Below are 57,671 nucleotides of genomic sequence, written 5' to 3'. Positions count from 1 at the left end.
GGCGTCAGAAAGAGGATCAGCCGCTCCAGCCCGGCGGTGATGTATTGCAGGCCGAGGAAGTCGAGGAAGCTCGACAGGTAGTAGCCGATGACGCCCAGGAACACCACGCGCCCGCGATCCGCCCATGACAACGCCGGCAGCTTGCGCGCCTGCCACCAGCCGATCGCCATGAACAGTGGTGCCGATAGCAGCATGCGCAGCGTGATGACCATCACGGCATCCACGTTGTAGCGGTACATGAGCTTGGCCACGATGGCCTTGGCGGAGAAGAGCACCGCGCCGATGGCGGCAGTGGCGAGTCCGACACGATGCGCGGCGTGAACGCCTGCTGACGGGGACGAGGGGAGCGACTTCTGGGAAGCGGACACGGGAAAAGCAGGTTGGGGCGTGGTCGCCGCTGGCGGTCGGTGTCGTGTGCCGATGGCACCCGGCGAACCCGCCGATTGTAAGTCAAAAGGCGCCCGGGCTGGCCCCGGCGGCATGACCTGCTTTCCCATACAATGACCCGCGCCCGACCCGGCACGGGAGCGATCCGGCCGGACGGTGCAACCGATAAAAAGATCAAGGAGACCCGACGCATGCCGTCCCACCCCACCGCCGCGCCGCGGCGCGCTTTTCTGCTTCTCGCCACGTTGCTCGCTGCCGGAGGCATGTCCCCCGCCTTCGCCGCTGACGGCTTCCCGTCCAAGCCGATCCGGTTCATCGTGCCGTACGCCGCGGGCGGCACCACCGACCTGGTGGCGCGCACGGTGGGGCAGCGTGTCGGCGAGAAGCTCGGCCAGCCCGTGGTGATCGAAAACCGGCCCGGCGCGGGCGGCAACATCGGCATGGAAGCCGTGGCCAAGGCAGCGGCGGATGGCTACACCATCGGCTTCGGCGCCATTTCGACGAATGCGCTGAATCCTCATATCTACAAGCACGTCCCGTTCGACCCACGCCGCGACTTCACGGCCATCAGCCTGCTCGGCACGTCGACCATCGTCCTGGAGGTCAGCGAAAGCCTGCCGGTCAAGACCGTGCCCGAACTGATCGCCTATGCCAAGGCCCATCCCGGCCTGACGTACGCCACGGCCGGCACGGGTACCTCGATGCATCTGGCGGGCGCCATGTTCTCGCAGATGACGCAGACGGGACTGGTTCATGTGCCCTACAAAGGCAGCAGCCCGGCCATCAACGACATGCTCGGCGGCCACGTCAACGTGATGTTCGACAACCTGCCCGCGTCGTTGCCGCACATCCAGGCTGGAAAGCTGCGTGCGTTGGCGGTGGCGGGCAAGACACGCGCGCCGTCGCTGCCCAACGTGCCGACGCTGGCCGAGGCCGGCCTGTCTGGCTATGCCGTGGAACCGTGGTTTGGCGTCTATGGCCCTGCCAACCTGCCCGCACCGATCGTCCAGGCACTCAACTCCGCGTTCGTCGAGGCGCTGGCCCGGCCGGAGGTGCGCGACAAGCTGGCCCAGGCAGGCTTCAATCCGAAGGGGTCCAGCGCGGCTGAACTGCAGGCACTGACGCAGGCCGAGTACGAGCGGTTCGGCAAGGTGGCGAAATCGGCAGCCATCACGGTGGACTGACCCGCCCGGCTGCCTTCACCCGGCAATTCCTGCCGCTGCGCAACGGCGGTCAGCCCCCATCCATTACAATCCGGCTGCATCGGCCCTCCCGTATCCGGGAGGGCCTCCTCCTTTTGCCGAACTTCGACAAAGTTCGTCGAGCCTCTGCCGAGCCGCCATGAAACAAGATCCGCGCTTTCCCAATCTGTTCATCCTCAATCACCCGCTGATCCAGCACAAACTTTCGCACATGCGCGACAAGGAAACGTCGACGCGTACGTTCCGCGAGCTGCTGCGCGAGATCACGCTGCTGATGGGTTACGAGATCACGCGCAACCTTCCGCTGACCACCCGCCATATCGACACGCCGCTAGTGCCGCTGGAAGCACCTGTCATCGCCGGCAAGAAGCTGACGATCGTGCCGGTGCTGCGCGCGGGCGTGGGCATGAGCGATGGCCTGGTCGAACTGATTCCGTCGGCGCGCATCGGGCATATCGGCGTGTATCGCGACGAGCAGCATCGCCCGGTGGAATACCTGGTGCGCCTGCCCGATGTGGAAGACCGCTCGTTCATCCTGTGCGATCCGATGGTCGCCACCGGCTACTCGGCGGCCCATGCCGTGGACGTGCTCAAGCGCCGCGGCGTGCCCGACGAGGCCATCACCTTCGTTGCGCTGGTGGCAGCCCCCGAAGGTGTCGAGGTCTTCCAGAAGGCCCACCCCGGCGTGAAGCTCTTCGTGGCCTCGCTGGACAGCCACCTCGACGAGCACGCCTATATCATCCCGGGTCTCGGCGACGCGGGCGACCGTCTGTTCGGCACCAAAAACTGAAGTCGATGGGGCGCGCTTGACGCGCCTCAACGTTTTACGGGGTGGACTCTTTCTACACTGGGGACGCGTGTCCGGGCATCGTTTCCGGCGTCAACAAGGAGTCTCCCCATGGAAGCACTGAAGATCCTGACCTCCACGGCCACCGGCCTCGCCAGCCTGGCCGTCATCGCATTCATCATCGGCATGGCAGCGTTCTTCGTCTGCCTGTTCTCGCGCAAGGCAAGAGAGGATGCGGAGGCGGCAAGAAAAGCAGTCGGCAAGCCGTGACGAGTTTCCTGCAGCCGCACAGTCGCAATGACAATCGCCCGCCAGATGCGGGCGATGTCGTTTCTGAAAGCCGGAAGACGTATTGTTACTTCCGCTTGCCCCCGCCCAGCAGACTGCCGAGCACGCCTCGGATCAGTTCACGTCCGACCTGCGAGCCCACGGTGCGGGCAGCGGATTTCGCCATCGACTCCAGGATCGAATCGCCGCGGCCGGTCTTGCCAGTGCCGCGTGTCAGCGAGCCGAAGATCTCGCCAGCCCAGCTGCCTTCTTCTTCCTTTGCGTCGGGTGCAGGCTTTGCGCCCGCCTTGTCGCTCGCGCCGGTCGGTGCGCCGCGCGCCGCGCCAACGGCCTCGCCGCGCAGCTTTTCATAGGCCGACTCGCGGTCGATGGTTTTTTCATAGGTGCCAGCGACAAGCGAGTTGGCGATCAGGGCGCGGCGCTCCTCATCGGTGGCCGGGCCGATGCGGCTCCCGGGCGGCAGCACCCACGCCCGCTCGGTCACACCAGGCGTACCCTTGGCGTCGAGGCATGACACCAGGGCCTCGCCAACACCCAGTTCGCTGATCGCCTGCTCCAGATCGAGCTTTGGATTCGCACGCATCGTAGTGGCTGCCACCTTCACTGCCTTCTGGTCGCGCGGCGTAAACGCACGCAGGGCGTGCTGCACGCGGTTGCCAAGCTGGCCGAGGACCGTGTCCGGGATATCGACCGGGTTCTGCGTCACGAAGTACACGCCCACACCCTTGGACCGCACCAGCCGCACGACTTGCTCGATCTTGTCGAGCAGTCCTTTCGGCGCGTCGTTGAACAGCAGGTGGGCCTCGTCGAAAAAGAAGACGAGCTTGGGCTTGTCCAGGTCGCCGGCTTCGGGCAACTTCTCGAACAGTTCCGACAGCATCCAGAGCAGGAAGGTGGCGTACAACCGTGGCGCATTCATGAGCTTGTCCGCTGCCAGGATATTGATGACGCCCTGCCCCTTCTCGGTCTGGATGAAGTCTTCCAGGTTCAGCATCGGCTCGCCGAAGAACTTGTCCGCACCCTGCGATTCCAGTGCGACCAACCCGCGCTGGATGGCCCCGATCGACGCCGACGAAATATTCCCGTACTCGGTCGTGAACTGGCTCGCGTTATCGCCCACGTACTGGAGCATCGCGCGCAGATCCTTGGCGTCCAGCAGCAGCAGCCCATTGGCATCGGCAATGCGGAACACGAGGTTCAGCACCCCCTGCTGCGTGTCATTGAGTTCGAGCATGCGGGACAGCAGCAGCGGCCCCATGTGCGACACCGTGGCACGCACCGGGTGCCCCTTCTCGCCGAAGACATCCCAGAGCGTGGTCGGGCAGGCCCCCCAAAGGGGTTCGGGCAAGCCATGTTCGGACAGTCGGGCCTTGAGCTTGTCCGATGCCACGCCGGCCTGGGAAATGCCCGTTAGATCACCTTTGACGTCCGCCATGAAAACGGGGACACCCAGGCGCGAGAACCCTTGGGCCAGGGTCTGCAGCGTGACGGTCTTGCCGGTACCGGTGGCGCCGGTGATCAGGCCGTGCCGGTTCCCCATTTCGGGCAGCAGCATCAGGTCGTGATCGGCATTTTTGGCAATGAGGATGGGGTCGGCCATGGCGGGTCTCGGCAGTCGGCGTGTCAATTGACAGAAAACAGGCAGGAAACCGCGCGGCGCTCGGTGTCCGGCCATCGATCATGGTGCGGCACGGCAGGGGCGCGTGATAAAATCCTGCGCTGATTATAGCCAGCAGATTGGCACATCAATCACATGGCGTGGCCACCGGATCGTCAGGGACAAACCTGGAAACCGACCCGAAACCGGTCACGCGCGGCATCCCGCCGGCGCCATGCCACCGGGCTCCCACATCACACGACACGTTTTCCGCTTCGGAGAGAAACATGGCCGGTCATTCAAAATGGGCCAATATCAAACACAAGAAAGCCGCCGCTGACGCGAAGCGCGGCAAGGTCTGGACGCGTCTGATCAAGGAAATCACCGTGGCCGCCAAGCTTGGCGGCGGTGAGGCCGAATCGAATCCGCGCCTGCGCCTGGCCATGGAAAAGGCCATGGACGCGAACATGCCCAAGGACAACATGCAGCGCGCGATCCAGCGCGGCGTGGGTGGCCTGGAAGGCGCGAACTACGAAGAAATCCGTTACGAAGGCTACGGCCTGTCGGGCGCCGCGATCATCGTGGACTGCCTGACCGACAACCGTACCCGCACCGTGGCCGAAGTCCGCCACGCGTTCTCGAAGCACGGCGGCAACATGGGCACCGAAGGTTCGGTGGCGTTCATGTTCACCCACTGCGGCCAGTTCCTGTTCGCCCCCGGCACGCCCGAGGACAAGCTGATGGACGCCGCGCTGGAAGCCGGTGCCGACGACGTGGTGACCAATGAAGATGGCTCGATCGAAGTGACCTGCCCGCCGAACGATTTCGGCGAGGTCAAGGCGGCGCTGGAAGCCGCCGGCTTCAAGGCCGAGGTGGCCGATGTGGTCATGAAGCCGCAGAACGACGTGAGCTTCACCGGCGACGACGCCGTCAAGATGCAAAAGCTGCTGGACGCGCTGGAAAACCTGGACGACGTACAGGAAGTCTTTACCAACGCGGTGATCGAGGACTGACCCTCGCACCGCGCCCCACGGCGGCAGCCCGGCCTCGTCCAGCTGCCGCTTCTCGCATGCGTTTCTTTTCTGGCAGTGGATCATGAAAGTTTTGGTTGTCGGTTCGGGTGGGCGTGAGCACGCACTGGCCTGGAAGTTGGCCCAGTCGCCCAAGATGCAGGTCGTCTACGTGGCCCCGGGCAACGGGGGCACGGCGCTCGACAAGCGTCTGCAGAACGTGCCGCTGACCGATCCAGAGGTGCTCGCCGCCTTTGTGGAGCGTGAAGGCGTGGCGTTCACCGTGGTCGGCCCCGAGGCGCCGCTGGCCGCTGGTATCGTCGACGTGTTCCGCGCACGCGGTCTGCGCATCTTCGGACCGACGAAGGCCGCTGCCCAGCTCGAATCGTCGAAGGACTTCGCCAAGGCGTTCATGCATCGCCACGGCATCCCCACCGCCTACTACCAGACGTTCTCGGACGCAGCCGGCGCCCATGCCTACATCGACGCACAAGGTGCGCCGATCGTGATCAAGGCCGATGGCCTGGCCGCTGGCAAGGGCGTGGTCGTGGCCATGACGCTGGAAGAAGCGCATAGCGCCGTGGACATGATGCTGGCCGACAACAAGCTCGGTGACGCCGGTGCGCGCGTGGTGATCGAGGAGTTCCTGGAGGGCGAGGAAGCGAGCTTCATCGTCATGGTCGACGGCAAGAACGTGCTGGCCCTGGCCACGAGCCAGGACCACAAGCGCCTGCTGGACGCGGATGCGGGCCCGAATACCGGCGGCATGGGCGCGTATTCGCCGGCCCCGGTGGTCACGCCTGCGCTGCACGCCCGTGCGCTGCGCGAGATCATCCTGCCCACCGTGCGCGGCATGGAAAAGGACGGCATCCCGTTTACCGGTTTCCTGTACGCCGGCCTGATGATCGACAAGGACGGCAACCCGAAGACGCTCGAATTCAACTGCCGCATGGGCGATCCGGAGACGCAGCCGATCATGGCGCGCCTGAAGACCGACCTCGTGGACGTGATGGAAGCGGCCGTGGACGGCAAGCTCGACCAGATTGAACTGGATTGGGATCGCCGCACCGCGCTGGGCGTGGTCATGGCCGCGTACGACTACCCCGAGAACCCGCGCAAGGGCGATGCCATTACCGGCATCCCGGCCGAGACCGACGACGCCGTGACGTTCCATGCGGGCACCACCCTGACCGATGGCACGCTGCTGACGTCCGGTGGACGCGTGCTGTGCGTGGTAGGCCTGGCCGACACGGTCAAGGCCGCGCAGAAGAACGCCTATGCCGCCGTGGAGCAGATCCGCTTCGACGGCATGCAGTTCCGCACCGACATCGGCTATCGCGCGATCAAGCGCTAACGAGTCGGTCACCCGCACGGATCCGGCCAGCGTTGGCGTGAAGTGGGTCTCGAAGTCGGCCCACATTGCCCCCGCAGCCCGCGGGGCGGATCAAGCCGGTACAATCATGACACCGCAATGACGGCCGGCGCACGCAGCCCGGCCGTTTTGCCACCGGCCCACCCCCATCCACGATCATGATCGAATCCCAGGCAGTCCGTGACTATCTGCTCGGCCTGCAAGACCGCATCACCGACGCCATCGCTGCTGTCGATGGCCAGCCGTTCCTGACAGACAACTGGGAAAAGCCTCCCATGGAGCGCTTGCAGGGCAATGGCCGCACCCGCATCCTGGAAGGCGGCAAGATCATGGAACGGGCCGGCGTGGGTTTCTCGCACGTGCGGGGCAGCACGTTGCCGCCGTCGGCCACCGCCAACCGGCCGGAGCTGGCGGGACGTGGCTTCGAGGCGATGGGCGTCTCGCTGGTCTTTCATCCGCGCAATCCGTATGTCCCGACGGTCCATATGAACGTGCGCTGCTTCATCGCCCGCAAGCCCGACGCGCCCGATGAAGAACCGGTCTGGTGGTTCGGCGGCGGCATGGACCTGACGCCCTACTACGGCAATGCGGACGACTGCACGCACTTCCACCGGACCTGCCAGGCTGCGCTGGCACCGTTCGGCGGCGATCTCTATCCGCGCTTCAAGCAATGGTGCGACGAATATTTCTTCCTGAAACACCGCGGCGAAGCGCGCGGCATCGGCGGCATCTTCTTCGATGACTTCTCGGCGCTGGGTTTCGAGCAGAGTTTCGCGATGATGCGCTCGGCTGGCGATGCATTTCTGGACGCCTACCTGCCGATCCTGAATGCGCGCAAGGACACGCCCTATGGCGAACGCGAGCGGGATTTCCAGGCGTATCGGCGCGGCCGCTATGTCGAGTTCAACCTGGTCTTCGACCGCGGCACACTGTTTGGCCTGCAGTCGGGCGGCCGCGCCGAATCCATCCTGATGTCGATGCCGCCGCAGGTCTCGTGGCGTTACGACTGGCAACCGGAGCCGGGCACGCCGGAAGCGGCGCTCTATACCGATTTCCTGCCCGCGCGGGACTGGGCCTGATGTCGATGACCGAAGCCACCCGCCCGACCGGCACTGAAACGACTCGCCCCTATCGCCTGGGTATCCTGGGCGGCACTTTCGACCCGCCGCATCGTGGCCATATCGCACTGGCGGAGCTTGCGCTGGACCACCTCGATCTCGACGAACTGGTCTGGATTCCGACCGGGCAATCCTGGCAGAAGGGTGATCACGTGACACCCGCCGCCGACCGGCTGGCGATGACGGAACTGGCTGCGGCCACGCTCGCCCCGGCACGCGGCGAGGTACGCGTGAGCCGCATGGAGGTGGAGCGCGAGGGCCCCAGCTACACCATCGACACCGTGCGGCACCTGCGCGAGGCCTATGGCGCCCAGGCATCGCTGTCCTGGCTGATGGGTGCCGACCAATTGCTGCGCCTGCACACATGGCACGGCTGGGAGGCACTGTTCGAATATGTGCACCTGTGCATCGCCACGCGCCCGGGTTTCCATCTCGATGCGCTGGAGGGTCCGGTGCTGGAAGCCATGCAGCAACGTCAGGCGGACACGCACCTGATACAATGCACGCCCTCCGGACATATGTGGATCGACCAGACGCTTGCCGTCGACCTGTCGTCCACCGGCCTGCGCCAGCATCTGGCAGGCGGCGTGCTGCCGGACCAGGCAGATGACCAACTGCCGGCCGGCGTGGCACACTACATCGCGCGTCACGGGCTATACCAGAACCCCTGAGCCGACGCGCACCCTACCCGAATGAAGCTGAACAAGAAAGACACCATGGATATTCGTAAACTGCAGCGCGCGATCGTCGACGGACTCGAGGATGTGAAGGCGCAGGACATCAAGGTGTTCGACACCACTCACCTGACCGAACTGTTCGACCGGGTGGTGATCGCCAGCGGTAGTTCGAACCGCCAGACCAAGGCGCTGGCGGCGTCGGTACGGGAAACGGTCAAGGACGCCGGCGGTCATATCATCGCCGTCGAAGGTCTGGAAACCGGGGAATGGGTGCTGGTGGACTGCGGCGATGCCGTGGTGCACATCCTGCAGCCGCAACTGCGCATGTACTACAACCTCGAGGAAATCTGGGGTGACAAGCCGGTGCGCGTGAAGCTGTCGTCCGCAAAGGGCCTGGCCAAGGCCAGCGAACCGATGGACGACGAGGACTCGGAACCATCGCCGCGCGTGCGTCGCCCGTCCAACCTGCGTCCGGCATTGGCCCGCCTGCCGGAAGGCATGAAGGAACCCTCCCCGCCGATGGGCCACGAGGATACCGATTCCGACGCATTGGCCACGATGGGCGCCCGCGCCCGCAAGACGCCGGCCAAGCGCACGACTTCGACTGGCACGGCTGTCAAGAAGGCTCCGGCCCGCAAGACCGCTACCGGCACTGCCGCCAAGGCACCGGCCCGCAAGACCGCCGCCACCAAGACGGCTGCCAAGGCGCCCGCGCGCAAGACCGCCGCCGGCACCGCCGCCAAGGCACCGGCTCGCAAGACTGCCGCCACCAAGACGGCCGCCAAGGCCCCTGCCAAGACCGCAGCGCGCAAGCGCTCGGCCTGACCCGAGCCACCGGGCATCGCACATGCAACTCGTGATCGTGGCTGTCGGCCACAAGATGCCCGCGTGGATCGAATCCGGCTTTGCGGAGTATGCAAAGCGGATGCCGCCTGAACTGCGCATCGAACTGCGCGAGGTCAAGCCGGAAGCCCGCTCTTCCAGCAACAACGCCGCCACGGTGATGCAGCGCGAAGCCGCGCGCATCGACGCCGTGCTCGGGTCATTGTCGAAGCAATGCCGCATCGTCGCGCTCGACGAGCGCGGCAAGGACTGGACGACTGTCCAGTTGTCCGAGCAACTGACCGGCTGGCAACGCGAAGGCGGCGACGTCGCCTTCCTGATCGGCGGCGCCGATGGCCTCGATCCCGCGCTCAAGGCGCGCGCTCACACATTGTTCCGACTCTCCAGTCTGACCTTGCCGCATGGCATGGTGCGAGTGCTGCTGGCCGAGCAACTGTATCGCGCGTGGTCGGTGACGCAGGGGCATCCGTATCATCGGGTGTGAGTTTCTCGCTTCCTATTGTTGTGCTCCCCTCTCCCATGCAATGGGAGAGGGGTTGGGGGTGAGGGCATAGCGGTACAAATTGCGACTTGTCGTGGATAGAACCGCTGGCCCTCACCCCCGCCCCTCTCCCGCAAGCGGGAGAGGGGAGAAAACCGAGAGGGAGCAAACACTCGGCACCTCGCTACCACGCGTACAATCGGCGCACTCCTTTTTCGCACCGATCCCCGTGACCGCCCTCCTCTATCTCGCCTCCCAATCTCCCCGCCGTCGTGAACTGCTGACCCAGCTTGGCGTCACGCATGAATTGCTGCTTGCCGATGCCAGCGAGGATGCCGAGGCGCTGGAGGTCGAGTTACCCGGCGAGACCCCCGATGCCTACGTGCAGCGTGTGTGCGCGCTCAAGGCCGACGCTGCGCTGCAGCGCCGCATTCGGCGTGGGCTGGCCGAGGCGCCGATTCTGACTTCGGATACCACGGTCTGCCTGGGTGGCGAGATTCTCGGCAAACCCGCCGATGCGGCCGATGCAGCAAGGATGCTGTCGGCACTGTCCGGCGCCACGCATCGGGTGCTGACCGCCGTGACCGTAGTGTCGGCGCGAGGCCAGCGCCATGCGCTGTCGATCTCCCACGTCACTTTCCGTGCGATGAGCGGTGCCGAGATCGAGCGCTATGTGGCCAGCGGCGAACCGCTCGGAAAGGCCGGCGCATATGGCATCCAGGGCCGTGCGGCGGAATTTGTCCAGCGAATCGACGGAAGCTATTCGGGTATCATGGGCTTGCCCTTGTTCGAGACGGCGGCGCTGCTGCGCGAAGCGGATCTGCGCTTCTGACAGGCACGATGCCCGGTCGCACCGGGCGACAACAACAAGCGCCGGCCAACCGGCGACGCGCATCCAGCCGCATCTATCGCCATGACCGAAGACATCCTCGTCAATATCACGCCCCAAGAGACGCGCGTGGCCATCGTGCAGCAGGCGGCCGTGCAGGAATTGCATGTCGAACGCACGCTCACCCGCGGGCTGGTCGGCAACATCTACCTAGGCAAGGTCGTGCGAGTCCTGCCGGGCATGCAGTCCGCTTTCATCGATATCGGGCTCGAGCGTGCGGCCTTCCTGCATGTGGCGGACATCTGGCATCCGCGCGATGGCGAGAAGAACGGCCACGCTGCCATCGAAAAAACGCTGTTCGAAGGCCAGGCGCTCATGGTGCAGGTCATCAAGGACCCGATCGGCACGAAGGGCGCGCGGCTTTCCACGCAGGTCAGCATCGCTGGCCGTACGCTGGTCTACCTGCCGCAGGACCCACACATCGGCATCTCGCAACGCATCGAGGGCGAAGTGGATCGCGAAGCGCTGCGTGCCCGCGTGCAGGGTCTCGTCCCCACTGACGAGCGTGGCGGTTTCATCGTGCGCACGATTGCCGAGGAAGCCAGCGACGAGGAGCTTGGCAACGATATCTCCTACCTGCGCAAAATCTGGGCGTCGATCCGCCAGAACGCCACCACGCAACCGTCGCCGAGCCTGCTTTATCAGGATCTGAATCTTGCGCAGCGTGTGCTGCGCGACTTCATCAACGATGCCACCGGCGTGATCCAGGTGGACTCGCGCGAGAACTACCAGAAGCTCGTGGAGTTCGCGCAGGAGTACACGCCGGCCGTGCTGTCGCGGCTGTCGCACTACACCGGCGAGCGGCCGATCTTCGACCTGTTCAATATCGATGCCGAGATCGAGAAGGCGCTGTCGCGGCGCGTGGACCTGAAGTCCGGCGGTTACCTGATGATCGACCAGACCGAGGCGATGACGACCATCGACGTCAACACCGGCGGTTACGTCGGCGCGCGGAACTTCGACGACACGATCTTCAAGACCAACCTCGAAGCGGCGCACACCATCGCGCGCCAGCTTCGCCTGCGCAACCTGGGCGGCATCATCATCATCGACTTCATCGACATGGAAAATGTCGAGCATCGCGATGCGGTGCTGTCGGAGTTGAAGCGCGCGCTGTCGCGTGATCGCACGCGCATCACGGTCAACGGTTTCTCGCAACTCGGCCTGGTCGAGATGACGCGCAAGCGCACGCGCGAATCGCTCGCGCATGTGCTGTGCGAACAGTGCCCGGTCTGCACGGGCAAGGGTCAGGTCAAGACGCCGCGCACGGTCTGCTACGACATCTTCCGCGAGATCATGCGCGAATCGCGCCAGTTCAATCCGCGCGAATTCCGCATCCTCGCCTCGCAGGATGTGATCGACCTGTTCCTCGAAGAAGAAAGCCAGCATCTGGCCATGCTCGGTGACTTCATCGGCAAGCCGATCTCGCTGCAAGTGGAGTCTACGTTTCACCAGGAGCAGTACGACATCATCCTGATGTAGCCTTTGCTCCCCATCGGAAAACCTCCGGTACAAGTCATCGTTCTGTCATCGACTCCCCCCAGAATGCGCAGGTCATTCAAGCAAGGGAGTCGGCATGACGCATGCAATTGAAGTCCGCGGACTGAGCAAATCGTTCCGCGCGGACCGCAAGGCGCTCGACGATGTCACGCTACACATCGCCCCCGGCGAAATGGTTGCGCTGCTGGGCGCATCGGGTTCGGGTAAGTCGACGCTGCTGCGCCACGTGGCCGGCTTCGTCACGGGCGATGCAGGTTCCGGCGAGATCCTCGTCAACGGCCGCACCGTGCAGCGCCATGGTCGTCTGGCCCGCGATGTTCGCAAGGTGCGCGCCGAGATCGGTTTCGTATTCCAGCAGTTCAATCTGGTAGGCCGCCTGCCAGTGATCACCAACGTGCTGGTAGGCATGCTGACGCGCATCCCCGCGTGGCGTGCACTGACCCGCATTTTCAAGGCCGAGGAAGTGCAGGCCGGGCTCGATGCCTTGGCTCAGGTTGGTATAGACGACTATGCGTTTCAGCGTGCATCGACGCTGTCCGGCGGTCAGCAGCAACGTGCGGCCATCGCGCGCACGCTGGTGCAGAACGCTCGCGTGATCCTGGCCGACGAGCCGATCGCCTCGCTCGATCCGGAATCGTCGCGCCGCGTGATGTCGCTGCTCACCCAGATCAATCGCACCCGCAAGGTGGCCGTGGTGGTGTCGCTGCATCAGGTGGATGTGGCGATGCGCTACTGCCCGCGCGTGGTGGCATTGCGGCACGGCAAGGTGGTGTACGACGGCCCTTCGGCTGCGCTGACAACAAGCATGCTGCGCGACCTCTACGGCACCGAAGCCGACGAACTGCTGCACGACAGCGTGCCGGAAGAACCGGCGCCCGCCATTGGCGTGGCAGTCCCGGCCATGGTCCGCATGGATCTGGCCGCGGCCTGATCCGCACTGTATTCCCCCAAGCGTTTCCCATCAGTCCATCAGCTTTCCCAACGGAGTTTTCGATGCTTCGCAGAACCTTTCTCGCCGTGGTGGCCTCGGGTGTCGTGGCGCTGCCCGCTTTCGCCCAGGACGCCAAGACCCTGAACATTGGCTTCATCTCGACGGAATCGTCGTCGAACCTCAAGAGCGCCTGGCAGCCCCTGATCGACGATCTGAGCAAGACGCTCGGCGTGCAGGTCAAGCCGTTCTTCGCTTCCGACTATGCCGGCATCATCGAAGGCATGCGCTTCAACAAGGTGCAGATCGCCTGGTTCGGCAACAAATCGGCCATGGAAGCCGTGGACCGCGCCAACGGCGAAGTGTTCGCCTCGGTGATCGACAAGGACGGCAACCCGGGCTACTGGTCGCTGCTGGTGGTGCGCAAGGACAGCAACATCAAGTCCGTGGAAGATGTGATCAAGCGCGGCAAGGATCTGACCTACGGCGCCGGCGATCCGAACTCGACGTCGGGCACGGCCGTGCCGGGCTACTACCTGTGGAACGCCAACAAGGTAGATCCGAAGACGCTGTTCAAGGCCGTACGCATCGGCAACCACGAAACGAATCTGCTCTCCGTGCTGAACAAGCAGCTCGACGTGGCCGTGAACAACACCGAGAACCTGGAACGCTATCGCATCAACACGGGCAAGAACGCCTATGACGATCTGCGCGTGCTGTGGAAGTCGCCGCTGATTCCGGCTGACCCGATGGTGTATCGCAAGGACCTGACGCCGGAAATGAAGAAGAAGATCCAGACCTTCTTCGTCAACTACGGCAAGGGTGCCGACGCTGCACGCGAAAAGCAGATCCTGACCACGCTGACGTACCAGGGCTTCCGCGCATCGTCCGATGCGCAACTGGTACCGATTCGCCAGATCGAACTGGCGCGCGAAAAGAGCCGCATTGAATCCGACACCACGCTGGCCGACGCCGACAAGGAAAAGAAGCTGGCCGACTTGACGCGCCGCCTGGCCGATCTCGACAAGGCTGCCGCTGCAACGAGCACGCAGTAAGCACGTAGCAAGCCTTACGGGAGGACTGGCATCGACGCCCGCCCTCCCGCTCCGTATGACTTCCGGATTGACCCGATGACCGTCACTGCCAAGCCTGGCCTGCCTCCCTCGCCCCAAAGCACTGTTCGCCCGCCTCGTACATCGCTACCGATGATGATGGTATGGGGCATCGTGCTGGGCATGCTCGCCCTGTCATGGCAAGGCGCCGACATGCGTCCGATGGACCTGTTGCGCGATTCCGGCAACATGGCGAAATTCGCCGCCGAATTCTTCCCGCCCGATTTCCGCGACTGGCGCCACTATCTCGAAGAGATGCTGGTGACCGTACAGATCGCGCTGTGGGGCACTGCACTGGCCGTGGTGCTGGCCGTGCCGCTGGGCCTGCTGTGCTCGGCCAATATCGTGCCGGTATGGATCTATCAGCCCGCCCGCCGCATCATGGATGCATGCCGCGCCATCAACGAGATGGTGTTCGCGATGCTCTTCATCGTGGCCGTGGGCCTGGGTCCGTTCGCTGGTGTGCTGGCCATCTGGATACACACGATGGGTGTGCTGGCCAAGCTGTTTGCCGAAGCCGTGGAAGCCATCGACCCGCGTCCCGTCGAAGGTGTGCGCGCCACGGGTGCTGGCCCGCTTGCCGAGATCGTCTACGGCGTGATTCCGCAGGTACTGCCGTTGTGGCTGTCGTTCGCGCTGTATCGCTTTGAATCGAATGTGCGCTCGGCGTCGGTGGTGGGCATCGTCGGTGCCGGTGGCATCGGCACCGTGCTGTGGGAAATCATCCGCAGCTTCCAGTACGGCCAGACGTGCGCCGTGATGCTGATCATCATCGTGTTCGTGACGGCCATCGATATCGTCTCCGCGCAAATTCGCAAGGTACTGGTCTGATCATGCTGACGCTCCCCCTTATCGAAAACCTGTTCGCCCAGCACGGCACTGCCTACTACGGCGGCGAGGACATCAGCCAGACCGCCCATGCACTGCAATGCGCCCTGCTGGCCGAGCAGGCCGGCGAAAGCGAGGCGCTGATCGTTGCCGCACTGCTCCATGACGTCGGGCACCTGATGCTGGCCGAAAGCAGCACCACGGATATGCGCCACCAGGAAACCGGCGCCGATGCACTGAGCACGCTGTTTGGTGCCGATGTGACCGAACCGATTCGACTGCACGTTGCCGCCAAGCGATATCTGTGTGCGGTGGATGCAGCGTACTTCGACACGCTGTCGCCGGTGTCGGTACACAGCCTGGAGCTGCAGGGCGGGATCTATGGTCGTGACGAGGCCGAAGCGTTTGCAGCAAGACCGCATGCGCTGGAGGCGGTGCGGCTGCGTCGCTATGACGATCTGGCGAAGGTAGTGGATCTGGAAACGCCGCCGCTGGCGCATTATCTGGAAATGGCGGGGCGGTGTTTGCGGGCAGCGGCCTAAGGTCTTTGATTTGCTTTTGCTTTGCTCCCCTCTCCCATGAAATGGGAGAGGGGTTGGGGGAGAGGGCATGGTGGCTCTGCTTGCCGACTTGTCGCAGCTTGCACCGCTGGCCCTCTCCCCCGCCCCTCTCCCGCAAAGCGGGAGAGGGGAGCAAACCGTCAGGGATTTAGGGGCCGTTGGTGATTCAATTCAAACGCGATCCGTCTGAACCAGATCCACCAGCCGTTGCGCCGATTCCTCCAGCACCCCGCTGTTATCGATCTCCACCACGCGCACGCCTTCGGGCACATCGAACCCCTGCGCCGCACGTTGCAATCTCCGTGCAATCCCTTCTTCCGATTCCCGCCCACGCTGCCGCAACCGCGCGGCCAGCACATCGGGTTTCACGCGCACATGCACGGCGCAAAGCTCCGGGTACCGCTTTGCGGCAACAGGCAGATATTCGCGCGAACCATTGACGATGACCTTGAGGCCGCGCGCCAGCCATTGATCGATCTCCACGCCAATGCCGTAATGCAAGCCGTGGCTCTGCCAGTGCAGTGCCAGGCAACCCAGGCCGATACGGCGCTGGAATTCGTCAGAGGTCAGCGCAACAGATGCCTCGTTGGCATCGGCCGCACGGGTAATGTAGCGATGCGCGACCACGATCGGGTCTGCAGGTTTTATGCGCTCGCGTAGTGCGCGCAGGAGCGAATCCTTGCCGCTGCCCGATGGCCCCATCACGTAGAACAGGCCGTTGCCTTTCGATATCTTCGTCACGCCAGAAACTCCGCGCCCGCGCCGTCGGCAGTGGTGCCGTCGAAACGATAGTGCCGGGCCAGCACGAAATCCGCGCCGGGTTCGGCCTGCGCAAAGATGCTGATGCCATCGACATGCAGCGGTTGCTCCAGTAATGCACCACCGGCCTTGTGAAGCATCTCCAGCGCGCTGGTCTCATCCGCTGCGTCGAGCATGCCCGTCAACGTGATGTGGAAAGTGAAGGTATCGAACACGTAGGGATAGCCCCACGTATCGAGCATGGCGCGCTGAACAGCGCTCAGTGCCGAAGGATTGCGCCGCGCGATATCGGCAGCAGAAGGCGCTGCACGAAAGCGGTCGAAGTCACGCACGCAGGCATCGGCCAACGCATGCATCTGCCGGCCGCCCCGCCCTTGCGTATCGGCGAGGCACCATGCCAGAAATCCGCGCAATGCTCGCAGTACCAGGGGGGCTTCGAATGATGCACGCCCCTTGGCGAATTCACGCGCGGCACGATCGAGCATCGCGGCATCGGTGCCTTCGGCAAGACGGAACGGAGGCTTCAGCGTGGCGTGTAGCGCGTAGTGCGCGGGTGCCTCGACCCATTCCACGGGACGTTGTGCGATACCGGGCGGCAGGGGCTGTGGCTCGCCGCTTTCGGCGTCGCGGCCGAGCCATTGCGCACCGAAAGTGCGAAACGGCTCTGCAGGGGCCAGGTAGATGGCGTAGCGATGCGCAGCGCGGCTCATGCGGCCAGGCTGGCGCGCTGGCCAAGTGACGCTGCATCGATCATCGGCAGCGCGGTGCTGGCATGGCGCAGCTCGCCATTGACGATGGCGGCGCATACGCGCGGCAGGCCCGGATCGCTGTCGTCCACGAGAATGGCGTCAGCGCGCATGCCCGGCATCAGCACTCCGCGATCGCGCAACCCCGCCGCGCGTGCCGGGTTACGCGAAACCAGATGCCACGCAGCGGGGAGATCGCAAATACCCAGTTGCACAAGCCGGAACGCTGCCTGCAAAGGCGCGGGATAGTAGTAATCGGATGCCAGCACGGTGCACAGCCCCGCCGCAATCATCTCGGTGGCGTTGGGTGCGCCGGTGTGGCTCTTGCCGCGCAGCACATTGGGGGCGCCGAAGACGGTCTCGTCCCCAAGCTGCCGCGCCAGTGCGGCCACCTCGACAGTCAGCGGGAACTCTGCGATGCCGCAGCCCTGGCGATGATAGTGCTGACGCGTGGCCGCATCCGGATCATCGTGCGATGCCACGGGCAGATGGGCGGCGCGCGCCGCAGCGATCAATCGCGACATCTCGGCGGGTACATCCTGCGCGTGGCGGCTGGCGTTTCGCAAGCGCGTGCGGAAGGCTTCCATCTCGCACTCGGCACGCTCCGCGTACTGCGCAAGCTTGCGATCGTCGTTCATGCGGCGCGCCAGCGTCGGCAGGTGATCGTTGATCGCCAGCAGGTTGACACGCCCTTCCTTCATCCACTGCATCGCCGTCTCCACGCCGGCGAGGTGATACGCCTCGAAGCGCAGATGCACCTTGTGCGATGCACCGAGCACCGGCTGCAATTGCGCCAGTGCCTCGAACATGCGAATCGCATAAGCTTCGCCGCGCAGCCCGCCTTCCCACGACAGCGTCACACCATGAAACTCGGTGGTGATACCGTGGGCCAGCAACTGCCGATCCACGTCGAGGAGCGCCGGGCCGTACGGAAAGCTCACGCCGGGACGCGGCATGACCGAACGTTCGAACGCGTCACCGTGGATGTCGACGATGCCCGGCAGCACAAGCAGGTTGCCTGCATCGATGCAGGGGCCGTTCGTCGGCGTTTGCGGGGCAATGCTGCCTTGCGCAAAGCCGAGGGTAGCGGGGGCAATGCCGGCTGCGCCAAGCACCCGGCGGCCGGTGATGCCGCTCAGGGCGGCCGTATGGTTTTGCGTGGTCGTATGCATGGGCGTTACGTTAGCGTGGGCACATGACAGACAGATGTCTAGACCAATGCGACCGGACCGCCGCATCGATCCACGACACGTCCCAGTTTAGTCGTTGTCGGCCACCGTGAGTTGTACCCAGTCTCCGGCAAAGCGGGTCATGCTGTACTGCACTGGCTCGCCATCGATGTCGACGTTGAGCGCCTCCACTTGCAGTACGGGCCGGGTCTTCGGCTGGTTCAACAACCGTGCCACCGGCGCACTGGGCATGGCGGCGGTGATGCGCGACCACTTGCGCGTGTAGTCGGCAATGCCGTACTTGGCCAGCGCGCGCGAGATCGATTGCGTTTCGCGCGCCAGCTCATCGAGTTCCGGAAAACGCTTCAGGTCAAAGTAGTGCTCGGCCACGTCGATGGTGCGTCCCTCGGCCTTGCCCACCATCTGGATGTGCAGAATGTCAGCCGTACGCGACAGACCCAGATGTTTGGCAACTTCTGGCGCGCGGATTTTCTGGCTTTCCACAATTTCCAGGTGACCGCGCATGCCTTGCGCAGCGAGGTTCTGCGAGAAACGCGTGCGGCGCCCGATCGCGTAATCGATCGCATGTTCCTGCACGAACGTGCCGCGTCCCTGCTCGATCCGCACCAGGCCGCTCAGTTCCAGCTCGCCCATGGCACGCCGGATGGTGTGACGATTGACGCTGAAGCGCGTGGCCAGTTCCGGCTCCGGTGGCAGTTGCTCGCCAGGACCATAGAGCTTGTTGCGGATGTCGTCCGCCAAGGCCTCGCCAATCTGGCGCCATACGGCTACGCCCGAGCCGCGTTCCACTTCCCGTTCAGACATCTTCAACCCTGTGTCATCAATGCTTCATCGATAGCGTGCGATTGTGCCTCACTCCGGCAGCGCCGTTGGCGTGTCCGAGCAAAGCCGGCACCCGTCATGAAACGTTCATCTGGCTGTGGTCTAGTATCGCCGTGTTGTGTTAGTTTACATCTAAACGTATAGACGTATAGGGGTGATCATGCAAAAAGAAACCGCCAATCCGGGCAGCCGTGAGGCGGATGCGGCGAATCGGATGCGCGCCGCATGGCTGCGGATTCTGGCCCTGACCCAGTCGGATGCCCTTGACGCTGCCTACTCGCGCTTGCTGGAAGCCGCGACCCCGCCCACGTACCGCCTGCTGCGCAAGCCCGAATCTGGCATGGCCATGGTGCGGGCGCGTGCCGGCGGCACCGGCGTGCAGTTCAACTTGGGCGAGATGTCCATCACGCGTTGCGCCGTGGTGCTCGACGCAGTTGAAGGACAGGCAGCCACCGCAGGCGTGTCCTATGTGCAGGGACGCGGCACGCGCCACGCCGAACAGGCCGCCGTGCTCGATGCACTGCTGCAACGCCCCACGTGGCACCAGCGTGTGCAGGACACCGTGATCGCCCCGCTCTCGCAGGCGCTCGATGCGCACGCTGCACACCAGGCCGCCACCGCCGCGCAAACCCGCGTGGAGTTCTTCACGATGGCACGCGGAGAAGACTGATATGCCTTCCCAGATTTCCTCACAGAATCCGATGCAAGCCTCTGCCACGTCGCTGCTGCCCGGCTTCGACAATCCCGTCGACGATGCCCAGCAGGTCTTCCGCGCCACGCTCGAAGCGTTCGCGCATCCGGGTCGGCTCGACACCCTGCCCGTCACCAGCGGCCAACCCGATGGCCTGTCGCCCGCGCTTTCGGCCCTGCTGCTGACGCTTGCCGATCCCGACACGCCCGTATGGCTGCCCGCCGAGATTCCTGCTGCGGCACGCGCCTTCCTGCGTTTTCATTGCGGCTCTCCGCTGGTCGATACGGTAAGCGATGCCACGTTCGTCTGCGTGCCTGCTGGCTATGTGATGCCTGCGCTCGCCGATTGCGCGCAGGGCCTGCCCGAGTATCCCGATCGCTCGGCCACGCTGATCGTCGAACTGCCGTCGCTGACGGAAGGCGCCACGTACATGCTGCGCGGTCCCGGCATCGAGACCACGCAGACGCTGCGCGCCACCGGCCTGCCCGCCGATCTCGTCGCGCAATGGGACGCGAACAATGCGCTGTTCCCACTCGGTGTCGATCTTCTGCTCGCCAGCGGCGATCAATTCTGCGCGATGACGCGCACCACGCAAGTGGCACTGGAGGACTGAGCCATGTACGTAGCCGTCAAGGGTGGTGAACGCGCCATCCTGAACTCCTACCAGATGCTCGACACATACCGTCGCGGCGACACGTCGGTGCCCGAACTCACGCTCACGCAGATCCGCGAACAGATGCCACTGGCCGTATCGCGTGTGATGGCCGAAGGCTCGCTCTACGACCCGCACCTCGCGGCGCTCGCCATCAAACAGGCAGCCGGCGATCAGATCGAAGCGATCTTCCTGCTGCGCGCCTACCGCACCACGCTTGCGCGCTTCGGCTACACCGCACCGCTCGATACCGGCAAGATGAAGCTGCAGCGCCGCATCTCGTCCACGTTCAAGGACGTCCCCGGTGGGCAGGTGCTTGGACCCACGTACGACTACACGCAGCGCCTGCTTGACTTCTCGCTCGAAGCGGGCCGCGATCCCGCGCCGCTGCCGCCGTCGCCCGAACCGCTCTCCCCGAACATGCCGCGCGTGACGGGACTGCTCGAAGCCGAATCGTTTGTCGAAGCCGACACGATTCCTGCTGGAGATCCCACACCGCCGGACCTTACGCGCGAACCGCTGACGTTCCCCGCCGAACGTCCCGCGCGCCTGCAAAACCTGGCGCGCGCCGACGAAGGCTTCCTGCTGTCGATGGGTTACTCCACGCAGCGCGGCTACGGCAACTCGCACCCGTTTGCAGCGGAAATCCGCTACGGCAGCACCGAAGTGGAAATGTTCATCGAGGAACTTGGCTTCGCCGTGACCATCGGCGAAGTGGAAGTCACCGAGTGCCAGATGATCAGCCAGTTCGATGGCAACGCCGATGAATCGCCGCGTCTCACGCGCGGCTACGGATTCGTGTTCGGCTACAACGAACGCAAGGCCATGTCGATGGCACTGGCAGACCGCGCGATGCGCGCCGCCGAACTGGGCGAAGCCGCCGACAATCCGGCCAACGACGTGGAGTTCATGCTGTACCACAGCGACAACGTGGAAGCCTCGGGCTTTGTGCAGCATTTGAAGCTGCCCCACTACGTGGACTTCCAGGCCAATCTGGAGTTGCTGCGCCGCCTGCGCGCCGAGCAGGAAGCGGCATCGTCCACATCGGGCATTGCATCCGATCAGCAACAGCCGCCGCAATCGCAACCGGCATCGCAATCGCAAGAGGAATCCCTGGCATGAGCACCGCCACCCAGATCCACAATCCGCCGCAGGGCGTTGCGCGCGACGACCACTACAACTTCGGCTACCTCGACGAATCCACCAAGCGCATGCTGCGCCGCGCATTGCTGAAGGCCGTGGCGATTCCCGGCTATCAGGTGCCATTCGGCAGCCGCGAAATGCCTCTGCCCTATGGATGGGGCACGGGCGGCATTCAGGTCACCGCTGCAATCATCGGTCGACAGGATGTGCTCAAGGTCATCGACCAGGGTTCGGACGACACCACGAACGCGATCAACATCCGCCGCTTCTTCGGCCGCGTGACCGGTGTGCAAACCACCGAGCGCACCGTCGAAGCGACGATCATCCAGACGCGTCACCGCATTCCGGAGACAAAGCTGGGCGCTGGGCAGACCATGGTCTATCAGGTACCGATCCCCGAACCGCTGCGCTGGCTGGAGCCGAGCGAGACCGAGACGCGCACGATGCATGCGCTGGCCGAATACGGATCGATGCATGTGAAGCTGTACGAGGACATCGCGCACCACGGCCACATCGCCACCACGTACGACTATCCGGTGATCGTGAACCAGCGCTACATGATGCGTCCGTCGCCGATCCCGAAGTTCGACAATCCCAAGCTCGACCGCAGCCCCGCGCTGATGCTGTTCGGCGCTGGCCGCGAGAAGCGTGTCTATGCCGTGCCGCCGTACACCACGGTCAAGAGTCTCGATTTTGTCGATCATCCGTTCACGGTCGAGAAGTGGGCAAGCTGCTGCGCGCAATGCGGCGCCACCGACAGCTACCTCGACGAAATCATCACCGACGATGCTGGTACACGCATGTTCGTGTGCTCGGACACCGAGTACTGCGCCAACCGGCAAGCTACACAGGCGCTGGATCAGGCAGGAGCCGCACAATGAACCCCACGCCCCTGCTCTCCGCCCGCAACCTCACGCACACCTGGGATGGCGTGCACGGCTGCCACGACGTCAATTTCGATCTCTATCCCGGCGAAGTGCTTTGCGTGGTCGGTGAATCCGGCTCGGGCAAGAGCACGCTGCTGCAAGCGCTGTCGATGCAGGTACGCGCCCAACGCGGCAGCGTCAGCTATGACATGCGCGAGACCGGCCTGACCGATCTCGCCGCACTCTCCAGCGCACGCATGCGTCTGCTCGCACGTACCGACTGGGGCTTCGTGCGTCAGCATGCCCGCGACGGCCTGCGCATGCAGGTCAGCGCCGGTGCCAACATCGCCGAACGCCTGATGGCCGTGGGCAATCGACACTACGGTGATCTGCGTGAAATCGCCGGTGCGTGGCTCGAAAAAATGGAGATCGACCTCGCGCGACTCGACGATGTGCCGAGCACGTTCTCGGGCGGCATGCAGCAACGGCTGCAGATCGCGCGCAACCTCGTCACGCATCCGCGTCTCGTGTTCATGGACGAGCCCACGGCATCGCTCGATGTCTCCGTGCAGGCGCGCCTGCTCGATCTGATGCGCCGCCTCGTCAACGACCTTGGTCTCGCCGCCATTCTCGTCACGCACGACCTGGCCGTGGCGCGCCTGCTGGCGCACCGCACGCTGGTGATGCAGGGCGGGCGCGTGGTGGAACAGGGCCTGACCGACCAGATTCTCGACGACCCGCAGCACCCGTACACGCAGTTGCTGGTCTCCTCCATTCTTCAGGGCTGAACATGATGCAGAACGATCCCGCCAAGCTGATCGAGGTACGCGGCCTCGGCAAGATGTTCACGCTGCACAACCAGGGTGGCATTCGCCTGCCAGTGTTGCAGGCCATCGATTTCGATGCGTCGCGTGGCGAATGCGTCGTGCTCTCGGGTCGATCCGGCACGGGCAAGAGCACGCTGCTGCGCTGTCTCTATGGCAACTACCTCGCCACGGAAGGCACCATCCGCCTGCGCGATACGAGCGAAGCCGGCGAGCCGTGGGTGGAGCTGACCCAGGCGCCTGAACAACGCGTGCTGAAGCTGCGCCGCGATGTGATCGGCTATGTCTCGCAGTTCCTGCGCGCCATCCCGCGCGTCTCGGCGCTCGACGTGGTGGCCGATCCGCTGCAGCAGCGTGGCACCAGTATGGAAGACGCCCGCGCCCGCGCTGCCGTGCTGCTCGAACGCCTGAACCTGCCGCGCCGTTTGTGGGATCTGCCACCCGCCACGTTCTCGGGCGGCGAACAGCAACGCGTGAACATCGCGCGCGGTTTGATCGGCGGCCACCCGATCCTGCTGCTAGACGAACCCACCGCATCGCTCGACGCCGATAACCGCGCCGTGGTGATCGAACTGATTCGCGAAGTGCTGGCCGAGGGCCGCGCGCTGATCGGCATCTTCCATGACGAAGCCGTACGCGATGCCGTCGCCACCCGCGCGCTGCCGCTGCAGCCCGTGGTGGCCGCCAACGCCTGAACCTGCCCGACGCTCTGAACCGGAACCGGACATGACTGCTACCTACCTCACGCACGCCACGCTGGTGCTGCCTGACCGCGTGCTGCACGACAGCGCGATGGTGATCACAGACGGCCAGATCACCGCCATCGAACCGGCTTCGGCACCGGCTCACGCGCAGATCGTCGACCTGCGCGGCCACACCGTGATGCCCGGCCTGATCGACGTGCATTGCGACGCCATCGAAAAGGAAGCCGAGCCGCGCGCCAGCGTGCTATTCCCCCTCGATTTCGCCGTGGCGCAGGTCGATCGCCGCAACGCCGCAGCCGGCATCACCACGCCGTATCACGCGCTGTCGTTCGCCAGCAATGCGTTCGGCGTGCGCAACAACGAGACCGCGGCCACGCTGGTACGCGCTGTGGCCGCCTATCGCAGCCACAGCCTTGTCGATAACCGCATCCACTGCCGCTATGAAGTGAGCGACGCATCCGCCGTGCCCGCGCTGGAAATGCTGATGTCAGAAGGGGTGGTGGACCTGCTGTCGGTCATGGACCACTCGCCGGGCCAGGGTCAGTTCAAGACACTCGACGCCTACCTCACGTACATGATGGGCAACCACGGCATGAGCCGCGAGGCCGCCGCCGAGGCCGCCGCGAAGAAGTTTGCCGATATGGATGGCGCCACCGAGCGCGTGAACCAGCTGGTAGCGAAAGCCCATGCACTGGGCATTCCCACTGCGAGCCACGACGACGATTCGCCCCAGCGCATCGCTGCCATGCAGGCGCTTGGCGTGCGCATGAGCGAATTCCCGATCAACGTGGAGACGGCGCAGGCGGCATCAAGCCATGCGCTGCCGACAATCCTTGGCGCACCCAACGTGCTGCGCGGCAAGAGCCAGAGCGGATCGATGCGGGCCATCGACGCCATCCTGGCAGGCGTGGGCGACATCCTCTGCTCGGACTACCAGCCCTCGACGCTGATCGCCGCCGCCTTTGCCGCCGCGCAGCAGGCAGAGCTGCCGCTCAACGAGGCACTGGCATTGGTCAGCGCCAATCCGGCCGACGCCTGCCTGCTGCACGATCGCGGTCGCCTGGCCGTCGGCAAGCGCGCCGATGTGATCGCCGTGGCCAGCGTAGCTGGCCAGCCACTGGTCACGCACACATGGTCGGCGGGCCGGCTGGTGTTCGCCGCCGGCTATCCGGCCGTGCAGCACGCCGCGCCGCGCGAGCGCGAGATGGTTGAAACGAGCGTTTGACGAAAAAAAAGCGCGCCCGAGTTGGGCGCGCGGAATATCCATTGACTATAGACGGTGGCCCGGCGGTTCGCCCAATAGGGCTAGTACCGAACACTTCCGGCTGGCCTTTGTGCCCCCATCCCCTACATTGAAGGTGAAAGGTGACGGACGCACGAGGGGTCGCACATGAAGTCAACCACGATCGCAAAGCCAGCCCTGCTGGCTCTTTTTTTATGCGTCGGATGCGCGCCGCTACAGGAGCGCGTGGATCGATCCCCGCCACTGGCCGGTCCGACGGTCAATGCCGACAAGACCTACCCGCCCGCACCGCAGGCCCGCGCCACGCCCATCGCCGCACGCGAGATCAACATGGCGGGCGCGTGCAAGCGCACCGAGGAAGACGGCTTTCGCGAAGACGCCGTGGTGCGTGTCTCGCGCAACGCCGTACAGACGTTGACCTGGAAACTATGGGTCTCGCGCAAAGGCTCATGCCAGTTCGACCTCGCCCAGTTCAAACAGGTACAGCAGACACCACACATCGAACTGCATGCGGTAGATGGCGGCGGCTGCAAGCTCATGGTCTGGCAAGATCCGCGCCGCATCACGCTGGCGCACGCCAAGTGCGAGAAGTACTGCACACCGGGAATTTATGAGCAGGCGTGGCCGGTGCTGTTCGATCCGAAGAGCGGGGCGTGTGCGCAGGTGCGCTGAACAGTGATCCGCCACGGACCGGTTCCCCTCTCCCATGTAGTGGGAGAGGGGTCAGGGGTGAGGGCAGGCCGTCGATACACGGTTGCGCGGTTAGGGCTTGATGCGCTGACCCTCACCCCCAGCCCCTCTCCCGCAGGCGGGAGAGGGGAGCAAACCGTCGGGATCGATTACTTTGCTTTTGCCACCCGCCCCATCAAATAAAACTCGTCATTCGGCCGCATACTGATCGTATTCGCCATGCGATTCGACAATCCGAAAAACGCCGTGATCGCGGCAATATCCCAGGCGTCTTCCTCGTCGAATCCATGCGCGCGCAGCGCCTCGAAATCGGCGTCGCCTACCGTGTGCGACGCCTCGCACACCTTCATCGCGAAATCGAGCATCGCGCGCTGGCGTGGCGCGATGTCTGCCTTGCGATAGTTGACCGCTACCTGATCGGCCACCAGCGGTTTCTTCTCGTAGATGCGCAGGATCGCGCCGTGCGCCACCACGCAATACAGGCACTGGTTCACACCTGACGTTGCCACCACGATCATCTCGCGGTCGCCTTTGGTCAGGTTGCCCGTCTCCTTGAGCATCAGCGCGTCGTGATAGGCGAAGAATGCGCGGCACTCGGCGGGACGATGCGCCAAGGCAAGAAACACATTAGGCACGAAGCCGGCTTTCTCCTGGACTTCCAGCACGCGCTGCCGCAAATCTTCGGGCAGGTCGGCAATTGCTGGAACGGGGAAGCGGCTGATGGGAGGGGTGGTGGCGGACTGCGTGGTCATGTCTGTCTCCTCGGGGTATATGTCCCCTGTTGGTACATGCCCGGCCGTGGCGCGATGCCACGGCCGTGAATCCTTGCTGATAGTGCTTGCTCAGTGCGCGGCAGTGGCGAACTGGATGCGATGCAGGCCGGCGTACAGGCCATTGGCGGCCAGCAGGTCGGCATGGCTGCCGGACTCTGCCACGCGGCCCTGTTCGAGCACCACGATGCGATCGGCGTTCTCGATGGTCGACAGGCGGTGTGCAATCACCAGCGTGGTGCGGCCCACCATCAACGATTCGAGCGCGGCCTGGACCTGGCGTTCCGATTCCGAATCGAGCGCCGAAGTGGCTTCGTCGAGAATCAGGATCGGCGCATCCTTGTAGATGGCACGGGCAATCGCCAGACGCTGGCGCTGGCCGCCCGACAGCTTCATGCCGTTGTCACCGATATTGGTTTCCAGCCCTTCGGGCAGGCCCTTCACCGTGTCGGTCAGGTAGGCCGCTGCCAGCGCGCGCTCTACGCGCGCCATGTCGATGGCTTCACGCGGATGTACGCCATACGCCACGTTGGCCGCCACGGTATCGTTGAACAGCACCACGTCCTGGCTCACGAATGCAATCTGGCGACGCAGGTCGTTGAGCGAGAACGAATCGATCGGCTTGCCGTCGAGCATGATGCGGCCTTCGGTCGGATCGAAGAAGCGCGGCACCAGATTGACCAGGGTGGTCTTGCCACTGCCCGAAGGACCCACCAGTGCCACCACCTCACCCGGTGCGGCACGGAAGCTCACATGGTTCAGTGCCGCACGGCCAGCGTCGCCATAGCGGAAACCAACGTTGTCGAACACCAGATCGCCCTGCGCGCGTTCCAGCGCGGCGCCACCCACCAACGGCTCCACGGGTTCGTCGATCAGGCGGAAGATCATCTCGGCGGCCGTCAGGCCACGTTGCAGCGGCTGGTTCAAATCGGTCAGGTGCTTGAGCGGCGAGATCAGCAGCAGCATCGCCATCACGAAGCCCGTGAAACCGCCAATCGTCGTCTGGTCGGCCTGGGCCTGCACCATGGCGATGGTCAGGATCACCGACAGCGCCAGCGACGCCAGGAACGCCGTCACAGGCTGGTTCAGCCCGCCCGCCACGGCCATGCGCATCGAGTAGCCGCGCAGCCGCTCGGCCATCGTCGCAAAGCGCGCGGTTTCGTAGGCTTCGCCGCCGTGCAGCTTGACCACCTTGTAGCCACCCGCCGCTTCCTCGACGACATAGGCCGCCGTATTGGTCAGCGTCTGGTGCTCGCGATTCAGGCGGCGCAAGCGGCGATTCACCTTCGCCATCACGAAGCCGATGGTCGGCAGCAGCACCGCCACCACCAGCGTCAGGCGCCAGTTCGTATAGAACAGGTAGATCAGCAGGGCCAGCACGGTCAGCGAGTCACGCACCAGCGTGATCAGCACGCCTGTCAGGATCTGCATCACCTGATTGACTTCGAAGATCACGGCGTTGATCAGCGATGCGGCAGTGTTGCGGTGATAGAACAGCGCTGGCGCGCGCAGCATGCGCTCGAACATCTGCATGCGCATCTTCAGCAGCACCTTGTTCGAAATCATCGACAGCAGGTACCCCGACGCGAACTGCGCCACGCCGCGCACCAGTGCCACGCCCACCAGCAACGCGGGAACGTGCCAGAGCTTGCCTGAGTAGGCGCCGCCAAAGCCCTTGTCGAGCAGGTCGTTCACCACCTTGGGGATAATGCCCTCGCTCGCCGCGACCAGGGCCATGGCCACGATCGCGAGCACGAAATTGCGCATCTCGGGCTTCAGGTAGGACCATACGCGCTTGAGGGTATCGGTTTCCTGAGGCGTTTGTTTTGTGTTGTCGTTCACGTTTGCTCCACTTGCCGAGCGGGGCACGCGCCGTCTGCCGCTAGAATGGCGGGCAAATCCGGACTGCGGGCTACCGTCGCAAGCATCTCTATGAAAATCTCAGTCGTACTGATTACCAAAAACGAGGCACACAATATCCGGGAGTGCCTCGAAAGCGTCTCCTGGTGCGACCGCGCGATTATAGTGGACTCCGGCAGCACCGACGGCACGGTGGAAACCGCGCGCGCCATGGGGGCAGAAGTCCATGAAACGGCTACCTGGCCCGGCTTCGGACCGCAAAAAAACCTGGCCTTGTCGAAGGTGCAGACCGAATGGGTACTGTCCATCGACGCCGACGAGCGCGTCACGCCCGCCCTGCGCGACGAGATCCTTTCCGCGATCAACGCCAACGAGGCCGACGCCTACGACATGCCGCGCCTCTCGCGCTTCTGCGGCCGGTTCATGCGCCACAGCGGCTGGTATCCGGATCGCCTGACCCGCGTGTTCCGCGTCGGCAAGGCGCGCTTCACCGACGACATCGTCCACGAAAACGTGGTGACCGATGGCCCCATCGGCCATCTGCAAACCCCGCTGCTGCACTACACCTACGACAACTTCTCGCAGGTGCTCGGCAAGATCGACCACTATTCGACCCTCGGCGCCCGCCAGGCATTCCAGCGCGGCAAGTCCGCCTCGGTCGCCAGTGCATGGGGCCATGGTGCCTGGGCCTTCCTGCGCACCTACCTGCTGCGTCGCGGCTTCATGGATGGACCGCAAGGACTCGCCGTCGCGCTGATGAACGGTCAGGCGAGCTACTACAAGTACATCAAGCTCTGGCTGCTGCACCAGCAGGCGAAGCAGCCTGCCGCGTCAGGCGATCGACCAGCGCACTGAACGCCTGCGCGGTCGGACCAAAGCCCATCTGTTCGATGTGATGCGCGGCGTGCGCCAGCAATGCCGCGCGCAGCGCCTCGTCATGCAGGCCACGGTCGATGGCCTCGGCCAGACCTGCTACATCGCCTACCGGGACGAGCAGGCCGGCGCGGCCATCGTCGAGAATCTCGCGCGGACCGGTCGGACAATCCGTACTGACCACCACCTGCCCCGCCGCCAGCCCTTCGAGCAGCACGTTCGGCAACCCTTCCATCTTCGAGCTAAACGCCAGCAGGCGCGCATGGCCGATCCACGCATGCGGATTCGACTGGAAGCCGGCAAACGTCACGCGGCTGGCAATGCCCAGCGATTGCGCCAGCGCTTCGAGATGCTGACGCGATGCCCCATCGCCCACAATGACGAGATCTTCCGCAATCCCCTGCCCGGCCAGCCGGGCATAGGCATGCAGTAAAGACGCAAAATCCTTCTGGCTTTCTTCCAGACGTCCCACCGATACGATGAACGGGCCTTGTGGCGTCACACCGGGTTCCAGCGGCTGCTGCGCCCGGGTACGGATGTTCGCGATATCGATGGCGTTGTAGAGGCGCACGAGCTTGTCGGCGGCATCGGGCAACAGCACGCGAGCATCGGCGAGCATGCTGTCGGTCAGCAGCACCACCGCGTCGTAATCCACCTTGCACTGGTGCCGCAGCTTGCGCAGCTTCCGCTCGTGACCATCGGCCAGGTGCGCGACGCTGAAATGCTGATAGCCGATCATCGGCACGGCCAGCGGCCCCGTGATGCGCGACAGCGACATGTCGTAGTCGACTACGGCGTCGTATCCGCCCGGCCCACCCTGCTTGAGAATGCTCAGAAAGCGGCGCCGCATCAGCGGCTTGCGGACCGGCGGCAGCAACGCCTCTTCATAGATCTTGCCAAGCGGCCCAAGCTTCCGCTGCTTCTTCAACTGACGGCAATGCGACAGCCAGCGCTCCGGCGCCAGCACATGTACCTTCACATGCGCGGGCAGCCGGGCGCGGAAATGCGATTCCAGTTCCGGCGACGGATACGTGATCGTCAAACCCAGTTCGAAGTGTTCCGGATCGAGCGAGGCCAGCAGTGATACCAACGAGGTCTCGATGCCGCCATGCAGGAAGTGCGTGACGTGGAACAGCACACGCTGGCGGCGCCCGGCCACGGGGGCGATGTCCTTCGAGGCAACCATCGGCATGGCCTCAGCCATAGATCATCTTCACGCTGTCGCCGAGCGCGCTGCGAAGATTCGTCAGCGCCTCCTCGGATGGCGTGATCTGCCATTGCGCGCCAAGCATGGCTTCGCACTGAGCGGTCTTGTTGACGTAGCTGACGCGAACCGGCAAGCCCGGCGACTGCGCCACGCTGGCGAGGTACGGCGTCAGCAGTTCGCGCAGACGTTCGGTCGAAGCATTGCCATTGAAGCCCAGGCACACCGCCTCGGCATACTTGGCACGCGCCGCCACAAGATCCATCACCGTCTCTGCCGTGAAGCGCACGCCGCCCGTGAACGTGTCATGTCGCGCGTTGCCCTGCGCGATGATCAGTTCGTCTTCCTTGAACATGTGACGGTTGGCGTCGTACAGCTCGTTGAACACGGTCATCTCGATCTGCGCCGTGCCATCGTCGATCATCACGATGATCAGCTTGCCGCGCTGCGTCATCTGCGTACGCACGCCCATGATCACGCCCGCCACCGCACGGCCGCGCACGTCGCGGCCATAGCCGCCGCCGTTGCCCTGCACTTCCTTCTCCAGCGCGGCCAGCGTGCCCTTGAGGAACTTGCGCACCTCGTCGCGCGACGCATCGAACAGATGGCCCGAGAAGTAATACCCCAGCGCCTGCTTCTCTTCCTGCAGCGTGCGCTTGGCCGTCCAGGCCGGCTCCGAGACCAGTTCTGGACGATGCGCCTCGCCGGCGTCTTCCATCAGGTCGAACAGCGACACCTGGTTGGCCGATTCCGCCTTCTGCTCGGCCGCTTCCATCGCGATCGACACCGAGGCCAGCAGCTGCGCGCGATTGTTGTTGAGGCTGTCAAACGCACCGGCGCGGATCAGTGCCTCGATCGTGCGGCGATTGACCTGGCGACGATCCACGCGCTCGCAGAAATCGAACAGGTCCGTGAACGGCCGCTCTTCGCGTGCGCGCAGGATGTCTTCGATCGCGCCCTGCCCCGAACCCTTGATGCCGCCCAGGCCATAGCGGATCGTCTTCGCATCGGTCGGCGCAAAGCGGTATTCGCTGGCGTTGACGTCCGGCGGCAGCACGGTCAGCTTGTTCAGGCGGCAATCCTCGAACAGGATCTTGACCTTGTCCGTGTCGTCCATGGCCAGCGACATATTGGCTGCCATGAATTCGGCCGGGTGATGCGCCTTGAGCCACGCCGTGAAGTACGCCAGCAGCGCGTAAGCCGCCGCGTGCGACTTGTTGAAGCCGTAGCCCGCGAACTTCTCCATCAGGTCGAAGATGTCGTCGGCCTGTTGCGCGCTCAGCCCGTTCTTGTCGGCACCGGCGCGGAACAGTTCGCGGTGCTTGGCCATTTCCTCGGCCTTCTTCTTGCCCATCGCGCGGCGCAGCAGGTCGGCACCACCCAGCGAGTAGCCGCCGATGATCTGCGCCATCTGCATCACCTGCTCCTGGTAGACCATGATGCCGTAGGTCTCCTTGAGCACGGGTTCGACGCGCGGATCGGGGTACTCCACCTTCTCGCGGCCATGCTTGCGTGCGCAGAAGCTCGGGATCAGGTCCATCGGGCCTGGTCGATACAGCGCCACCAGCGCGATGATGTCCTCGAAGCGGTCAGGCTTGGCGTCCTTGAGCATGCCCTGCATGCCGCGGCTTTCCAGCTGGAACACCGCCACCGTGTTGGCGCTCTTGAGGATCTCGAAGGCCGGGCCGTCATCAAGTGGAATCTGGCTGCAGTTCCAGTCGGCCTTTGACGGATCGAGTCGGCGGATATAACGCTCGGCCCAGTCGAGAATCGTCAGCGTGGTCAGGCCCAAGAAGTCGAACTTGACCAGGCCGGCCGCTTCCACGTCGTCCTTGTCGTACTGGCTCACTACGCCGCTCATGCCGTCCGTGCCCTGCGTGTACAGCGGGCAGAAATCGGTCAGGCGGCCCGGCGCGATCAGCACACCACCGGCGTGCATGCCGACGTTACGCGTCATGCCTTCCACACGCTGCGCCAGTTCCAGCAGTTGGCGCACTTCTTCCTCGTTGGCTTCGCGTTCGGCCAGCGCGGGCTCTTCCTTCTTGGCTTCCTCCAGCGTCACCAGCTTGCCCGGCTTGAACGGAATCAGCTTGGCCACGCTATCGACGAAACCGTAACCCAGGTCCAGCACACGGCCCACGTCGCGCACGGCCGCCTTTGCTGCCATCGTGCCGAACGTGGCGATCTGCGACACGGCTTCCTTGCCGTATTTTTCCTTCACGTACGTGATCACGCGATCACGGCCGTGCTGGCAGAAGTCGATGTCGAAGTCGGGCATCGAGACCCGCTCCGGATTCAGGAAACGCTCGAACAGCAGCGCGTACTTGAGCGGATCGAGATCGGTAATGCCCAGCGCATAGGCCACCAGCGAACCGGCACCCGAACCCCGGCCCGGCCCCACCGGCACACCGTTGTTCTTGGCCCAGTTGATGAAGTCCGCCACGATCAGGAAGTAGCCCGGGAAACCCATCTTGATGATGGTGCCGGTTTCGAACTCAAGCCGCGCGTAGTACTCGGGCCGCTGCCGCTCGCGCTCCGCCTCGTCGGGGAACAGCACCTCCATGCGCTTTTCCAGACCTTCCTTGGCCATGTGGATGAGGTAGTCATCCAGCGACATGCCATCGGGCGTCGGGAACAGCGGCAGGCTCGGCTTGCCCAGTTCCAGCGTGAGGTTGCAGCGCTTGGCGATCTCGACCGAGTTCTGCAGCGCCGACGGGATGTCCGCGAACAGCGCGGCCATCTCGTCCTGCGTCTTGAAATACTGGTCGGTCGTGAACTTGCGGATGCGGCGCGGGTTGGCCAGCAGTTCGCCTTCGGCGATACAGACGCGCGCCTCGTGCGCGGTGAAATCGTCGGGTGTCATGAACTGCACCGGATGCGTCGCCACCACGGGCAACTGCATCGAGGCGGCCAATTGCACGGCCTGCGGCACATACGCATCGGTACCGGGATGCCCGGCGCGTTGCAGTTCGATATAGAAACGTTGCGGGAAGACACGCGACCAGTGCTGCGCGGCGCGGCGCGCGGCCTCGACGTTGCCGTTGCCCAGCGCCTGGCCGACATCGCCACCCATCGCACCGGACAGCGCGATCAGGCCCGTCGCCAGCGGCAGGCCCTCTTCGCCCGGCTCTTCGAACCAGCCCGGCTCGAACTCGGCGCGGCCTTTGTACTGGTTGCTCAGCCACGCGCGCGACAGCAACGCGCAGAGATTCAGGTAGCCGATGCGATCCTGCACGAGCAGCAACATGCGCGCGGGCTTGTCGCGATCCTCGGCATTGGTCAGCCAGATGTCAGCGCCCACTACCGGTTTGACGCCGCTGCCGCGGGCCTCCTTGTAAAAGCGGATCAGGCCGAATGCGTTGGCAAGGTCGGTGAGCGCGAGCGCGCCCATGCCGTCGCCGGCGGCTGCCTTGACGGCGTCGTCAAGACGGACAATGCCGTCCACGACGGAGTATTCGGAGTGCAGGCGGAGGTGTACGAAGCGGGGTGCAGACATAGGGCGCCATTGTACCGGCTCCCCTCGCCCGATCTGCGGAGACTTTTCGTAAAGTGATGTCACCTGCAGGGTCTGGGGCGCTGGCCGCGACCATTGCGCAACGGGTATCGGGGAGGCCGCCGAACGGCTATAATTTCGCCTTTCCAATCAGGCAGTTACCGAGCGCTTTCGTGCCCGGCCAGCGGCGTTGCACCATGCAGATCGTTAATATTTCGGCTTACAAGTTTGTCTCGCTCGACGATATCGAGACCCTGCGTCCCGCCATGCGCGAGCGCTGCGACGCCGCGAGCCTCAAGGGCACGATCCTGCTGGCGCCGGAAGGCATCAACATGTTCCTGGCCGGCACCCGCGCACAGATCGACGAATTCATGACGTGGCTGCACGCCGACGCCCGTTTCGCCGATATCGCGCCGAAGGAAAGCCTGTCCGAGAACCAGCCCTTCAAGCGCATGCTGGTTCGTGCCAAGAAGGAAATCATCACGATGAAGATGCCGCTGATCCGCCCCGAATCGGGTCGGGCGCCGGCGGTGCGCCCGGTGGACCTCAAGCGCTGGCTCGATCAGGGTCACGACGACGAGGGCCGCCCCGTGGTGATGCTCGATACGCGCAATGATTTCGAAGTGGCGGTTGGCACCTTCGACAACGCCGTCGAGTACAACATCTCGAAATTCAGCGATTTCCCGCCGGCCGTCGCCGAGAACAAGGCTGCGCTGGAAGGCAAGACCGTGGTCTCGTTCTGCACCGGCGGCATCCGCTGCGAAAAGGCCGCGATCCACATGCAGGAAGCGGGCATCGAGCGCGTGTACCAGCTCGAAGGCGGCATCCTGAAGTATTTCGAGGAAGTGGGCGGCAGCCACTACAAAGGCGACTGCTTTGTCTTTGACTATCGCACCGCCCTGAACCCGAATCTCGAACCCTCCGGTCCGGTGCAGTGCTTCGCGTGCCGCGCCGTGGTCACGTCGGAAGAACAGCAACATCCGAAGTACGTGGTGGGCAAGAGTTGCCCGCATTGCGCGGACGCCGCCGCGGCCTGAGCGTCTTCGGGCGCTTAAGCTGCCAGCAGGTGATAGAGGTTGCGCAGCATGCCCGCCGTGGCGCCCCAGATGAAGCGATGGCCACCCGCTTCGAGCGGATACGGCATCGCATAGAACTGGCGTTCGCCGCCCTCATACCGATAGATGCGGCGCTCATGCCGCGATGGGTCCATCAGGAACGCCAGCGGCACTTCGAAGACATCGGCCACTTCGCCCGCATCGGGTTGCAGCGTGAAGCCTGGCCGCACCAGGCCCACGACCGGGCTCACGTGAAAGCCCGTGCCCGTGATGTAGTCGGGCAGCGAGCCTAGCACCTCGACGAAATCCCGTCCGATACCAACTTCCTCTTCGGTCTCGCGCAGTGCCGTGGCGATCCGGTCGGCGTCATAGGTTTCCTGACGGCCACCCGGAAAACTGATCTGCCCCGCATGGGAAGAGAGATTGGCATTGCGTTGCGTCAGCAATACGGTCAGCCCGTGCTTGTGCTCCACCAACGGCACCAGCACTGCGGCCTCGCGCAACCCACGCGTTTTGTCGTAGATGCGCGACTCGTCGGTCAGTTCAGGCTCCCAGGCGGGCGGCGAGAGCAGCCGGTGCCGGATGAAATCGGGCTGCATGCGCGGCGCGGACAGCGGCGCGCGCTGATGGTCGGTCGCGACGACCGGAAGTGTTTCGGGATCGAATATGGGGCGCATAACACCGGCAAGTATGACAGGAAGCGACGTACCGCGCCGGGCGCCCCACAATGCAAAAAGGACACCCCGAGGGGTGTCCTTCGCAAAGCCGGTCTGGCGTAGCACCGGTTTCCCGGTGCTGTCAGAAAAGCTTACTCTGCAGCGGCGGCGACCTTGGGGGTCTTCGCTACCAGCTTTTCCTTGATACGTGCCGACTTGCCCGAACGCTCGCGCAGGTAGTACAGCTTCGCGCGACGGACGTCGCCACGACGCTTGACTTCGATGCCCGCGATCAGCGGCGAGTACAGCTGGAACGTACGTTCCACGCCTTCACCCGACGAGATCTTGCGCACGATGAAGGAGCTGTTCAGGCCACGGTTACGGCGGGCGATCACCACACCTTCGTAAGCCTGCACGCGCTTGCGCGTACCTTCCACCACATTCACGTTGACGATAACGGTATCGCCAGGTGCGAACACGGGGATGGACTTGTTCGCGGTCAGACGCGCGATTTCTTCCTTCTCGATCTGCTCGATGATGTTCATCGTTTTCTCCTTGACCATCATGCCAGCGTTCAATGCCCCAGAACTTTGCTGGGCCCCGGCAGAGGATGGTAGTTTCACTTGGCGGGAGCGAACTCCCGCCCTGCTTTCGCCGCCAGTTCCGACAGATACTTCTCGTCGGCCTTGGACAACAATCCTTGCCCACGCGCGGCCACGATCAGGTCGGGACGCTTGCGAGCGGTATTGGCCAGCGCCTGCTGCCGCCGCCATTTTTCGATCTCGGCATGATGGCCCCCGAGCAAAATGTCGGGCACCCGCACACCTTCATATTCTTCCGGCCTCGTGTAGTGCGGACAATCGAGCAGGCCGTTGACAAAGCTGTCCTGCACCGCCGATTGCGCATCGCCCAGCACGCCGGGCAGATGCCGCACCACCGCGTCGATCAGGGCCATCGCAGGCAGTTCGCCCCCCGACAGCACAAAATCGCCGAGGCTGATTTCCTCGTCCACGCGACGATCGATCAGACGCTGGTCGATGGCCTCGTATCGTCCGCACAGCAGCACCAGTCCCGGGCGCTGCGCCAGCGACATGACCTTGTCATGCGTCAGCGTCGCGCCTTGGGGCGACATCAGCACCACATGCGGCTTTTCCACCCCGGCGTCACGCTGCGCCGCAGCCGCGGCATCGAGCGTATCGTCCAGCGGCTTGGCCAGCATCACCATGCCGGGTCCGCCACCATACGGCCGATCGTCGATCGTCCGGTAGTTGTCGACGGTGAAGTCGCGGGGATTCCAGCTGCGCAGCGTGTAACGCTGCTGCTTGGCCGCCCGGCTGGTAATGCCCCAGTCGGTCAGCGCACGGAACATCTCGGGAAACAGCGTGATCACGTCGAACTGCATCGCGCCTCCCAGGACGTCACTTCAGTACTTCAGAAATCGAGCCCCCAGTCGACCACGATGCGCCGGGCGGAAATATCCACCGAGCGCAGATATGCGTCGACAAACGGAATCAGCCGCTCGGCGGCCTTACCGTCCGGCAGCTGGTAAGCCACCTCGAGGATCTGATGGGCGCCATTGTCGATCAGGCCAGTCACCTCGCCGAGCGCTTCGCCCTGCTCGTTGACCACCGCACAACCGATCAGGTCGACCCAGTAGAATTCATTCTCTTCCGGCGCGGGGAAGTCCTCCCGCCGGATCCAGACGCGCCTGCCCTTGAGCATTTCGGCCACATTGCGTTCCGAGACACCGGTAGCTTGCGCCACCACGGTACCGCTATGTTCACGCGACTGGGCAATCTTGACGCTCACTGCCTCCGACGGCGACGCCGGTGCCGCCAGCCTGCCAGCGGGTGGCGCAGGAAGCAGCCACCAGCGGCGGGCGTGGAGCAATGCGGAGGCGTCGTCCGCATGCGGCTGGACCTTGATCCAGCCCCGGATACCATACGCCGCGCCCACGTAGCCAACCTCGATGAGGTCGTCGGGAAGCGCGTCGGTACAGAGCAGCCCGGCGGGCAGCTTTGCTGAACGCGCAGCGGCACCGCCTTGCGTGGCGGCGTTCGACAGGTTCAGCGGCTTGCGGCCGGTGGCGTTGCCAGTCACGTTGGCGGAGCGTCGGTCAGACATCGCCACGCACCGGAAACCGGCGCACAGGCGATATGACTATCAGGCAGCAGCCGGAGCAGCCTTGGCGGCTTGCTTCACCAGGCGGGCAACCGTCGGCGACAGTTGTGCGCCAACGCCTTGCCAGTAGGCCAGACGGTCGTGCACCAGGCGCAGACCTTCTTGCTTTTCAGTCGCCAGCGGGTTGTAGAAGCCAACGCGCTCGATGAAACGGCCATCGCGACGGTTGCGCGAATCGGTAGCAACGATATTGAAGAAGGGGCGCTTCTTGCTGCCGCCGCGAGCCAGACGGATTACGACCATTGTAAATTCCTCGAAAAAACGGGGTGTGCGAACACGAAACGCAAGAGTATAGCCCAGTTCCGCAGCCCAAACAAACACTTAGGGCGATCCCGTACCCCGCGCCGGCGCCGAAGCGCCCTCGACGCAACATCGGACCCGCCGGGCCGTGGCGAAAACCGCGAAGCGGCTCTGCAGCAACAGTCCGATGATGCACTTTCTGGCCGCTCAGATGGAGCAACCTCAACCGCCGCCAAACAGGCGTCAAAGCTGGCAAAAATGACGAAACAATCCGTTACACCAGTAACGGGTTTCGCATAGGCCATCACAGGCGCGCTGCGTACCATGGACCCAACGCCTGACTCATCACCTGGACATTGGGAATCCGCATGCTTGCCCGCCCCCACCTGCGCTCACTGGTGGCTGGTACCTTGGCCGTCATCGGCCTGGTTGGCGCGATCGCCACCAGCCACGCACAAGTCGCCTTCTGGCAGCGCGCCGTCGACAATCCGGTGCGCGCGGTTCGCCTTGGCGCCGATAGCTGGGATGTTGCCGCGGTACGCGCCGAAAATCGGCAGCACGTGCAGCAGCAAATCGACCGCATGGAGCAACGCGCCCGCAACGACGACCGCCTGAGCGGACGCCCCCCCGAACCCGGCAACCGCGACGAGCGGGCGCGCCAGGCGGGTGGACCGGATCGTAACACCGGCGACAACGGTGCGATGCGCGGCACCGACGTTCGCCCCACCAACGTCGGCCCCGGCTGGCAGGCACGCGGACGCGACGGCGGACGCTGACTCCCCCTTCGGCCAGCGCCTGGGTGACGGGGCGTACAATGCGGCATCCCTGCCCCATCGCCCCGCTCACGATGCCTGCCGCAAGCCAAGCCCCTGTCGTCGCGCCTCAATCCCCCGCCGGACGTCCGCTCCGAAAATCCAAGCTCGTCACCGTTGCGCTGGCCTTCCTGCTGGGAAGTGTCGGCTTGCACCGCTTCTATCTGCATGGCCTGGGCGACAAATTCGCCTGGACCCACCTGCTGGCCATGCTGGCTGGTGCGATTGGCGTCACGTCGATGGCATTGGGCACCGGCAATGCGGCATTGAACTGGACGTTTGCGGTAGCCGGTGGAGCGTCTATCGTTGCCGCCTTCCTCACGGCCATCGTGTTCGGACTGCGTCCCGACGAAAAGTGGGATGCCCGCTACAACCCGCACGGCCAACCCACGCGCTCTGGCTGGCCGGTGATCATTCTCGTGATCCTTTCGCTGATGATCGGCACTGGCCTGTTGATGGCCGGCCTGGCGATCAGCTTCCAGACGTTCTTCGAATCCCAGGTGGAAGCCGCCAAGGCGCTCTCGCAGGAGTAGCGCACTGCTTCAATTCCCACTGGTTGCAAAGATGCAACCAAACGTAAGTGGGGAAATGAAATGTGCGTTTACTTCGCCATACTCGCCGATATGGCAAATCGTTCGCTTTTTGTGCTTCATGCAATTCGCACAGTTCGTGGATAGATTCCTGACCATTCAGACATAACAACAACAGAGACAACTGCATTGGCACGGCCTTAGGCGCGCGCTGCAGATGGGGGATTGTTCCTTGATATGCCCGGCCCCGCCGGGCATATGGACCATTCTCGCCAGGAGCGCGTATGAGCACGCCCGCCGCATTGCAGAACCACGCCAACGTTTCTGTCGCCGCCGGCGCCACCTCCGTGGCTGCCCCGCAAGGCCCCACCAACTTCCTGGTTTCCGCGTCGCGCGAAAGCGTGCAGAACTACGCCCGCGAGGGCAACGACCTGCTGGTGTCGTTCAAGGACGGCCACACGCTGCGCATCGAGGGGTTCTTCGCCAACGGCACACAGACCCACAACCTTGTGTTTGTCCAGGAGGATGGCAGCTGGCTAGCTTCGTTCGACCAGGCGATGGTGCCCGGGGGCGATCAGATCGCCGACGCGGCGGTGGCCTACACGCCGATCTCGCAGAGCACGTCCACCACCGCCTTGCTGGCGCTGCTGGGTGTGGCCGCTGGTGCGGGCATCATCGCCGCCGTGGCTGGCGGCGGCGGGGGCGATAGCGATAGCGGCGGCAACGTGGGCGGTGGTGGTAGCGGCGGCGGCACGGGCACCACGCCCGCCGCGCCATCCGTCGCGCCCATCGGCAACGTGATCGGCAGCAACGGCTCGCAAGCCACCGACAATGCCGCGCCAACGCTGCAAGGTAGCGGCGCGCCGGCCAACAGCACGATATCGATCCTGCTCGACGGCCGTCCGCTGGCAACCGTGCGCGCCGATGCCAACGGCAACTGGAGCTACACGCTGCCGCAGCAGTTGCCGGATGGCACCCACCAGATCGTCATCACGCAGACGGCACCCGATGGCACCACAAGCGCACCCACCGTGATCGATTTCACTGTCGATACGCAAGCGCCTGCCGCCCCGGTAGTGACCGACGTCAGCGACGATGCCACGCCGGGGACGGGTCCCGTCACCAGCGGGGGCAGCGCGAACGACAGTACGCCGACGCTCACCGGTACGGCCGAGGCTGGCAGCACCGTACAGATTTTCAACGGCGCCACGTTGATCGGCAGCGTGATGGCCGATGCCAACGGCAACTGGTCGTTCACGCCTGGCACCGCCCTGCCCGACGGCAGCTACACGTTCACGGCCACGGCCACCGATGCCGCCGGCAATACCGGCGTGGCGAGCGCGCCGTTCACGCTCGTCATCGACACCGCACCGCCAGCCGCGCCCACGGTTACGCAAAGCAATGCGCAAGGACTCGCCGGCACGGCCGAAGCGGGCAGCCTGATCTCGATCGATCTCGATGGCGACGGCACGGCCGATGCCATCGTCACCGCCGATGGCGCGGGTAACTGGCGCTACGTGCCCTCGCCCGCCTTGCCCGATGGCACGACGATCACCGTGATCGCCACGGATGTGGCGGGCAATGCCAGCGCGCCCGTAGCGGCCACCGTCGACAGCACGGTGCCCGATGCGCCCGATCTCGACAGCGTGACCGATGATCGGGCGCCCGTGACAGGTACGCTGGCCAGCGGGGACACCACGAACGATGCCACGCCCACCCTGTCCGGCAGGGCCGAGGCCAACAGCCTCGTCACGATCTACGACGGCACTGCCGTGCTCGGTACTGTGGTCGCGGATAGCGATGGCAACTGGCAGTTCACGCCCACTGCGTCGCTGTCCGAAGGCTCGCATGTGCTGACCGTCACCGTGACCGATGCAGCAGGTAACACCAGCGCCGCCACGGCACCGTTCTCGTTGACCGTCGATACCTTGCCGCCCGGCACACCCACGGTATCGCCCAGCAATGGCGCGGTCCTGTCCGGCACGGCCGATGCGGGCAGCACCGTCCTGATCGATCTCGACGGCGACGGCACCGCCGACGCCAGCGTCGAGGCCGATACCAGCGGGCACTGGTCCTATGCACCGGACACGCCGCCGGGCAACGGCGCGGTGGTGACCGTCACCGCCACCGATGCGGCGGGCAACGCGAGCCCATCCGCATCGACCACGATCGATACCAGCATCGTCGACACCACGCCGCCCACCACGCCAACCATCGCGCCGACCGCGGGCACAACACTGTCCGGCACTGCGGAAGCCGGCAGCACCGTCAACCTGGACCTGAACAACGACGGCACGGTCGATACCACCGTCGAGGCCGACGACGAAGGCAACTGGACCTACACGCCGGTCCCACCCATTGACGATGGCGTCACCGTCAGCGTGACCGCCACAGACAGCGCCGGCAACACGAGCCAGCCGGCTACGGCCATCGTCGATGCCAGCGCACCGCCCACGCCTGCCATCGGCACCGTCACTGACAACGCATCGCCCATCACAGGTCCGCTGACAACGGGTGGGAGCACCAATGACACCACGCCCACGTTCGCGGGCACCGCGGAGCCTGGCAGCACCATCACCCTTACTGACACCGTCAGCGGCAACGTGCTCGGCGCTACGACCGTCGATGGTGACGGCAACTGGACATTCACGCCGCCCAGCGCCCTGCCACCCGGCGCGTATGCAATCGAAGCCATCGCGACCGACGCCGTTGGCAATGCCAGCGGCCCGAGCACGGCGTTCGAACTCGTCATCGACACCTCGCCACCCGCAGGCCCTGCCATCGGCACGGTCACCGACAACGCCGATCCCGGCACGGGACCATTGCTGAACGGCGGCATCACCAACGACACCACACCCGCATTCAGCGGCAACACCCAGCCGGGCAGCACGGTCAATCTTTACAGCGGCACCACGCTGCTGGGCACGGGGGTGGCGGACGAGAACGGCAACTGGACCATTTCGCCATCGCCGGCACTGGTCGACGGCAGCTACACGGTCACGGCCGTCGCGACCGATCCGGCCGGCAACACCAGCATTCCCGGCGCGGCCTTCACGCTGACCGTCGACGCCACGCCGCCCGCTGCGCCCACCATCGTCACCAGCAACGGCACCACATTGAGCGGCACGGCGGAAGCCAACAGCACGATCGACATCGACCTCGACGGCGATGGCACCGCCGATGCCACGGTCACCGCCAACGACGATGGCGAATGGACCTACACGCCCCTGCCCACGCTCGGCGATGGGGCCGTGGTCAGCGTGACCGCCACCGATGCCGCGGGCAACGCCAGCGAACCGGCCACGATCACCATCGACGGCGCCGCGCCCGATGCGCCATCCATCGATGCGACCACCGACGACACGACCCCTGCGACAGGCGCCCTGGCCAGCGGCGACAGCACCAACGACACCACGCCGCTGCTGAGCGGCACGGCCGAACCGGGCAGCATCGTCGAGATCTCCAATGGCAGTGCCGTGCTTGGCACAGCCACGGCAGACGGAGACGGTAACTGGACCTTCACGCCCACGGTGCCGCTGACCGACGGCGTCTATACGCTGACCGCCACGGCCACCGATGCAGCCGGCAACACCGGGGCCGCCAGTCCCGCGTTCACGCTGACCGTCGATACCGCGCCACCCGACCCGCCCAATGTCACCGGCAGCAACGGGAGCGCGCTGACGGGCACGGCAGAGGCCAACAGCGTGATCGGCATCGATCTCGACGGCGATGGTGCCGCGGACGCAACCGTTACCGCCGACAACAACGGCACGTGGACCTACACCCCCTTACCCGTGCTGCCGGACGGCGCCGTACTCGGCGTGACGGCTACCGATGCCGCAGGCAACACCAGCGCCGTCGCAGCGGTCACGATCGATGCCGCAGCGCCCGCCGCACCTGTCATCGTGTCCGCCACCGATAACGCGACGCCGCTCACCACGCCAGTACTCGACGGCGGCAGCACCAACGACACCACGCCTACGCTGACCGGCACCGCCGAACCCAACAGCACCATCAACCTCTACAGCGGGGGGGCACTGCTGGGCACCGTGGATGCCGATGCCGACGGCAACTGGTCGTTCACGCCAGATCCGGCGCTGGTCGACGACACCTACATCGTCACGGCCACCGCCACCGATGCCGTGGGCAACACCGGTCCGGACAGCGCCCCCTTCACCCTTACCGTGGACACCGCGCCCCCCGCCACGCCGATCATCGACATCCGCAGCGGCACTGCGCTGGTTGGCACCGCCGAAGCAGGCAGCACGCTCAACATCGATCTGGATGGCGATAGCGAGGCCGATGCCACCGTCACCGCCGATGCTGACGGCAACTGGACCTACGCACCTGCGGGTGGCCTGGCCAACGGGCTGGCGGTGTCGGTGACTGCGAGCGATGCCGCAGGCAACACCAGCGGTCCGGCCACGGCCACCATCGATGCCGCCGCGCCGCTGCCGCCCGTGATCGTCACGGTCACCGACGACAACCCGCCCGCCACCAGCACGCTGTCGAGCGGCGCGAGCACCAACGACGATACGCCCACCCTGGCCGGCACCGCCGAGCCCAACAGCGTGATCAACGTCTACGACGGCACCACGTTGCTGGGTACCGTCACCGCCGCCAGTGGCACCGGGGCGTGGACCTTCACGCCCGACGGGCTCGACGATGGCAGCTACACGTTCACCGTCACCGCCACTGACGCGGCCGGGAATACCAGCACGGCCAGCGCACCGTTCACGCTCACGGTGGATACCGTAGTGCCCGATGCGCCGTCGATCCTCAGCGTCACCAAGGACAGCGCGGGGCCGGGTGTGCCGGTGGTGCCGGGCGGCGAGACCAACGACGCCACACCGTTGATCGCCGGCGTGGCCGAACCCTTCTCGAACATCGCCTTGTACAACGACGGCACGTTAATCGGCAGCACCGTCGCCGACGAGAACGGCAACTGGCAGATCTCTCCCGCCACGCTGCCCGACGACACCTATACGCTGACGGCCATCGCCACCGATGCGGCAGGCAACAGCAGCGACGCAAGCGCATCGTTCACGTTCACCATCGACACCGCCCCCCCCGCCGCGCCGGACATCCTGCCCAGCGACGGCACGTCGCTCACCGGCACGGCCGAGCCAGGCAGCCTCGTCAACATCGACATCGGCAACAACGGCAGCATCGACGCCACCGTGGGCACCGACGCAAGCGGCAACTGGTCCTACATGCCGGCCTCACCGCTGGGCGATGGCGTGGTGGTCTCGGTGACCGCCACCGACAGCGCCGGCAACACGGGCGCAGCCGACAGCACCACGGTCGACATCGACCTCAACGACGTCACGCCACCTGCCGTGCCCACCGTCAATGCCAGCAACGGCACCGTACTGACCGGCACGGCGGAAGCTGGCAGCACCGTGAACCTCGATCTCGACGGCAACGGCACGCCCGATACCGCCGTCACCGCCACTGCCGGCGGCGTGTGGACCTACACGCCGCCCACGCGACTGCCCGATGGCACAACCGTCAACGTGTCGGCCACCGATTCGGCAGGTAACACCAGCGGCAATGCCACCGTGACGATAGACGGCGTGGCGCCGATTGCACCGGTTATCGCCACCCTGACCGACAACACCCTGCCGCTGGCCGGCACCGTGCTGACCGGCGGCAGCACCAACGACACCACGCCCACGCTCTCGGGCACGGCCGAGCCTGGCAGCACCGTCAGCCTGTTCAGCGGCACCACGCTGCTGGGCACGGTGGCGGCCGATGGTCTCGGGAACTGGAGCTTCACTGCCGCCACGCTGACCGATGGCGGATACACCGTCACCGCCACCGCCACCGATGCGGTGGGCAACACCAGCGCGCCATCCACGGCATTCAGCTTTACGGTCGATACCGTGGCGCCGGTCTTGCCGACGATTGCCGCCACCAACGGCACCACACTGACGGGCAGCGCAGAGGCCAACAGCACTGTCGGCATCGACTACACCGGCGATGGCGTGATCGATGTCACCGTCAACGCGAACGGCGCAGGCGTCTGGACGTACACGCCTGCAACGCCATTGGCCAACGGCATTGTCGTGAGTGCCACCGCCACTGACGCCGCCGGCAATACCAGCGCCGCCGCGAATGTCACCGTGGATGCCGCCGCGCCCGCCACGCCGGTGCTGCTATCGGTTACCGACGATGTGGCCCCCGTAGCCGGCACGCTCATCAGCGGCGCAGCCACCAACGACACCACGCCGACGCTGGCTGGCACGGCCGAGGCCGGCGCCACTATCACCGTCTTCGACGGCCTCACCCTGCTCGGCACGGCCACTGCCGATATCAACGGCAACTGGCAGTTCACGTCTCCGGCGCTGACCAACGGCCCCCATGCGCTGACGCTGACCGCCACCGATGCCGTCGGCAATACGAGCACCGCGACCACAGCGTTCAACCTGACCGTCGATACGAATGCGCCCCTCATGCCGGTCATCACGCGCAGCAGCGGTGTAGCGCTGACCGGCACCGCCGAAGCGGGCAGCACGGTGAACCTCGACCTCAATGGCGATGGCACGGCCGACGCTCGCGTGACGGCCGACACGGGCGGCAACTGGACTTTCGCGCCTTCGCCCGCACTGACCAACGGCATCACAATCAGCGTCACGTCCACCGACGCAGCCGGAAACACCAGCCTGGCTGCCACTGCCACGGTAGATGCCCTGGCGCCTGCCGCACCAGTAATCACCACCGTCACGGACAACGTCTCGCCCGTGACCGGCACGCTGGTCAACGGCGGCAACACCAACGACACCACACCGACACTGGCCGGCACGGCCGAGGCCAACAGCCTGGTCTCGGTCTACAACGGCTCCGCGCTGCTGGGCACCGTGCGCGCCGATGGCAGCGGCAACTGGAGCTTCACCACGGCGATCCTGGCCGATGCCACCTATGCGCTGGCCGTCACCGCCACCGATGCAGCGGGCAACGTCAGTGCGCCAAGTCCCACGTTCACCGTGACCGTCGACACCATCGCGCCGACCGTCACCGCCACAATCTCGACGCTGACCGACGATACCGGCGCCGTGGGCGACTGGGTCACCGGCGATCATTCGCCCATCGTTGGCGGCACGCTGAGCGGCGCGCTGGGCGCGGGTGAAACCTTGCAGGTCAGCCTCGATGGCGGCACGACCTGGACCAATGCCGTAGTCAGCGGCACAAGCTGGCAGTGGTATGCGCCGGGCCAACTCACGGATGGCGCCCACTCGGTCAGCACGCGCGTGGTAGATGCCGCCGGCAATCTCGGCACCGCATCCACGCAGGCGTTCTCCATCGTCACGAACGTGGCCCCGCAGGTGACCGTGCGCGATGCGGGTGGACTGTTGGGCATCGCCGATGCCAACCTGCTCGGCCTGATCGAACTCGGGCAGCAGCAGTTCTTCGCGGCAAGCGACTACAACAACAACATCCAGCAGGTGCGCATCTCGTTCGGCGGCGTGCTGGACCTGCTGGCGCTGCAGCAACTGAACGCGAATGCGGCGCTGGCCGCCGAACTGGGCCTGCGCTTCCAGGTGGTCAATGATCCTGGCCTGCTCGGAATCGGTGCCTCATCGGTGATGACGATCACGTCGCTGAATGGCGGTACGATCGACAACCTGCATCTGAACGAATTCCTCGGCTCCGTCACGCTGTCGAACGGCCTGCTCGGCATCAATGTCGGCCTGCTGAATTCACTACAGATCACCGCCACCGATTCCACTGGCCTCAGTGCCACCAGCAGTGCGGCGCAACTGCTCAGTGCCGGCGTGCTGACCAACCTGCTCGGCGGCACGCAGCCCTCGGCCATCGTCGAAGGAACCGCCACCGGCAACACCCTGAATGGATCGGCAGGCGACGACCGGCTCTACGGCTACGGCGGGGATGACACGCTCAACGGGCTGGGCGGCAACGATCTGCTGCGCGGCGGCGCAGGCAACGACGCGCTCAACGGCGGCGCAGGCAACGACCTGTTGATCGGGGGTGCCGGCAACGACACGCTGACCGGCGGCACAGGCGGCGACGTGTTCCTCTGGGAGGTCTTCGACAACACCAACGGCACCGGCGGCAATGGCACGGACACGATCACGGATTTCAACGTCGGGACCAGCCCGAACCAGACCGGCCTGGACCGCCTGGATGTCTCCGCGCTGCTGATCGGCTACCAGTCCGACGCGGATGGCCCCGCGCACTACGTCAATGGCGTGGCGACCATCGACCAGGGCGACCTGATCCGCAACTATCTGTCGGTCACCAACGTCAATGGCAACACCGTCGTGTCGATAGACCGCGACGGCGCGGGCGGTGCGTTCGGCTCGCAAACGCTGGTCACGCTGAACAACGTCACCACGAACCTGGAGACTCTGCTCGCCAATCATCAGATCCTTGTGTGAGAAACGCCCAGCCATCGACACCAACTTCATCGGGGACGCCGCCGATTGCCGACACATGCTCATGACCCGGATGCACCACCCGTGGCCGGTCCGGTCCGACGGGTTCGACTCACGATCATGCTTGGCCTGCTGGGCGTGTCCATCGCTGGCGGCTGGCAGGTGTCCGCCACGGCGGCAACGCCGGTCACGGCGCTCGCGCAGGTGACGGGACCGCTCCCGGCACCCTCCTCCATACCATCCACCGCACCCGACACCACCCGGCACGTCACGCTGCAGGGACTGAACATGCGAGAAGCGATCGGCATCGCGATCTCGCGCCATCCGGACATCAGCCGCGCCAATGCCGTGGTGGCGCAAGGCACCTCCGAGGTGGCCGTTGCCAAGGCCGCCTGGTATCCAAAACTCGAGTATGGCGTGCGGCCCGGCTATGGAGGCACCTTCGGCACCGGCGGCAACAACGTGGGCGCGCGTGCTTCAATCGGCGTCAGCCAGTTGGTCTACGACTTCGGCCGTACGTCGAGCAAGGTGGCGGCAGCCGATGCGTCGCTGACGCGCAGCCGGCACCTGCTGGCCGAAAGCATCGAGAACGTGGCCGCCAACACCGCCGCAACGTTCGTCGATCTCTCCGCCAGCCAGGAGATCGTGGCCGCAGCCCAGCGGCAGATCGAGGCCCTGACCGGCATACGCGGCAAGATCGGGGACCGTGTACGCGCCGGGTTATCGGTGACATCCGACCGCAACATGGCCGATGTGGCGATCCAGCGCGCGCGTGCGGACGAACTCAAGGCACGCAGCCGCTTCGACGTGGCTGCCACGCGGCTGGCCCAGTTGATTGGCGCCCGCCCACCGCGCGTGGCGGAATTGAACAACGCGGACGAAGACGTGCGCAGCATGGGCGACGAGCGCGGCGACGTGGAGCAAACGCCGTCCGTGCTGGCGGCCGGCGCCGCCGTGGAGGCTGCGCAGGCCCACGTCACGCAGGCGGAAGCCGAGCGCTTTCCGGCGATCAGCGTCGGCGTCAGCCGCGCAGCGTCCACCGGCCCCACCAATGCCAACGACGACACCTGGATCGGCGTGCAGATTGCCGGCGACTTCTCGCTGGGCGGTCTCAACCGGCATCGCATCGCCGCCGCCAAGGCCGAGCAGCGCGCGGCCCTGGACTCCCTCGACAACGAACGGCTGCAGGCCCGCACCGCGTTGAACGCGGCCTCGACCGAAGCCACCGGTGCGTCGGCGCGACAGCGCAGCTTCGAGGAAGTGATCGGCTTGCTGCATGCCTCGCGCGATCTGTACTGGCAGGAATACATGCTCAACAAGCGCACGCTGACCGATGTGATCAATCCCGAACGGGAGATTTTCATCGCGGAGCAGGAACGCATCACCGCCATCGCAGACAGCATGCTGGCGCGCATCAAGGCACATGTGGCGGTAGGCCGGTTCGTGGAGTTGCTACGGGAGCAGGAACTTGGAAGCCAATCGCAGTAGTGACAAGCGCGCGCCGGACCCTCAGCCGGAGGTGACCAACCTCGGGCGCTGGGCCGAGGCCATCCTGCTGGCCGCGCGGCACCTGGGCCTGCCCAATTCGCCCGAACTCGTGCGCGGCGCTGCGGCCTGGGCCGATGCCTCCGACACCAGCCGCGCGGTGGTGGAGATGGCTGCGGCAGCCGGTCTCAACGGGCAGTTCGTGTCCTTGCCACCCGATGCGCTGACAGACGTGATGCTGCCCGCGCTCGTGTGCGTGGATGCGTGCTACGTCGGCATGATCGTCGCCGTAGCCGAAGGCCGCGCCGCGCTGCACGTGCCCACCGATAGCGGCGTGCTGGAGCGCACGCCCAAGCTGGACACGCTGCTGCGCGACGGCCGCCTGCACGTGCTGCTGGTGCGCGAGCGAGAGACCCCGCGTAGCGACCGTCTCGATGCCTACATGGCCGCCCGTCCACGAGAATGGCTGCGCGCGGCCTTCACCACGAACTGGCGCACGATGCTGGAGTTGGGATTGGGCTCGTTGTTCGGCAACCTGCTGGCCATCGCCACCTCGCTGTTCGCGATGCAGGTGTGGGACCGTGTGGTGCCCGCGCGCTCGATCCACACGCTGTGGGTGCTGGCCGCCGGAGTGTTGCTGGCACTGGTGCTCGAACTGATGATCCGCACCGCCCGCGTGGCCATTGCCGATCACTTCGGCAAGCAGGTCGATCTGAAACTCTCGGCGATGTTCTTCGCACGCGTGCTCGATATCCGCAACGATGCGCGACCGCAATCGCCAGGCACGCTGGTGGCCCAGTTGCGAGACCTCGAACAGTTGCGCGAACTGCTGACGTCCAGCACGCTCGGGGTGCTGATCGACCTGCCATTCGTACTGGCCTTCCTGTTCATCATCTGGCTGCTCGGCGGCTGGCTGGTGCTGGTGCCGCTGCTCGCCATTCCGCTGCTGGTGCTACCCGGCGTGGTGGCGCAGGTGCCGCTGGCGCGGCTCTCGAAGCAGGGGATGTCGGAGTCTGCGTTGCGCAATGCCATCCTGATGGAATCGATCTACCGCATCGAGGACATCAAGTCGCTGCAGGCGGAGCCGCGCTTCCGCAAGCTCTGGCAGCACACCAACGAAGTGAACGGCGAGGTGGGCCTGAAACAGCGTTTCCTGGCCGGGCTGTTGATGAACATGGCGCAGATGGTGCAGCAGATGGCCTATGTTGGCGTGCTGGTGGCTGGCGTGTACGGCATCCTCGACGGCGACCTGTCCTTCGGCGCGGTGCTGGCCTGCTCGATCCTGACCAGCCGGACCATCGCCCCGCTCTCGCAGATTCCCGCCGTGCTGGGCCGCATCCAGAATGCGCGCGTCGGCAAACAGGCGCTCGATACGTTGCTGACGTTGCCCGTCGATCACGAACCCGGCCGCGATGCTTATCACCGCACGGCATTGCTGGGCCAGTACCGGTTGGAGAACGTGGTCTATGGTTACGATCCGCAGGAAAAGCCTGTGCTGACGGTCGCGGATCTGCGCATCGAACCCGGTGAACGCATTGCGATACTGGGGCGCGTAGGCGCCGGAAAATCCACGCTGTTGCGCCTGCTGGCCGGGCTGTCGACGCCGCAGCAGGGCCGCGTGATGTTCAACGACACACCCATGCCGATGATCGACGTGGCCGATGTGCGCCGCGACGTCGGCATCGTGTTGCAGGAAGCCAGCCTGTTCTACGGCACGCTGCGCGACAACCTCCTGGTTGCCGACCCGCTGGCCACCGACGACGCCCTGCTGGCTGCGCTGCGACTGGCCTGCGCCGATCGTCTGCTGCTGAACCAGCCGCACGGCCTGGACCTGCGCATCCGAGAGAACGGCGTTGGACTTTCAGGCGGCCAGAAGCAGGCGCTGATCCTGGCGCGCACGCTGTTGCGCGCGCCGAACGTGCTGCTGCTCGACGAACCCACCGCCTCGCTCGATGAAGCCACCGAACTGGCCATCATCCGCCAGTTGCGCGGATGGCTTGGCGGACGCACGCTGGTGGTGGCCACGCACCGCTATCCCGTGCTCGCGTTGGCAGACCGTCTGATCGTGATCGACAATGGCCGCATCGTGCGTGACGGCCCCAAGGATGACGTGCTGGCCGCGCTGCGTGGCCAGTCTCCCGCAACCGGCCCGGCCGTGCGCGCGGCGGAGTAACGACCATGGACGCCTTTGCAACGTGGATGCGAATCGGCCAGCGCGGCGACGCGCCCCGCTACCTGTTGTGGACGATCATCGTTGCGCTGGCGATCTTCATCGCCTGGGCCGCGCTGGCCGGACTCGACGAGGTCGCCGTGGGCGAGGGTCGCGTCACGCCTGCCTCGAAGGGACAGATGATCCAGAGTCTCGAAGGCGGCCTGCTGGCAGAGTTGACCGTGCGCGAAGGCGACGTAGTGAAGGCCGGCCAGCAACTCGCCACGCTCGATCCGGTACTTGCGCGATCATCGATGGAAGAAACGCTGGAGAAGATCACAGCGCTACAGGCCCGTGCGGCACGACTGCAGGCCGAGATGAACGATGCGGATACGGTGCAGTTTCCCGCCGAACTCGCGAAAGCGCCCGCCGTGACCGAGCGCGAGCGGCAAGCCTTCCTGACCAATCGTCGCGCTTTCCGCGAGAACGCCGGCAACCTGCGCGAACAGCTTCGGTTGGCGCAGAACGAACTCAATATCGCCCTGCCGTTACTGCGTACCGGTGCAACCAACGAAGTAGAAATCCTGCGTCTGCGGCAGAAGGTGGCCGAACTGACCACCAAGCTATCGGCCACGCAGAGCGAATACTACGTGGCACTGAAATCGGACTACGCCACCACCATGGCCGATCTCGGTCCCCTGCTGAAGATTCGCGAAGGCCGTGCCGACCTGCTGCGGCGCACCGCACTGGCATCGCCTGCGCGCGGCATCGTCAAGGACATCCGCATCTCGACCATCGGCGGCGTGGTGGCACCCGGTGGCGTGCTGATGGAGATCGTGCCGCTGGGCGACCAGTTACTTGTGGAGGCGCGCATCAGTCCGCGCGATATCGCGTTCATCCATCCGGGGCAGGAAGCCACGGTGAAAATCTCGGCGTATGAATCGTCGGTCTACGGCACGCTGCCCGCCAAGGTGGACCGCATCTCGCCGGACACGATCGAAGACCAGGTGGACCGCCGCATCTACTACTACCGGGTCTATGTGCTGACCGACCATGCGTGGCTGGAGACGAAGGACGGCAAACGGCATCCGATTCTGCCCGGCATGGTGGCGACGGCCGAGATCCGCACTGGGCGCCGCACCGTGCTCGAATATCTGGTCAAGCCATTCAACCGCGCGGCGGAGGCATTGCGCGAACGGTAGGGTACGGCGACGCTGGCACCGATCCGGCGGCGAGGTTACTCGCCGATACAAATCCCGGCGTTTTCCACACAACCCGGATACAGGGCACGAGCAGGCTGCATGCATGAACCGGCCATCCGGCTCGTCGCCACCCCGTTAGGTTATGGAAACACCAGACCGTCTTCTCCGAAGCTTTCTTCGGATCGCCGAACTCGAATCATTGTCCAAGGCTGCCGACAGCGTGGGACAAACCCAGTCGGGTATCAGCAAGCAACTCGCCATGCTCGAAGCGCATGTCGGCAAGCCATTGTTCGTACGAACGGGGCGCGGCGTTGCGCTGACCGAGGCCGGATGCAAGCTGCAGGCGGCCGTAGAGGCGCCGTACCGCGCCATCGACATGGCGGTAAAGTCCATACGCGAGACTCACGGCACCACACAGGGCACGTTGCGGATCGCCTTCGTCCACACCGTCAACTATTACTTTCTGGCTGATGCGGTGGCGAGCTTCTTTGCGAACTACCCCGACATCAACCTTTCGCTGATGGGGCGCAGTTCGGCGGACGTCGTCGCGCTCGTGGAAGCCGGCCGGGCCGATCTCGGTATCGCCTACGACACCGCTGTGGATACCGCCGGGCTGGCGGTACACCCGCTCTTCGAGGACGACATGTGCCTGGTCACCTCGCGCACGCCCGATGCCGCACTGGCCGAAGCGGGGATCAACCTGCGCGAGCAGATACTTCGGCTGGTGGGATTTCCCAAGGGCTATGCGTTGCGTCGCATGGTCGAAATCGCGGGCCTTCAGCATCCGTATGTCGCCGAGGCCGAAACCGTCGATGCCATTCTCAAGCTCGTATCCCTGGGTGTTGGCGACAGCATCCTGCCGTCCCGCCTGCCGGACAAGCTGCTTAACGAGTACGGACTGAGCAAGGTGAAGATCCGGAGCCCGCTGCTGCGCCGACGCATCGTCGTCGTCAAACGCACCGGCCGCCAGACCCTGCCGCTGGTGGAAACGCTGTTCCGATCCGTGCTGCAGGTCGCGGGAGCGCTACGGGAATAAGGCGTTGAAACCCTTCGTGTTGCGTCCCTCTCAGCCGGGCACGGCTTCCCGCCACGTCGCGGCGTTGATCAGCATGCCTGCCTGACGCAGTGCATCCCACCAGATCACACGCAATAGCGGTGCCGCCCTGGCGATAAAGAGCGCCTGCAAGGGATCGCTCTCGATGTAGTGCGTCACCCCGGCTCGCCGCGCGGCGTTCGCCTTGTGGGCTGCGGCCCCGGCAGGCGTTCCATCGTAGCCGTCCGGCCGCATCATCAGATCCAGGTGGCCATAGCCGTGCCGATCGAGCCATGCCTGGGTGCGCGCCCGGTCGACGCTGGGCCGCCCCGTGATGACGGCCCTGACGTTCTCGAAATCGACGGACGGCACGACCTCGAAGGGTAGTAGCGCATCGCGTTCCTGCAACGCTGCGGCCAGGTCTTCGTCGTATCGGGAAAGCGGGATGTCGGGTAGCAGGATGCCGTCCAGGTCGATGGCGTAGCGCGCATATTCGTGATCGTCGCGCATGCCCTCCGCAGCACCCGCCTCGACGCGCGACCAGTCGTCCCGATAACGTTCCGTATAGGCTTGGCGCTCCCACGGAAACATCGTGAAGAACCCCGTCGAGTCGTTGGCATAGTCGGGGCGAATCCGGCTGATCTCGTCGAACGCCCCGGTCAACGTCTTGACCACAAGGCCATGCCGCTCCAGGAACGCGATGCAGTCGACCAGCGTGAACCCGCGGCCCGCAATATCCTCGCAGAGCAGCACCTTCGTTCCCGGCGGCGGCAGCGGCCCGGCCGAGTTCCACAACACGCGGCGGGTCGGCCGGTCGTAGGCCAGAAATGCCACCGGCGCGCCAATCGCGTGCGAGACCATCAACGCGAGGGGAGCGCCGCCTCGCAATATGCCGATGCTGGCGCCGAATTTTTCTTCGAGCAGCATGGGTTGGAGGGACTCGATCCACTGGTCGAGTTGGTCGTACGTCAACGTCAGAACCGGTTTTTCCAATGCTATGAGTGTCTTGGTGAAACGCGGATGTCAGTATGGCGTGCCGGGTCATCGCGAGCCACGCACGTACATTCATCTCGGCTATCGCCTTCCGGCATAACGTCCACCCCCGGCATTGGCACCGGGATCAGAACAGGCTCCCTTGCGGGGACGGCGGCACCGGCACACTGAACAGATCGAGTCGCAGCGGGGGGCGCTCCTTGTTGAGACCGAATCGACGGCAGGCTTGCTGGAATCTCTTTTCCACGAGTTCGGCAAAGATGCCCGTGCCGCGCATCCGCTGCCCGAACGTGGAGTCGTTCTGCCGGCCATCGCGGATCTGCTCGATGAGGCTTAGCACATGGCGCTTGCGGCCCGGGTAGTGCTGCTCGAGCCATTCGACGAAAATATCGCGCACCTCCAGTGGCAACCGCAGCATCACGTAGCCGGCGGACGCAGCGCCAGCCTCGGCGGCGGCCTCGAGGATGCGTTCGATCTCGGTATCGGTCAGCGCCGGAATGATCGGGGCCACCATGACGCCGGTGGGAATGCCCGCGTCGGCCAGTCGCCGGATGCCTTCGAGCCTTCGCGCAGGCGTGTTGGCGCGCGGTTCCAGCCTGCGTGCGATATCGGCGGACAACGACGTGACCGAGATGTAGACCCGCGCGAGTCCCTTTTCGGCCATGCGGGCAAGGATGTCGATGTCGCGCGTCACCAGCGCGGACTTCGTCGTGATCGCCACCGGGTGGTTGAATGCTTCGAGCACTTCGAGAACGGAGCGCGCCAGGCCCATCTCCCGCTCGATCGGCTGATAGGGATCAGTATTGGTGCCGATGGCAATGACGGACGGCTGGTAGGACTTCTTCGACAGTTCCTTGCGCAGCAGTTCGGCAGCGTTGGGCTTGGCGAAGAGCCGGGTCTCGAAATCGAGCCCGGGCGACAAGCCCATATAGGCGTGCGTCGGACGGGCAAAGCAGTAGGAGCAGCCATGCTCGCAGCCGCGATAGACGTTGATCGACTGGTCGAAAGGCAAGTCCGGCGACTGGTTGTGCGTGATGATCGACCGGACGGTCTCGATCGTTACCGTGGTGCGGGGCACGGTGCGCTCACCATGGGCTTCGATCTCGCCAGCCAGTCCGTCGAGGTCCACCTCGCGCTGCCAGCCGTCGAAACGGGATTCCACATTGGACGTGGCGCCCCTGCCCTTCTGGGCCTGCGCGCGGTATGAGGGCATGGATTTCCCCTTGGCGGGACATCAAACGAATACTGTATAAATATACAGTATTCCCCCTGCCACCCAAACCCATTTTTCAGGCCATGCCGGGTCCGCCACCCTCACGGGGCTCCACCAGAATAGCGAGCGTCTCCTTGATCTCCTCCATCACCACGTAGCTCTTGGACTGCGCCGCGCCAGGCAACTGCAGCAGGATATCGCCGAGCAGCCGGCGGTACTCGCCGATCTCGCGGATACGCGCCTTGATCAGGTAATCGAAATCGCCCGAGACCAGGTGGCACTCCAGCACCTCGGGAATGCGCAGCACCTCGCGGCGGAACTGCTCGAACATGTTGCCGGACTTGTTGCCCAGCGAAATCTCCACGAATACCAGCAGCGCGCTGCCGAGCAACGCCGGATTCAGCCGTGCGTAGTAACCCATGATGACCCCGTCACGTTCGAGCCGCTTCACGCGCTCGATGCATGGCGTGATGGTCAGCCCCACCGCCTCGGCGAGGTCTTTCATCGAGATCCGGCCATCGGCCTGAAGTACCTCCAGGATCTTGCGATCCAGCCGGTCCAGTGCCCGTATCGGTTGACGGCTCGTTCTCATGATTTTTTCCTGTTTCTGTAAAAAGTTCAGAAACTATGACTGGCTGAAAGTCCATAGTATAGAAGCGAATTCTTAGACAGATTGTTTTTGCAGTACGGAGCCCCCGAAAATGCGCGTTCTTGTTCTTGGCAGTGGCGTGATTGGCGTCACCAGTGCGTGGTACCTGGCCCGAGCCGGTCATGAAGTGACCGTGGTGGACCGCGAAGGCGGCCCCGCGCTGGGTACCAGCTTTGCCAATGCCGGCCAGATCTCGCCGGGCTACGCATCGCCGTGGGCCGCACCGGGTGTGCCGCTGAAGGCCATCAAGTGGATGTTCCAGGAACACGCGCCGCTGAGCATCAAGCCCGATGGCACGCTGTTCCAACTGCAATGGATGTGGCAGATGCTGCAGAACTGCACCGCCGACCGGTATGCGATCAACAAGGAGCGCATGGTACGGCTGGCCGAATACAGCCGCGACTGCATCCGCGCACTGCGGGCCGATACCGGTATTGCCTACGAAGGCCGCCAGCAAGGCACGCTGCAGGTGTTCCGCACGCAAGCACAGCTTGAAGCGGCAGCGCGGGACATCGCCGTGCTCGAAGAGGCAGGCGTGCCCTACCAATTGCTCTCGCGCGAAGAACTCGGCGCGAGCGAACCGGCGCTTGCCGCGGCGGGTCAGAAGCTGGCTGGCGGCTTGCGTCTACCCAACGACGAAACGGGCGATTGCCAGTTGTTTACCGAGCGGCTGGCGGCCATGGCTGCATCCATTGGCGTGGAGTTCCGCTACAACCAGTCGATCGACGGACTGCTCACCGAAGGTAATGCAGTCACCGGCGCGCTCGTCGGCGGCAAGCCGATGATGGCGGACGCAGTGGTCGTGGCGCTGGGCAGCTGGTCCACCCCGTTCGTGAAGCACGTGCTACCCGGTCTGTCGAACCTGCCCGTGTACCCGCTCAAGGGCTTCTCGATCACGGTGCCGCTCGTCGACGCTGAAAAGAGCCCCGTTTCCACCGTGCTAGACGAAACCTACAAGGTTGCCATCA

At 64.8% G+C, this 57,671-nt stretch carries 51 protein-coding genes (2 of these 51 only partly in view); 33 read left to right on the top strand and 18 right to left on the bottom strand.

All coding sequences use genetic code 11. From position 1 onward, the window contains the following. Nucleotides 1–368, bottom strand: partial view of a DMT family transporter gene (locus GA566_RS03895; RefSeq protein ID WP_370459263.1) — the start only. The gene continues 565 nt to the left of window position 1, outside the view; the window shows 368 of its 933 coding nt (coding positions 1–368); the start codon lies at nt 366–368; its stop codon lies beyond the left edge, outside the window. A 210-nt stretch (nt 369–578) separates the two neighbouring features. Here GA566_RS03895 and GA566_RS03890 point away from each other — a divergent pair, with 210 nt between their 5' ends. The 3 genes from GA566_RS03890 (at nt 579) to GA566_RS03880 (ending at nt 2,646) form a co-directional block, all read left to right on the top strand. Next, the gene (locus GA566_RS03890; protein ID WP_137922922.1) at nt 579–1,571 is read left to right on the top strand and encodes a tripartite tricarboxylate transporter substrate binding protein; all 993 of its coding nucleotides are present in this window, start codon (nt 579–581) and stop codon (nt 1,569–1,571) included. Nucleotides 1,572–1,728: 157 nt separating this feature from the next. Next, a complete protein-coding gene (gene upp, locus GA566_RS03885) occupies nt 1,729–2,379 on the top strand; it encodes a uracil phosphoribosyltransferase (RefSeq protein ID WP_137922921.1) in 651 nt (216 codons plus the stop codon). 108 nt (nt 2,380–2,487) lie between these two features. Beyond that, nucleotides 2,488–2,646 (top strand): DUF3149 domain-containing protein, encoded by a 159-nt coding sequence (locus tag GA566_RS03880; protein ID WP_137922920.1) that lies wholly within the window; start codon nt 2,488–2,490, stop codon nt 2,644–2,646. Between the two features lie 85 nt (nt 2,647–2,731). Here the strand turns inward: GA566_RS03880 and GA566_RS03875 are convergent, their stop codons facing one another. Beyond that, nucleotides 2,732–4,264: a helicase HerA-like C-terminal domain-containing protein gene (locus GA566_RS03875; RefSeq protein ID WP_160471718.1), complete on the bottom strand. Its 1,533-nt coding sequence runs from the start codon at nt 4,262–4,264 to the stop codon at nt 2,732–2,734. A 284-nt stretch (nt 4,265–4,548) separates the two neighbouring features. Between GA566_RS03875 and GA566_RS03870 the strand changes: the two genes are divergently transcribed. The 12 genes from GA566_RS03870 (at nt 4,549) to GA566_RS03815 (ending at nt 15,561) form a co-directional block, all read left to right on the top strand. Continuing rightward, nucleotides 4,549–5,274 carry a YebC/PmpR family DNA-binding transcriptional regulator gene (locus GA566_RS03870; protein ID WP_137922918.1) on the top strand — a complete coding sequence of 242 codons (726 nt, stop codon included), beginning with the start codon at nt 4,549–4,551 and terminating at the stop codon, nt 5,272–5,274. An 82-nt stretch (nt 5,275–5,356) separates the two neighbouring features. Then, nucleotides 5,357–6,625: a phosphoribosylamine--glycine ligase gene (gene purD, locus GA566_RS03865; RefSeq protein ID WP_137922917.1), complete on the top strand. Its 1,269-nt coding sequence runs from the start codon at nt 5,357–5,359 to the stop codon at nt 6,623–6,625. Between the two features lie 176 nt (nt 6,626–6,801). After that, nucleotides 6,802–7,722: an oxygen-dependent coproporphyrinogen oxidase gene (gene hemF / locus GA566_RS03860; RefSeq protein WP_137922916.1), complete on the top strand. Its 921-nt coding sequence runs from the start codon at nt 6,802–6,804 to the stop codon at nt 7,720–7,722. Nucleotides 7,723–7,727: 5 nt separating this feature from the next. Beyond that, entirely contained in the window at nt 7,728–8,432 is a 705-nt protein-coding gene (locus tag GA566_RS03855) for a nicotinate-nucleotide adenylyltransferase (RefSeq protein ID WP_160473211.1), read from the top strand. Nucleotides 8,433–8,477: 45 nt separating this feature from the next. Next, entirely contained in the window at nt 8,478–9,263 is a 786-nt protein-coding gene (gene rsfS, locus GA566_RS03850) for a ribosome silencing factor (protein ID WP_202126657.1), read from the top strand. Nucleotides 9,264–9,285: 22 nt separating this feature from the next. Continuing rightward, complete coding sequence (gene rlmH, locus GA566_RS03845; protein ID WP_160471714.1) at nt 9,286–9,765, top strand: 23S rRNA (pseudouridine(1915)-N(3))-methyltransferase RlmH; 480 nt, start codon at nt 9,286–9,288, stop codon at nt 9,763–9,765. Nucleotides 9,766–9,991: 226 nt separating this feature from the next. Beyond that, complete coding sequence (locus GA566_RS03840; RefSeq protein ID WP_137922913.1) at nt 9,992–10,594, top strand: nucleoside triphosphate pyrophosphatase; 603 nt, start codon at nt 9,992–9,994, stop codon at nt 10,592–10,594. An 81-nt stretch (nt 10,595–10,675) separates the two neighbouring features. After that, nucleotides 10,676–12,133 carry a ribonuclease G gene (rng, locus tag GA566_RS03835; RefSeq protein WP_160471712.1) on the top strand — a complete coding sequence of 486 codons (1,458 nt, stop codon included), beginning with the start codon at nt 10,676–10,678 and terminating at the stop codon, nt 12,131–12,133. Nucleotides 12,134–12,227: 94 nt separating this feature from the next. Beyond that, entirely contained in the window at nt 12,228–13,082 is an 855-nt protein-coding gene (gene phnC, locus GA566_RS03830) for a phosphonate ABC transporter ATP-binding protein (protein ID WP_137922911.1), read from the top strand. A gap of 62 nt (nt 13,083–13,144) precedes the next feature. Next, entirely contained in the window at nt 13,145–14,134 is a 990-nt protein-coding gene (gene phnD / locus GA566_RS03825; protein ID WP_137922910.1) for a phosphonate ABC transporter substrate-binding protein, read from the top strand. Between the two features lie 75 nt (nt 14,135–14,209). Further along, nucleotides 14,210–15,022, top strand: coding sequence for a phosphonate ABC transporter, permease protein PhnE (phnE, locus tag GA566_RS03820; RefSeq protein WP_137922909.1), 813 nt, complete (start codon nt 14,210–14,212; stop codon nt 15,020–15,022). Nucleotides 15,023–15,024: 2 nt separating this feature from the next. Next, the gene (locus tag GA566_RS03815; protein ID WP_160471710.1) at nt 15,025–15,561 is read left to right on the top strand and encodes a phosphonate degradation HD-domain oxygenase; all 537 of its coding nucleotides are present in this window, start codon (nt 15,025–15,027) and stop codon (nt 15,559–15,561) included. 189 nt (nt 15,562–15,750) lie between these two features. Here the strand turns inward: GA566_RS03815 and phnN are convergent, their stop codons facing one another. The 4 genes from phnN to phnF form a co-directional block, all read right to left on the bottom strand. After that, entirely contained in the window at nt 15,751–16,281 is a 531-nt protein-coding gene (phnN, locus tag GA566_RS03810) for a phosphonate metabolism protein/1,5-bisphosphokinase (PRPP-forming) PhnN (protein ID WP_160473210.1), read from the bottom strand. Between the two features lie 35 nt (nt 16,282–16,316). Then, entirely contained in the window at nt 16,317–17,048 is a 732-nt protein-coding gene (locus GA566_RS03805) for a DUF1045 domain-containing protein (RefSeq protein ID WP_160471709.1), read from the bottom strand. After that, entirely contained in the window at nt 17,045–18,256 is a 1,212-nt protein-coding gene (locus tag GA566_RS03800) for an alpha-D-ribose 1-methylphosphonate 5-triphosphate diphosphatase (RefSeq protein WP_160471707.1), read from the bottom strand. Before GA566_RS03800 ends, GA566_RS03805 begins: the two co-directional genes overlap by 4 nt. Nucleotides 18,257–18,343: 87 nt before the next feature. Continuing rightward, nucleotides 18,344–19,078, bottom strand: a complete 735-nt coding sequence (phnF, locus tag GA566_RS03795) for a phosphonate metabolism transcriptional regulator PhnF (protein ID WP_160471705.1) — start codon at nt 19,076–19,078, stop codon at nt 18,344–18,346. Between the two features lie 178 nt (nt 19,079–19,256). On the opposite strand from phnF, the gene phnG reads away from it, so the two are divergent. From phnG to GA566_RS03755, 8 genes are all read left to right on the top strand, one after another. After that, entirely contained in the window at nt 19,257–19,766 is a 510-nt protein-coding gene (gene phnG, locus GA566_RS03790; RefSeq protein ID WP_160471704.1) for a phosphonate C-P lyase system protein PhnG, read from the top strand. A gap of 1 nt (nt 19,767) precedes the next feature. Continuing rightward, nucleotides 19,768–20,400, top strand: coding sequence for a phosphonate C-P lyase system protein PhnH (gene phnH / locus GA566_RS03785; RefSeq protein ID WP_237380043.1), 633 nt, complete (start codon nt 19,768–19,770; stop codon nt 20,398–20,400). Nucleotides 20,401–20,403: 3 nt separating this feature from the next. Further along, complete coding sequence (locus GA566_RS03780) at nt 20,404–21,561, top strand: carbon-phosphorus lyase complex subunit PhnI (protein ID WP_160471702.1); 1,158 nt, start codon at nt 20,404–20,406, stop codon at nt 21,559–21,561. Next, a complete protein-coding gene (locus tag GA566_RS03775) occupies nt 21,558–22,463 on the top strand; it encodes an alpha-D-ribose 1-methylphosphonate 5-phosphate C-P-lyase PhnJ (protein ID WP_160471701.1) in 906 nt (301 codons plus the stop codon). The genes GA566_RS03780 and GA566_RS03775 overlap by 4 nt, the downstream gene beginning before the upstream one ends. Beyond that, nucleotides 22,460–23,236, top strand: coding sequence for a phosphonate C-P lyase system protein PhnK (phnK, locus tag GA566_RS03770; protein ID WP_160471699.1), 777 nt, complete (start codon nt 22,460–22,462; stop codon nt 23,234–23,236). Before GA566_RS03775 ends, phnK begins: the two co-directional genes overlap by 4 nt. A 2-nt stretch (nt 23,237–23,238) precedes the next feature. Then, a complete protein-coding gene (gene phnL, locus GA566_RS03765) occupies nt 23,239–23,967 on the top strand; it encodes a phosphonate C-P lyase system protein PhnL (RefSeq protein WP_160471697.1) in 729 nt (242 codons plus the stop codon). Between the two features lie 31 nt (nt 23,968–23,998). Next, nucleotides 23,999–25,201 (top strand): alpha-D-ribose 1-methylphosphonate 5-triphosphate diphosphatase, encoded by a 1,203-nt coding sequence (locus tag GA566_RS03760; RefSeq protein ID WP_160471694.1) that lies wholly within the window; start codon nt 23,999–24,001, stop codon nt 25,199–25,201. A gap of 165 nt (nt 25,202–25,366) precedes the next feature. After that, the gene (locus tag GA566_RS03755) at nt 25,367–25,891 is read left to right on the top strand and encodes a hypothetical protein (RefSeq protein ID WP_137922898.1); all 525 of its coding nucleotides are present in this window, start codon (nt 25,367–25,369) and stop codon (nt 25,889–25,891) included. A 167-nt stretch (nt 25,892–26,058) separates the two neighbouring features. Here GA566_RS03755 and GA566_RS03750 read toward each other — a convergent pair whose 3' ends face one another. Then, on the bottom strand, nt 26,059–26,661 hold the full coding sequence (locus tag GA566_RS03750; RefSeq protein WP_160471692.1) for a peroxidase-related enzyme: 603 nt from the start codon (nt 26,659–26,661) through the stop codon (nt 26,059–26,061). A gap of 90 nt (nt 26,662–26,751) precedes the next feature. After that, nucleotides 26,752–28,521, bottom strand: a complete 1,770-nt coding sequence (gene msbA / locus GA566_RS03745) for a lipid A export permease/ATP-binding protein MsbA (RefSeq protein ID WP_137922896.1) — start codon at nt 28,519–28,521, stop codon at nt 26,752–26,754. A gap of 90 nt (nt 28,522–28,611) precedes the next feature. On the opposite strand from msbA, the gene GA566_RS03740 reads away from it, so the two are divergent. Beyond that, nucleotides 28,612–29,394 (top strand): glycosyltransferase family 2 protein, encoded by a 783-nt coding sequence (locus tag GA566_RS03740; RefSeq protein ID WP_137922895.1) that lies wholly within the window; start codon nt 28,612–28,614, stop codon nt 29,392–29,394. Here the strand turns inward: GA566_RS03740 and GA566_RS03735 are convergent. Together GA566_RS03735 and dnaE are read right to left on the bottom strand one after the other, a co-directional pair. Beyond that, nucleotides 29,327–30,616: a glycosyltransferase gene (locus GA566_RS03735; protein WP_237380041.1), complete on the bottom strand. Its 1,290-nt coding sequence runs from the start codon at nt 30,614–30,616 to the stop codon at nt 29,327–29,329. The genes GA566_RS03740 and GA566_RS03735 overlap by 68 nt on opposite strands. Next, nucleotides 30,609–34,112 (bottom strand): DNA polymerase III subunit alpha, encoded by a 3,504-nt coding sequence (gene dnaE / locus GA566_RS03730; protein ID WP_160471689.1) that lies wholly within the window; start codon nt 34,110–34,112, stop codon nt 30,609–30,611. Before dnaE ends, GA566_RS03735 begins: the two co-directional genes overlap by 8 nt. A gap of 194 nt (nt 34,113–34,306) precedes the next feature. Here dnaE and GA566_RS03725 point away from each other — a divergent pair, with 194 nt between their 5' ends. Then, a complete protein-coding gene (locus tag GA566_RS03725; RefSeq protein ID WP_137926411.1) occupies nt 34,307–35,146 on the top strand; it encodes a sulfurtransferase in 840 nt (279 codons plus the stop codon). Nucleotides 35,147–35,160: 14 nt separating this feature from the next. Here the strand turns inward: GA566_RS03725 and GA566_RS03720 are convergent, their stop codons facing one another. From GA566_RS03720 to rpsP, 5 genes are all read right to left on the bottom strand, one after another. Continuing rightward, on the bottom strand, nt 35,161–35,841 hold the full coding sequence (locus GA566_RS03720) for a CoA pyrophosphatase (RefSeq protein ID WP_137926412.1): 681 nt from the start codon (nt 35,839–35,841) through the stop codon (nt 35,161–35,163). 131 nt (nt 35,842–35,972) lie between these two features. Next, entirely contained in the window at nt 35,973–36,365 is a 393-nt protein-coding gene (rplS, locus tag GA566_RS03715; protein WP_137926413.1) for a 50S ribosomal protein L19, read from the bottom strand. A gap of 74 nt (nt 36,366–36,439) precedes the next feature. Next, the gene (trmD, locus tag GA566_RS03710) at nt 36,440–37,222 is read right to left on the bottom strand and encodes a tRNA (guanosine(37)-N1)-methyltransferase TrmD (protein ID WP_137926414.1); all 783 of its coding nucleotides are present in this window, start codon (nt 37,220–37,222) and stop codon (nt 36,440–36,442) included. Between the two features lie 29 nt (nt 37,223–37,251). After that, a complete protein-coding gene (rimM, locus tag GA566_RS03705; RefSeq protein ID WP_160473207.1) occupies nt 37,252–37,920 on the bottom strand; it encodes a ribosome maturation factor RimM in 669 nt (222 codons plus the stop codon). A 63-nt stretch (nt 37,921–37,983) separates the two neighbouring features. Continuing rightward, nucleotides 37,984–38,244 (bottom strand): 30S ribosomal protein S16, encoded by a 261-nt coding sequence (gene rpsP / locus GA566_RS03700; protein WP_137926415.1) that lies wholly within the window; start codon nt 38,242–38,244, stop codon nt 37,984–37,986. A 365-nt stretch (nt 38,245–38,609) separates the two neighbouring features. On the opposite strand from rpsP, the gene GA566_RS03695 reads away from it, so the two are divergent. The 7 genes from GA566_RS03695 (at nt 38,610) to GA566_RS03665 (ending at nt 53,851) form a co-directional block, all read left to right on the top strand. Continuing rightward, nucleotides 38,610–39,017 (top strand): hypothetical protein, encoded by a 408-nt coding sequence (locus GA566_RS03695; RefSeq protein ID WP_137926416.1) that lies wholly within the window; start codon nt 38,610–38,612, stop codon nt 39,015–39,017. Between the two features lie 71 nt (nt 39,018–39,088). After that, on the top strand, nt 39,089–39,586 hold the full coding sequence (locus tag GA566_RS03690) for an NINE protein (RefSeq protein ID WP_137926417.1): 498 nt from the start codon (nt 39,089–39,091) through the stop codon (nt 39,584–39,586). A gap of 281 nt (nt 39,587–39,867) precedes the next feature. Then, nucleotides 39,868–47,982 carry an Ig-like domain-containing protein gene (locus tag GA566_RS03685; protein WP_160471687.1) on the top strand — a complete coding sequence of 2,705 codons (8,115 nt, stop codon included), beginning with the start codon at nt 39,868–39,870 and terminating at the stop codon, nt 47,980–47,982. Between the two features lie 117 nt (nt 47,983–48,099). Next, on the top strand, nt 48,100–49,467 hold the full coding sequence (locus GA566_RS03680) for a TolC family protein (RefSeq protein WP_160471685.1): 1,368 nt from the start codon (nt 48,100–48,102) through the stop codon (nt 49,465–49,467). Further along, nucleotides 49,448–51,637, top strand: coding sequence for a type I secretion system permease/ATPase (locus GA566_RS03675; RefSeq protein ID WP_202126654.1), 2,190 nt, complete (start codon nt 49,448–49,450; stop codon nt 51,635–51,637). The genes GA566_RS03680 and GA566_RS03675 overlap by 20 nt, the downstream gene beginning before the upstream one ends. Nucleotides 51,638–51,642: 5 nt before the next feature. After that, nucleotides 51,643–52,815, top strand: coding sequence for an HlyD family efflux transporter periplasmic adaptor subunit (locus GA566_RS03670; RefSeq protein WP_160471682.1), 1,173 nt, complete (start codon nt 51,643–51,645; stop codon nt 52,813–52,815). Nucleotides 52,816–52,957: 142 nt separating this feature from the next. Beyond that, nucleotides 52,958–53,851 carry a LysR family transcriptional regulator gene (locus GA566_RS03665; protein WP_160471679.1) on the top strand — a complete coding sequence of 298 codons (894 nt, stop codon included), beginning with the start codon at nt 52,958–52,960 and terminating at the stop codon, nt 53,849–53,851. 30 nt (nt 53,852–53,881) lie between these two features. On the opposite strand, the gene GA566_RS03660 is transcribed toward GA566_RS03665, so the two are convergent. From GA566_RS03660 to GA566_RS03650, 3 genes are all read right to left on the bottom strand, one after another. After that, nucleotides 53,882–54,841 (bottom strand): phosphoribosyltransferase, encoded by a 960-nt coding sequence (locus GA566_RS03660; protein ID WP_137926422.1) that lies wholly within the window; start codon nt 54,839–54,841, stop codon nt 53,882–53,884. A 127-nt stretch (nt 54,842–54,968) separates the two neighbouring features. Next, nucleotides 54,969–56,054, bottom strand: coding sequence for a PA0069 family radical SAM protein (locus GA566_RS03655; protein WP_160471676.1), 1,086 nt, complete (start codon nt 56,052–56,054; stop codon nt 54,969–54,971). Between the two features lie 76 nt (nt 56,055–56,130). Then, entirely contained in the window at nt 56,131–56,646 is a 516-nt protein-coding gene (locus GA566_RS03650) for a winged helix-turn-helix transcriptional regulator (protein WP_137926424.1), read from the bottom strand. Between the two features lie 109 nt (nt 56,647–56,755). Between GA566_RS03650 and GA566_RS03645 the strand changes: the two genes are divergently transcribed. Further along, nucleotides 56,756–57,671, top strand: partial view of a D-amino acid dehydrogenase gene (locus tag GA566_RS03645; RefSeq protein ID WP_160471674.1) — the 5' portion only. The gene runs 389 nt beyond the window's last position; 916 of the gene's 1,305 nt are visible here — the first part of the coding sequence; it begins with the start codon at nt 56,756–56,758; its stop codon lies off the right edge, out of view.

The sequence above is a fragment of the Cupriavidus sp. SW-Y-13 genome (assembly GCF_009793345.1).
GTDB lineage: Bacteria > Pseudomonadota > Gammaproteobacteria > Burkholderiales > Burkholderiaceae > Cupriavidus.
The sequence above is the reverse complement of the archived record's forward strand: the minus strand, read 5'-3'. Positions and strand labels throughout refer to the sequence as shown.

Coding starts and splice junctions, on each gene's coding strand:
- rsfS (WP_202126657.1), top strand. CDS start 8,478: ATGGATATTCGTAAACTGCAGCGCGCGATCGTCGACGGACTCGAGGAT.
- phnG (WP_160471704.1), top strand. CDS start 19,257: ATGCAAAAAGAAACCGCCAATCCGGGCAGCCGTGAGGCGGATGCGGCG.
- upp (WP_137922921.1), top strand. CDS start 1,729: ATGAAACAAGATCCGCGCTTTCCCAATCTGTTCATCCTCAATCACCCG.
- phnC (WP_137922911.1), top strand. CDS start 12,228: ATGACGCATGCAATTGAAGTCCGCGGACTGAGCAAATCGTTCCGCGCG.
- GA566_RS03760 (WP_160471694.1), top strand. CDS start 23,999: ATGACTGCTACCTACCTCACGCACGCCACGCTGGTGCTGCCTGACCGC.
- GA566_RS03780 (WP_160471702.1), top strand. CDS start 20,404: ATGTACGTAGCCGTCAAGGGTGGTGAACGCGCCATCCTGAACTCCTAC.
- phnN (WP_160473210.1), bottom strand. CDS start 16,281: ATGGGGCCATCGGGCAGCGGCAAGGATTCGCTCCTGCGCGCACTACGC.
- GA566_RS03665 (WP_160471679.1), top strand. CDS start 52,958: ATGGAAACACCAGACCGTCTTCTCCGAAGCTTTCTTCGGATCGCCGAA.
- hemF (WP_137922916.1), top strand. CDS start 6,802: ATGATCGAATCCCAGGCAGTCCGTGACTATCTGCTCGGCCTGCAAGAC.
- GA566_RS03750 (WP_160471692.1), bottom strand. CDS start 26,661: ATGACCACGCAGTCCGCCACCACCCCTCCCATCAGCCGCTTCCCCGTT.
- GA566_RS03695 (WP_137926416.1), top strand. CDS start 38,610: ATGCTTGCCCGCCCCCACCTGCGCTCACTGGTGGCTGGTACCTTGGCC.
- rng (WP_160471712.1), top strand. CDS start 10,676: ATGACCGAAGACATCCTCGTCAATATCACGCCCCAAGAGACGCGCGTG.
- phnD (WP_137922910.1), top strand. CDS start 13,145: ATGCTTCGCAGAACCTTTCTCGCCGTGGTGGCCTCGGGTGTCGTGGCG.
- purD (WP_137922917.1), top strand. CDS start 5,357: ATGAAAGTTTTGGTTGTCGGTTCGGGTGGGCGTGAGCACGCACTGGCC.
- GA566_RS03815 (WP_160471710.1), top strand. CDS start 15,025: ATGCTGACGCTCCCCCTTATCGAAAACCTGTTCGCCCAGCACGGCACT.
- phnL (WP_160471697.1), top strand. CDS start 23,239: ATGATGCAGAACGATCCCGCCAAGCTGATCGAGGTACGCGGCCTCGGC.
- GA566_RS03890 (WP_137922922.1), top strand. CDS start 579: ATGCCGTCCCACCCCACCGCCGCGCCGCGGCGCGCTTTTCTGCTTCTC.
- GA566_RS03855 (WP_160473211.1), top strand. CDS start 7,728: ATGACCGAAGCCACCCGCCCGACCGGCACTGAAACGACTCGCCCCTAT.
- GA566_RS03755 (WP_137922898.1), top strand. CDS start 25,367: ATGAAGTCAACCACGATCGCAAAGCCAGCCCTGCTGGCTCTTTTTTTA.
- GA566_RS03655 (WP_160471676.1), bottom strand. CDS start 56,054: ATGCCCTCATACCGCGCGCAGGCCCAGAAGGGCAGGGGCGCCACGTCC.
- phnE (WP_137922909.1), top strand. CDS start 14,210: ATGACCGTCACTGCCAAGCCTGGCCTGCCTCCCTCGCCCCAAAGCACT.
- trmD (WP_137926414.1), bottom strand. CDS start 37,222: ATGCAGTTCGACGTGATCACGCTGTTTCCCGAGATGTTCCGTGCGCTG.
- phnK (WP_160471699.1), top strand. CDS start 22,460: ATGAACCCCACGCCCCTGCTCTCCGCCCGCAACCTCACGCACACCTGG.
- phnF (WP_160471705.1), bottom strand. CDS start 19,078: ATGTCTGAACGGGAAGTGGAACGCGGCTCGGGCGTAGCCGTATGGCGC.
- GA566_RS03650 (WP_137926424.1), bottom strand. CDS start 56,646: ATGAGAACGAGCCGTCAACCGATACGGGCACTGGACCGGCTGGATCGC.
- GA566_RS03775 (WP_160471701.1), top strand. CDS start 21,558: ATGAGCACCGCCACCCAGATCCACAATCCGCCGCAGGGCGTTGCGCGC.
- dnaE (WP_160471689.1), bottom strand. CDS start 34,112: ATGTCTGCACCCCGCTTCGTACACCTCCGCCTGCACTCCGAATACTCC.
- GA566_RS03725 (WP_137926411.1), top strand. CDS start 34,307: ATGCAGATCGTTAATATTTCGGCTTACAAGTTTGTCTCGCTCGACGAT.
- GA566_RS03880 (WP_137922920.1), top strand. CDS start 2,488: ATGGAAGCACTGAAGATCCTGACCTCCACGGCCACCGGCCTCGCCAGC.
- GA566_RS03735 (WP_237380041.1), bottom strand. CDS start 30,616: ATGGCTGAGGCCATGCCGATGGTTGCCTCGAAGGACATCGCCCCCGTG.
- GA566_RS03680 (WP_160471685.1), top strand. CDS start 48,100: ATGCTTGGCCTGCTGGGCGTGTCCATCGCTGGCGGCTGGCAGGTGTCC.
- phnH (WP_237380043.1), top strand. CDS start 19,768: ATGCCTTCCCAGATTTCCTCACAGAATCCGATGCAAGCCTCTGCCACG.
- GA566_RS03685 (WP_160471687.1), top strand. CDS start 39,868: ATGAGCACGCCCGCCGCATTGCAGAACCACGCCAACGTTTCTGTCGCC.
- GA566_RS03690 (WP_137926417.1), top strand. CDS start 39,089: ATGCCTGCCGCAAGCCAAGCCCCTGTCGTCGCGCCTCAATCCCCCGCC.
- GA566_RS03740 (WP_137922895.1), top strand. CDS start 28,612: ATGAAAATCTCAGTCGTACTGATTACCAAAAACGAGGCACACAATATC.
- rpsP (WP_137926415.1), bottom strand. CDS start 38,244: ATGGTCGTAATCCGTCTGGCTCGCGGCGGCAGCAAGAAGCGCCCCTTC.
- GA566_RS03720 (WP_137926412.1), bottom strand. CDS start 35,841: ATGCGCCCCATATTCGATCCCGAAACACTTCCGGTCGTCGCGACCGAC.
- GA566_RS03670 (WP_160471682.1), top strand. CDS start 51,643: ATGGACGCCTTTGCAACGTGGATGCGAATCGGCCAGCGCGGCGACGCG.
- GA566_RS03875 (WP_160471718.1), bottom strand. CDS start 4,264: ATGGCCGACCCCATCCTCATTGCCAAAAATGCCGATCACGACCTGATG.
- rplS (WP_137926413.1), bottom strand. CDS start 36,365: ATGAACATCATCGAGCAGATCGAGAAGGAAGAAATCGCGCGTCTGACC.
- rlmH (WP_160471714.1), top strand. CDS start 9,286: ATGCAACTCGTGATCGTGGCTGTCGGCCACAAGATGCCCGCGTGGATC.
- GA566_RS03805 (WP_160471709.1), bottom strand. CDS start 17,048: ATGAGCCGCGCTGCGCATCGCTACGCCATCTACCTGGCCCCTGCAGAG.
- GA566_RS03870 (WP_137922918.1), top strand. CDS start 4,549: ATGGCCGGTCATTCAAAATGGGCCAATATCAAACACAAGAAAGCCGCC.
- GA566_RS03800 (WP_160471707.1), bottom strand. CDS start 18,256: ATGCATACGACCACGCAAAACCATACGGCCGCCCTGAGCGGCATCACC.